57 protein-coding genes and 2 pseudogenes (1 of these 59 only partly in view) are annotated in these 55,307 nt (G+C 65.3%); 31 read left to right on the top strand and 28 right to left on the bottom strand.

Features of this window, described 5'->3' with window-relative positions; genetic code table 11:
* A protein-coding gene (gene glpD, locus IN820_RS19500; protein ID WP_193682543.1) for a glycerol-3-phosphate dehydrogenase crosses the window boundary here: on the top strand, positions 1-503 show its 3' portion. Its footprint begins 1,042 nt before the window's first position; 503 of the gene's 1,545 nt are visible here — the last part of the coding sequence; the start codon falls outside the window, past its left edge; the stop codon is at positions 501-503.
* A gap of 290 nt (positions 504-793) precedes the next feature.
* Here the strand turns inward: glpD and metE are convergent, their stop codons facing one another.
* Positions 794-3,085, bottom strand: coding sequence for a 5-methyltetrahydropteroyltriglutamate--homocysteine S-methyltransferase (gene metE, locus IN820_RS19495; RefSeq protein WP_193682542.1), 2,292 nt, complete (start codon positions 3,083-3,085; stop codon positions 794-796).
* A 161-nt stretch (positions 3,086-3,246) separates the two neighbouring features.
* On the opposite strand from metE, the gene IN820_RS19490 reads away from it, so the two are divergent.
* Together IN820_RS19490 and metR are read left to right on the top strand one after the other, a co-directional pair.
* A complete protein-coding gene (locus IN820_RS19490; protein WP_193682541.1) occupies positions 3,247-3,837 on the top strand; it encodes an exopolysaccharide biosynthesis protein in 591 nt (196 codons plus the stop codon).
* A 148-nt stretch (positions 3,838-3,985) separates the two neighbouring features.
* Positions 3,986-4,912: a transcriptional regulator MetR gene (metR, locus tag IN820_RS19485; protein WP_102894917.1), complete on the top strand. Its 927-nt coding sequence runs from the start codon at positions 3,986-3,988 to the stop codon at positions 4,910-4,912.
* Positions 4,913-5,083: 171 nt separating this feature from the next.
* Here the strand turns inward: metR and IN820_RS19480 are convergent, their stop codons facing one another.
* The 4 genes from IN820_RS19480 to IN820_RS19465 all read right to left on the bottom strand — a co-directional run bounded on the left by IN820_RS19480 (position 5,084) and on the right by IN820_RS19465 (position 8,127).
* Positions 5,084-6,055: an SDR family oxidoreductase gene (locus tag IN820_RS19480; RefSeq protein ID WP_193682540.1), complete on the bottom strand. Its 972-nt coding sequence runs from the start codon at positions 6,053-6,055 to the stop codon at positions 5,084-5,086.
* 77 nt (positions 6,056-6,132) lie between these two features.
* Complete coding sequence (locus IN820_RS19475; protein ID WP_193682539.1) at positions 6,133-6,960, bottom strand: aldo/keto reductase; 828 nt, start codon at positions 6,958-6,960, stop codon at positions 6,133-6,135.
* Entirely contained in the window at positions 6,960-7,415 is a 456-nt protein-coding gene (locus IN820_RS19470) for a VOC family protein (protein WP_193682538.1), read from the bottom strand. The genes IN820_RS19475 and IN820_RS19470 overlap by 1 nt, the downstream gene beginning before the upstream one ends.
* 76 nt (positions 7,416-7,491) lie before the next feature.
* Positions 7,492-8,127, bottom strand: coding sequence for a LysE family translocator (locus tag IN820_RS19465; protein WP_193682537.1), 636 nt, complete (start codon positions 8,125-8,127; stop codon positions 7,492-7,494).
* Positions 8,128-8,377: 250 nt separating this feature from the next.
* On the opposite strand from IN820_RS19465, the gene IN820_RS19460 reads away from it, so the two are divergent.
* The 6 genes from IN820_RS19460 to IN820_RS19435 all read left to right on the top strand — a co-directional run bounded on the left by IN820_RS19460 (position 8,378) and on the right by IN820_RS19435 (position 12,749).
* A complete protein-coding gene (locus tag IN820_RS19460) occupies positions 8,378-9,028 on the top strand; it encodes a helix-turn-helix transcriptional regulator (protein WP_193682536.1) in 651 nt (216 codons plus the stop codon).
* The gene (gene csgE, locus IN820_RS19455; RefSeq protein ID WP_193682535.1) at positions 9,025-9,408 is read left to right on the top strand and encodes a curli production assembly/transport protein CsgE; all 384 of its coding nucleotides are present in this window, start codon (positions 9,025-9,027) and stop codon (positions 9,406-9,408) included. The genes IN820_RS19460 and csgE overlap by 4 nt, the downstream gene beginning before the upstream one ends.
* Complete coding sequence (locus IN820_RS19450; protein WP_193682534.1) at positions 9,405-9,818, top strand: curli assembly protein CsgF; 414 nt, start codon at positions 9,405-9,407, stop codon at positions 9,816-9,818. The genes csgE and IN820_RS19450 overlap by 4 nt, the downstream gene beginning before the upstream one ends.
* Positions 9,819-9,840: 22 nt before the next feature.
* Positions 9,841-10,671 (top strand): CsgG/HfaB family protein, encoded by an 831-nt coding sequence (locus tag IN820_RS19445; RefSeq protein WP_193682533.1) that lies wholly within the window; start codon positions 9,841-9,843, stop codon positions 10,669-10,671.
* Between the two features lie 203 nt (positions 10,672-10,874).
* Positions 10,875-11,363, top strand: coding sequence for a curli production assembly protein CsgB (locus IN820_RS19440; protein WP_193682532.1), 489 nt, complete (start codon positions 10,875-10,877; stop codon positions 11,361-11,363).
* Positions 11,364-11,462: 99 nt separating this feature from the next.
* Positions 11,463-12,749 carry a hypothetical protein gene (locus IN820_RS19435; protein WP_193682531.1) on the top strand — a complete coding sequence of 429 codons (1,287 nt, stop codon included), beginning with the start codon at positions 11,463-11,465 and terminating at the stop codon, positions 12,747-12,749.
* Positions 12,750-12,822: 73 nt separating this feature from the next.
* On the opposite strand, the gene IN820_RS19430 is transcribed toward IN820_RS19435, so the two are convergent.
* A complete protein-coding gene (locus IN820_RS19430) occupies positions 12,823-13,362 on the bottom strand; it encodes a sugar O-acetyltransferase (RefSeq protein ID WP_193682530.1) in 540 nt (179 codons plus the stop codon).
* A 323-nt stretch (positions 13,363-13,685) separates the two neighbouring features.
* Here IN820_RS19430 and IN820_RS19425 point away from each other — a divergent pair, with 323 nt between their 5' ends.
* The gene (locus IN820_RS19425) at positions 13,686-14,477 is read left to right on the top strand and encodes an outer membrane protein OmpK (RefSeq protein ID WP_193682529.1); all 792 of its coding nucleotides are present in this window, start codon (positions 13,686-13,688) and stop codon (positions 14,475-14,477) included.
* 95 nt (positions 14,478-14,572) lie between these two features.
* On the opposite strand, the gene IN820_RS19420 is transcribed toward IN820_RS19425, so the two are convergent.
* The 8 genes from IN820_RS19420 to IN820_RS19385 form a co-directional block, all read right to left on the bottom strand.
* Positions 14,573-15,520, bottom strand: a complete 948-nt coding sequence (locus tag IN820_RS19420; protein ID WP_193682528.1) for a PDR/VanB family oxidoreductase — start codon at positions 15,518-15,520, stop codon at positions 14,573-14,575.
* The gene (locus IN820_RS19415; RefSeq protein WP_095460499.1) at positions 15,517-16,953 is read right to left on the bottom strand and encodes an amidohydrolase family protein; all 1,437 of its coding nucleotides are present in this window, start codon (positions 16,951-16,953) and stop codon (positions 15,517-15,519) included. Before IN820_RS19415 ends, IN820_RS19420 begins: the two co-directional genes overlap by 4 nt.
* Before the next feature lie 222 nt (positions 16,954-17,175).
* Positions 17,176-17,904 carry an ABC transporter permease gene (locus IN820_RS19410; protein WP_313026581.1) on the bottom strand — a complete coding sequence of 243 codons (729 nt, stop codon included), beginning with the start codon at positions 17,902-17,904 and terminating at the stop codon, positions 17,176-17,178.
* Between the two features lie 85 nt (positions 17,905-17,989).
* The gene (locus IN820_RS19405) at positions 17,990-18,829 is read right to left on the bottom strand and encodes an ABC transporter ATP-binding protein (protein WP_193682527.1); all 840 of its coding nucleotides are present in this window, start codon (positions 18,827-18,829) and stop codon (positions 17,990-17,992) included.
* The gene (locus IN820_RS19400) at positions 18,823-19,845 is read right to left on the bottom strand and encodes an isopenicillin N synthase family dioxygenase (protein ID WP_193682526.1); all 1,023 of its coding nucleotides are present in this window, start codon (positions 19,843-19,845) and stop codon (positions 18,823-18,825) included. Before IN820_RS19400 ends, IN820_RS19405 begins: the two co-directional genes overlap by 7 nt.
* A 1-nt stretch (position 19,846) precedes the next feature.
* The gene (locus IN820_RS19395) at positions 19,847-20,884 is read right to left on the bottom strand and encodes an ABC transporter substrate-binding protein (protein ID WP_193682525.1); all 1,038 of its coding nucleotides are present in this window, start codon (positions 20,882-20,884) and stop codon (positions 19,847-19,849) included.
* A gap of 114 nt (positions 20,885-20,998) precedes the next feature.
* Positions 20,999-22,024, bottom strand: coding sequence for an aromatic ring-hydroxylating dioxygenase subunit alpha (locus tag IN820_RS19390; RefSeq protein ID WP_095460503.1), 1,026 nt, complete (start codon positions 22,022-22,024; stop codon positions 20,999-21,001).
* A gap of 68 nt (positions 22,025-22,092) precedes the next feature.
* The gene (locus IN820_RS19385) at positions 22,093-23,103 is read right to left on the bottom strand and encodes an ABC transporter substrate-binding protein (protein ID WP_235989202.1); all 1,011 of its coding nucleotides are present in this window, start codon (positions 23,101-23,103) and stop codon (positions 22,093-22,095) included.
* Positions 23,104-23,959: 856 nt separating this feature from the next.
* On the opposite strand from IN820_RS19385, the gene IN820_RS19380 reads away from it, so the two are divergent.
* The 4 genes from IN820_RS19380 (at position 23,960) to IN820_RS19365 (ending at position 27,641) form a co-directional block, all read left to right on the top strand.
* Positions 23,960-25,330, top strand: a complete 1,371-nt coding sequence (locus IN820_RS19380) for a uracil-xanthine permease family protein (protein WP_193682524.1) — start codon at positions 23,960-23,962, stop codon at positions 25,328-25,330.
* 51 nt (positions 25,331-25,381) lie between these two features.
* Positions 25,382-26,056, top strand: coding sequence for a TetR/AcrR family transcriptional regulator (locus IN820_RS19375; protein ID WP_193682523.1), 675 nt, complete (start codon positions 25,382-25,384; stop codon positions 26,054-26,056).
* A 7-nt stretch (positions 26,057-26,063) separates the two neighbouring features.
* On the top strand, positions 26,064-26,999 hold the full coding sequence (locus tag IN820_RS19370) for a LysR family transcriptional regulator (protein ID WP_193682522.1): 936 nt from the start codon (positions 26,064-26,066) through the stop codon (positions 26,997-26,999).
* 189 nt (positions 27,000-27,188) lie between these two features.
* A complete protein-coding gene (locus IN820_RS19365) occupies positions 27,189-27,641 on the top strand; it encodes a DUF305 domain-containing protein (protein WP_193682521.1) in 453 nt (150 codons plus the stop codon).
* An 8-nt stretch (positions 27,642-27,649) separates the two neighbouring features.
* Here IN820_RS19365 and IN820_RS19360 read toward each other — a convergent pair whose 3' ends face one another.
* Both IN820_RS19360 and IN820_RS19355 read right to left on the bottom strand, forming a co-directional pair.
* Positions 27,650-28,591 carry a class I SAM-dependent methyltransferase gene (locus IN820_RS19360; protein ID WP_193682520.1) on the bottom strand — a complete coding sequence of 314 codons (942 nt, stop codon included), beginning with the start codon at positions 28,589-28,591 and terminating at the stop codon, positions 27,650-27,652.
* 110 nt (positions 28,592-28,701) lie between these two features.
* Positions 28,702-28,899, bottom strand: a complete 198-nt coding sequence (locus IN820_RS19355; RefSeq protein ID WP_193682519.1) for a hypothetical protein — start codon at positions 28,897-28,899, stop codon at positions 28,702-28,704.
* A gap of 125 nt (positions 28,900-29,024) precedes the next feature.
* On the opposite strand from IN820_RS19355, the gene IN820_RS19350 reads away from it, so the two are divergent.
* Complete coding sequence (locus IN820_RS19350; RefSeq protein WP_193682518.1) at positions 29,025-30,485, top strand: sialate O-acetylesterase; 1,461 nt, start codon at positions 29,025-29,027, stop codon at positions 30,483-30,485.
* 383 nt (positions 30,486-30,868) lie between these two features.
* Here IN820_RS19350 and IN820_RS19345 read toward each other — a convergent pair whose 3' ends face one another.
* The 8 genes and pseudogenes from IN820_RS19345 to IN820_RS19310 form a co-directional block, all read right to left on the bottom strand.
* Complete coding sequence (locus tag IN820_RS19345; RefSeq protein WP_193682517.1) at positions 30,869-31,171, bottom strand: hypothetical protein; 303 nt, start codon at positions 31,169-31,171, stop codon at positions 30,869-30,871.
* Positions 31,168-31,908, bottom strand: coding sequence for an AzlC family ABC transporter permease (locus IN820_RS19340; protein ID WP_193682516.1), 741 nt, complete (start codon positions 31,906-31,908; stop codon positions 31,168-31,170). Before IN820_RS19340 ends, IN820_RS19345 begins: the two co-directional genes overlap by 4 nt.
* On the bottom strand, positions 31,909-32,439 hold the full coding sequence (locus tag IN820_RS19335) for a 2OG-Fe dioxygenase family protein (protein ID WP_193682515.1): 531 nt from the start codon (positions 32,437-32,439) through the stop codon (positions 31,909-31,911).
* A 216-nt stretch (positions 32,440-32,655) separates the two neighbouring features.
* Positions 32,656-33,030, bottom strand: a complete 375-nt coding sequence (locus tag IN820_RS23065; RefSeq protein ID WP_408005252.1) for an SPASM domain-containing protein — start codon at positions 33,028-33,030, stop codon at positions 32,656-32,658.
* Entirely contained in the window at positions 33,026-34,153 is a 1,128-nt protein-coding gene (locus IN820_RS19325; protein WP_193682514.1) for a radical SAM protein, read from the bottom strand. The genes IN820_RS23065 and IN820_RS19325 overlap by 5 nt, the downstream gene beginning before the upstream one ends.
* A gap of 444 nt (positions 34,154-34,597) precedes the next feature.
* A complete protein-coding gene (locus tag IN820_RS19320) occupies positions 34,598-35,395 on the bottom strand; it encodes an AraC family transcriptional regulator (protein WP_193682513.1) in 798 nt (265 codons plus the stop codon).
* 169 nt (positions 35,396-35,564) lie between these two features.
* A pseudogene (locus IN820_RS19315) lies at positions 35,565-36,678 on the bottom strand (ABC1 kinase family protein); the annotation flags it as partial.
* Between the two features lie 235 nt (positions 36,679-36,913).
* Complete coding sequence (locus IN820_RS19310) at positions 36,914-37,789, bottom strand: LysR family transcriptional regulator (RefSeq protein ID WP_193682512.1); 876 nt, start codon at positions 37,787-37,789, stop codon at positions 36,914-36,916.
* 86 nt (positions 37,790-37,875) lie between these two features.
* Here IN820_RS19310 and IN820_RS19305 point away from each other — a divergent pair, with 86 nt between their 5' ends.
* From IN820_RS19305 to IN820_RS19295, 3 genes and pseudogenes are all read left to right on the top strand, one after another.
* Positions 37,876-38,349 carry a multidrug/biocide efflux PACE transporter gene (locus IN820_RS19305; protein WP_193682511.1) on the top strand — a complete coding sequence of 158 codons (474 nt, stop codon included), beginning with the start codon at positions 37,876-37,878 and terminating at the stop codon, positions 38,347-38,349.
* Between the two features lie 127 nt (positions 38,350-38,476).
* Positions 38,477-38,868, top strand: a pseudogene (locus IN820_RS19300) (GFA family protein).
* Positions 38,869-39,144: 276 nt separating this feature from the next.
* Complete coding sequence (locus IN820_RS19295; protein ID WP_193682510.1) at positions 39,145-39,351, top strand: hypothetical protein; 207 nt, start codon at positions 39,145-39,147, stop codon at positions 39,349-39,351.
* Positions 39,352-39,368: 17 nt separating this feature from the next.
* On the opposite strand, the gene IN820_RS19290 is transcribed toward IN820_RS19295, so the two are convergent.
* Positions 39,369-40,268 carry a LysR family transcriptional regulator gene (locus IN820_RS19290; protein WP_193682509.1) on the bottom strand — a complete coding sequence of 300 codons (900 nt, stop codon included), beginning with the start codon at positions 40,266-40,268 and terminating at the stop codon, positions 39,369-39,371.
* 85 nt (positions 40,269-40,353) lie between these two features.
* On the opposite strand from IN820_RS19290, the gene IN820_RS19285 reads away from it, so the two are divergent.
* The 9 genes from IN820_RS19285 to IN820_RS19245 all read left to right on the top strand — a co-directional run bounded on the left by IN820_RS19285 (position 40,354) and on the right by IN820_RS19245 (position 47,782).
* Complete coding sequence (locus IN820_RS19285; protein WP_193682595.1) at positions 40,354-41,103, top strand: sulfite exporter TauE/SafE family protein; 750 nt, start codon at positions 40,354-40,356, stop codon at positions 41,101-41,103.
* 294 nt (positions 41,104-41,397) lie between these two features.
* On the top strand, positions 41,398-42,378 hold the full coding sequence (locus tag IN820_RS19280) for an isopenicillin N synthase family dioxygenase (protein ID WP_193682508.1): 981 nt from the start codon (positions 41,398-41,400) through the stop codon (positions 42,376-42,378).
* Positions 42,371-43,120, top strand: coding sequence for an alpha/beta fold hydrolase (locus tag IN820_RS19275; RefSeq protein WP_193682507.1), 750 nt, complete (start codon positions 42,371-42,373; stop codon positions 43,118-43,120). Before IN820_RS19280 ends, IN820_RS19275 begins: the two co-directional genes overlap by 8 nt.
* 47 nt (positions 43,121-43,167) lie before the next feature.
* Positions 43,168-44,145 carry an ABC transporter substrate-binding protein gene (locus tag IN820_RS19270; protein ID WP_193682506.1) on the top strand — a complete coding sequence of 326 codons (978 nt, stop codon included), beginning with the start codon at positions 43,168-43,170 and terminating at the stop codon, positions 44,143-44,145.
* A gap of 4 nt (positions 44,146-44,149) precedes the next feature.
* Positions 44,150-44,953, top strand: coding sequence for an ABC transporter ATP-binding protein (locus IN820_RS19265; RefSeq protein ID WP_193682505.1), 804 nt, complete (start codon positions 44,150-44,152; stop codon positions 44,951-44,953).
* A complete protein-coding gene (locus IN820_RS19260) occupies positions 44,940-45,719 on the top strand; it encodes an ABC transporter permease (protein ID WP_193682504.1) in 780 nt (259 codons plus the stop codon). Before IN820_RS19265 ends, IN820_RS19260 begins: the two co-directional genes overlap by 14 nt.
* An 89-nt stretch (positions 45,720-45,808) precedes the next feature.
* The gene (locus tag IN820_RS19255) at positions 45,809-46,279 is read left to right on the top strand and encodes a nucleoside deaminase (protein ID WP_193682503.1); all 471 of its coding nucleotides are present in this window, start codon (positions 45,809-45,811) and stop codon (positions 46,277-46,279) included.
* Between the two features lie 299 nt (positions 46,280-46,578).
* Positions 46,579-47,316 carry an SDR family oxidoreductase gene (locus IN820_RS19250; RefSeq protein WP_193682502.1) on the top strand — a complete coding sequence of 246 codons (738 nt, stop codon included), beginning with the start codon at positions 46,579-46,581 and terminating at the stop codon, positions 47,314-47,316.
* A gap of 10 nt (positions 47,317-47,326) precedes the next feature.
* The gene (locus IN820_RS19245) at positions 47,327-47,782 is read left to right on the top strand and encodes a carboxymuconolactone decarboxylase family protein (protein WP_193682501.1); all 456 of its coding nucleotides are present in this window, start codon (positions 47,327-47,329) and stop codon (positions 47,780-47,782) included.
* A gap of 3 nt (positions 47,783-47,785) precedes the next feature.
* Here the strand turns inward: IN820_RS19245 and IN820_RS19240 are convergent, their stop codons facing one another.
* Positions 47,786-48,697: an AraC family transcriptional regulator gene (locus IN820_RS19240; RefSeq protein ID WP_193682500.1), complete on the bottom strand. Its 912-nt coding sequence runs from the start codon at positions 48,695-48,697 to the stop codon at positions 47,786-47,788.
* Between the two features lie 285 nt (positions 48,698-48,982).
* Between IN820_RS19240 and IN820_RS19235 the strand changes: the two genes are divergently transcribed.
* The 3 genes from IN820_RS19235 to IN820_RS19225 are packed head-to-tail and all read left to right on the top strand — an operon-like array spanning position 48,983 to position 52,631.
* Positions 48,983-50,536 carry an ABC transporter ATP-binding protein gene (locus IN820_RS19235; RefSeq protein ID WP_193682499.1) on the top strand — a complete coding sequence of 518 codons (1,554 nt, stop codon included), beginning with the start codon at positions 48,983-48,985 and terminating at the stop codon, positions 50,534-50,536.
* A gap of 12 nt (positions 50,537-50,548) precedes the next feature.
* On the top strand, positions 50,549-51,652 hold the full coding sequence (locus tag IN820_RS19230) for an ABC transporter permease (RefSeq protein WP_193682498.1): 1,104 nt from the start codon (positions 50,549-50,551) through the stop codon (positions 51,650-51,652).
* A 52-nt stretch (positions 51,653-51,704) separates the two neighbouring features.
* A complete protein-coding gene (locus IN820_RS19225) occupies positions 51,705-52,631 on the top strand; it encodes an ABC transporter permease (RefSeq protein WP_193682497.1) in 927 nt (308 codons plus the stop codon).
* 50 nt (positions 52,632-52,681) lie between these two features.
* Here IN820_RS19225 and IN820_RS19220 read toward each other — a convergent pair whose 3' ends face one another.
* A complete protein-coding gene (locus IN820_RS19220) occupies positions 52,682-53,407 on the bottom strand; it encodes an SIMPL domain-containing protein (protein ID WP_193682496.1) in 726 nt (241 codons plus the stop codon).
* Between the two features lie 73 nt (positions 53,408-53,480).
* Complete coding sequence (locus IN820_RS19215) at positions 53,481-53,804, bottom strand: hypothetical protein (RefSeq protein WP_193682495.1); 324 nt, start codon at positions 53,802-53,804, stop codon at positions 53,481-53,483.
* Between the two features lie 183 nt (positions 53,805-53,987).
* Here IN820_RS19215 and IN820_RS19210 point away from each other — a divergent pair, with 183 nt between their 5' ends.
* Complete coding sequence (locus tag IN820_RS19210) at positions 53,988-55,217, top strand: dicarboxylate/amino acid:cation symporter (RefSeq protein ID WP_193682494.1); 1,230 nt, start codon at positions 53,988-53,990, stop codon at positions 55,215-55,217.
* The last annotated feature ends 90 nt before the right edge of the window (positions 55,218-55,307 follow it).

The raw sequence follows: 55,307 nt of genomic DNA, 5'->3' as shown, positions 1-55,307 counted from the left end.
TGCAACCGGGCGAAGCGCCGCTGCTTTCGGTATTCGGCGGCAAGCTGACCACCTACCGCAAGCTCGCCGAGGCCGCGCTCGCGGAGCTGGCGCCGCTGTTCCCGGAAATGAAGCCGGCCTGGACGCGGGATGCGCCGTTGCCCGGTGGGGAGAACCTCAGTGATCCATCCAGCCTCGCCGATGCCCTCTGCGCCAGCTATCCCTGGTTGCCGGGGCCGATCGCCCGGCGCTGGGCGCGCAGCTACGGCAACCGCAGCTGGCTGATTCTCAGGGACACTCAGGGGCTGGAGGATCTGGGCGAATGCTTCGGCGCCGGCCTGCATGCCCGCGAGGTGGACTACCTGATCGTCGAGGAGTGGGCCCTGAACCTCGACGACATTCTCTGGCGCCGGAGCAAGCTCGGATTGTTCATGGAGCCCGCCGAACGCGAGCGCCTGCAGCGCTATCTGGACGACCGTTCCGGTGAGTGCCTGACGACATTCGAACGGATCGCCCAGGGCTGACCTCCGCAAGCCCTGGCTGCCGGCGATCGCCCCTCCGTTGAAGCCGGCTTGCCGGCGATCGTGCTCACCCGAAGCCCGCTGATCGCGAGCAAGCTCGCGCCTACAAGTGCAGCGCGCCACCACGCTGATGCCCTCTCGAAAGCAGTCGCCTGAGGTCTGTTGCCGTTTCGTCGCGAGCCGCGTTTTGCGTACGAAATGGCAACCGGACCAGGCTGAAGGCATTACCTGTAGAAGCCAGCTTGCTGGCGATGCTTCTGCGGCTACTCCGATGAATCGCCAGCAAGCTGGCTCTACAATGCAGCGGCCCGCAGTTGCCGCGCCGCCGCCACCATGTTCACCAGGGCCGCTTCGGTTTCCGCCCAGCCGCGCGTCTTCAGCCCACAGTCCGGGTTGACCCACAGGCGCTCGGCCGGGATGCGCTCGGCGGCCTTCCCCAGCAGTTGCACCATCTCCGCCGTATCCGGCACCCGCGGCGAGTGGATGTCGTAGACGCCCGGGCCGATGTCGTTGGGGTAGTCGAAGGCGCGGAAGGCTTCCAGCAGCTCCATCTGCGAGCGCGAGGTCTCGATGGTGATGACGTCGGCATCCATCGCGGCAATCGACTCGATCACGTCGTTGAACTCGCTGTAGCACATGTGGGTGTGGATCTGGGTTTCGTCGCGCACCCCGCTGGCGCACAGGCGGAACGCCTCCACCGCCCAGTCCAGGTAGTGCTGCCAGTCGGCCTTGCGCAGCGGCAGGCCTTCGCGGAACGCCGCCTCGTCGATCTGGATGATGCGGATGCCGGCGGCCTCCAGGTCGCAGACCTCGTCGCGGATCGCCAGCGCCAGTTGCCGGGCCTGCACTTCGCGCGGCAGGTCCTCGCGGGCGAACGACCACATCAGCATGGTCACCGGGCCGGTGAGCATGCCCTTCATCACCTTGTCGGTCTGCTGCTGGGCATAGCGGATCCACTCCACCGTCATCGGCCGCGGCCGGCTGAGGTCGCCGTAGATCACCGCCGGCTTGACGCAGCGCGAACCATAGCTCTGCACCCAGCCGAAGCGGGTGAAGGCATAGCCGTCGAGCTGCTCGGCGAAATACTCGACCATGTCGTTGCGCTCCGCCTCGCCATGCACCAGCACGTCCAGGCCGATCTGCTCCTGCACCGCCACGGCATGCCGGATTTGCGCCTGCATCGCCTCGGTGTAGTCGCCCGGCGACAGTTTGCCCTGCCTGTAGGCCTGGCGCGCCAGGCGGATCGCCGGCGTCTGCGGGAACGAACCGATGGTGGTGGTGGGGAACGGCGGCAGACCGAGGCGCGCGCGCTGCTGCTCGATCCGCGCCGCGAAGACCGAGGTCCGCCGGCTGTGCCGCGGTTCGATGGCGGCCAGGCGTGCCTGCACCTCGGGCTTGTGGATGCGCGGCGACTGCGCACGCGCCGCCTGCACCGCGCGGCTTCGCGCCAGTGCCGCCTGGACGCCGGCGTCCTGCGGAGTATCGACGGCACGGGCGAGCGTGACGACCTCGGCGCACTTCTGCACAGCGAAGGCCAGCCAGCTCTTCAGCTCGTCATCCAATCGATCCTCGCGCTGCAGGTCCACCGGGCTGTGCAGCAGCGAACAGGACGGCGCCAGCCACAGGCGCTCGCCGAGACGCTCGGCGGCGTGCCGCACCACCTCCAGCGCCTTGTCCAGGTCGCAGCGCCAGACGTTGCGCCCGTTGACCAGGCCCAGCGACAGCACCTTGTAGGCCGGCAGCCGGTCGAGAATCACCGGGTATTGCTCAGGTGCGCGCACCAGATCGATGTGCAGGCCGTCCACCGGCAGCGTCGCGGCCAGGCCGAGGTTGTCCTCCAGGCCACCGAAATAGGTGGCGACCAGCTTCTTCAACGGCGCGCGCTGCAGCAGGTTGTAGGCACGCTCGAAGGCGTTCTTCCAGTCCTGCGGCAGGTCCAGGGCGAGGATCGGCTCGTCGATCTGCACCCATTCCACGCCCTGCGCCGCGAGACGCTCGAGGATTTCACCGTACACCGGCAGCAGCCTTTCGAGCAGTTCCAGCTTGTCGAAATCGCCTTCGCCCTTGACCTTGCCCAGCCAGAGATAGGTCAGCGGGCCGATCAGCACCGGTTTGATGACGAATCCCAGCGCCTGTGCCTCCTCGACTTCCTCGAACAGCTGCGTCCAGGACAGCCGGAACGGCTGGTCGGCGCTGAACTCCGGGACCAGATAGTGATAGTTGGTATCGAACCACTTGGTCATTTCCTGCGCCTGGGCGCCGCCGCAACAGCTATTCGCCACGCCCCGCGCCATGGCGAACAGGGTATCCAGCGTCGGCTGGCCATCGGCAGGTCGGAAACGCTGCGGGATCACGCCGAACATCAGCGAATGGGTCAGGACCTGGTCGTACCAGGCGAAATCGCCCACCGGCAGCAGCTCGATGCCAGCCCGGGCCTGTACGCGCCAATGCTCCGCGCGCAGTTGGCGCCCCACCTGGCGCAGCCCCGCGTCGTCCAGTTCACCCTTCCAGAAGGCCTCGAGCGCTTTCTTCAGCTCGCGGTCGGCGCCAATGCGCGGAAATCCCAGGTTATGCGCTACAGCCATTTTTTCACTCCGAATGTCGTTCTGCATGAGTGCGGCGATTGTCCCCGCCGCCAAGCAATGAAACAAACTCATGTAATTTGATTTAACATACAAAATTATTCATGTTGGAGCATTTGCCGAGGCCGGCGTTCTAACCAGAGTCCCCAACGCAAGGTGCCGCCATGTCCTCCGACGAACAGCCACAGAACCTCGAAAGCCTGTTGCAGCGCCTGGAACAGGCGGGTGAGCCCGACCAGCCGGTGACCATCGAATGCATGCTGCAGGTGACGGACGAACGCAGCTTCGGCGCCCTGCTGCTGATACCGGGCCTGCTGGTACTTTCGCCGCTGTCCGGTATTCCGGGCCTGCCCAGCGTGATAGCGGTCATGGTGATGCTGATCGCGGTGCAGTTGCTGATCGGGCGCGAGCGCTTCTGGCTGCCGCAATGGCTGCTCAGACGCAGTGCTTCGCGCAGCAAGTACGACAAGGCGATCGCCTTCCTGCAACGCCTTTCAGGTTTCGTCGATCGGCTGCTGCGGCGACGGCTGACCTTCCTCACCAGTGGCCTGGCGACCCGCCTCAACGCCCTGCTCTGCATGCTGATCGCCGCCACCATGCCGCCGCTGGAACTGATCCCCTTCGGCAACTCCATCGCCGGGGCGGCGCTGAGCGTGCTCGGACTGGGCATGATGGCGCGTGACGGTGCGATGATCGTCGTGGCGGCGCTGTTCTTCTTCGGCCTGGTCTACATGACCAGCCGGCTGTGGCTTTAGCCCGCGGCGCCGGCGGCCTCTCGACAGCACCGTCCCGGTGCGACACACTTCGCCCACTCGATGAGCGATGCTCATACCGACTTGTTTCATCAGCTCGACCGCAGCTCTCATGCAGGCTCGATCGCTACCGATTGCAGGGGAGTCCGGCATGCTGGAAATTCGACACCTGAAGACGCTTCATGCACTGCGCGAGACGGACAGCCTGGTGGAAGCCGCCGAGCGCCTGCACCTGACCCAGTCGGCGCTCTCCCATCAATTCAAGGAACTGGAAGAGCGCCTCGGCCTGCAATTATTCGTACGCAAGACGCGGCCGGTGCGCTTCACCAGCGCCGGGTTGCGGCTGCTGCAGCTGGCCGACGCGGTGCTGCCGCAACTGCGCAGCGCCGAACGCGATCTGGCCCGCCTGGCCGGCGGTACCGCGGGGCGCCTGCACATGGCCATCGAGTGCCACAGCTGTTTCCAGTGGCTGATGCCCACCATCGACCAGTTCCGCGACGCCTGGCCGGAAGTCGAGCTGGACCTCGCCTCGGGCTTTTCCTTCGCGCCGTTGCCGGCGCTGGCACGTGGCGACCTCGACCTGGTGGTCACCTCCGACCCACTGGAGCTGCCGGGCATCACCTACGTACCGCTGTTCACCTACGAGGCGCTGCTGGCGGTGGCCAACCAGCACCCGCTGGCAGCGCGGCCGTACATTCGTCCCGAGGACCTGGCGAGCGAAACCCTGATCACCTACCCGGTCGAACGCGACCGCCTCGATGTGTTCACCCGCTTTCTCGAGCCCGCCGACGTCGAGCCGGCGCAGGTGCGCACCTCGGAGCTGACGGTGATGATGATGCAACTGGTGGCATCCGGACGCGGCGTCTGCTGCCTGCCGAACTGGGCGCTGCATGAATACAGCGCACGCGGCTACGTGACCGCCAAGCGGCTCGGCGAGAAGGGATTGTTCGCCACGCTGTTCGCCGGCATCCGCGCCGACATGCTGGATTCGCCGTTCATGCGCGACTTCCTGCTCACCGCCAAGGACACCTCCTTCGCCACGCTGGAAGGCGTCAGCGCCGCAGCCAAGCCGCGCTGAAACGCGGCCCCCGCCGTAGGAGCGAGCCTGCTCGCGAACAACCTACGACCTATGCGCCCGTGTTGGGTTGAGCCGCTTGTCGGCGAAGCCCAACGGTTCGCCGAGGTCGTGGCCCCGCGCGGGCTGACGGTCCGCTCGTTGGGCTTCGCTCAAACCAACCCAACCGTCGACCTACCGGCGATGCCGGCACAGGCAGAATCCGACAATCCCCAGCGCCAGGCCGCCGACCAGCAGCCACTTGCGTGGCTCGGGGGCCTCGCCGCGCCAGCCGCCATCGATCCGCCGCTGCCCCAGGGCCGGATGGAACAGGTTGCCCGACGATGTCGGCACGCGCCGCGCGCGGTTCAATGCCGTGCCGGTGAGCAGGCCGTTCAGGCGATCGAAGCCGGGTGTGAGGAAATGCGCCAGACGCAGCAGCGTCGCCACCGCGCCGACCGAGGTGGTATGGCGCGGGTGCAGCGCCAGGCTGACCATCGCATCGGCCACCCGGCGCGGGTCGTACCGCGGTGGCGGCGGCTGCAGCGAACGCCCGGCATAGTTGCCGCCGTCGCGAAAGCCCGGGGTATCCACCACTGACGGGTAGACATCGCAGACATGGATGCCCGGCCACTGTCCCAGCTCACCACGCAGCGCCTGGGAGAAGCCGCGCAGGCCGAACTTGCTCGCCGAATAGGCCACCGCGTAAGGCTGTGCCACCCAGCTGCCCATCGACAGCGTATTGATCAGCACGCCGCCCTGCTGCTGCTTGAAGTACGGCAGCACCGCATGGGCGCCGCGCAGATAGCCGAGCAGGTCGGTCTGCACCACCTGCTCATGGGCATCCAGCGGGGTTTCGTCGAAGGCGCCGACCGCGCCGATCCCGGCATTGTTGATCCACACGTCGATGCGCCCCTGGCCGAACTCCGCCGCGGCGCTGGCGAGGTTTTCCACCTCGTCGCTATGGGTCACGTCGGTCGGCACGGCAATGGCGTCGCTACCGAAGCTGCGGCATTCGTCCGCGGCTTCCTGCAGGGCTTCGGCGTCCCGTGCCGCCAGCACCAGTCTCGCGCCGCGACGGGCGAAAGCCTGCGCCGCAGCGCGGCCGATGCCGCTGGATGCGCCAGTGATCACCACCACCGCGCCGTCGAGTGTCGCCTTGGCCATGCCCGTTCCTCCGGATTCGCTGTCATCCATCTGCTGACAGCGGCGGCGCGGCAATCATTCCCTACGGCAGTCGGAGTTCAGACCATCTGCAACGGTTGCCGGCGCGAGGGCGACGGAAAGGCCTGCTCGATGATCGCCAGGTCCTCGGCGCCCAGGCGCAACCCGGCGGCCGCGGCATTGGCACGCAGATGCACGGGATCGCTGGCCTTTGGAATCGCCCACACGCCCGGCTGGCGCAGCGCCCAGGCCAGGGCGACCTGCGCCGGCTGCGCGCCGTGGCGGCGCGCCACTTCGAGCAGGGCGGGAGCGCGCAACAGCTCGCCACCCTGCCCCAGCGGGCAATAAGCCATGACGGGCATCCCCTGGGCCTGGCACCAGGGCAGCAGATCGAATTCGATGCCGCGCTCGGCCGGGTTGTACAGCACCTGGTTGGTGGCGCAGGCCCGCGCCTGCGGCAGTTCCTGCATATCGTCGAGATCGAGGTTGGACACACCCCAGTGACGGATCTTGCCGGCCGTCTTCAGCCGTTCGAAGGCTTCCACGGTTTCCGCCAGCGGATGTTGCCCGCGCCAGTGCAGCAGGTAGAGATCGATGCAATCGGTCCCCAGGCGCCGCAGGCTGCGCTCGCAGGCCAGCGGTATGCCCTGGCGGCTGGCATTGTGCGGGTAGACCTTGCTGACCAGGAAAACCCGCTCGCGGCGACTGCGGATCGCCTCGCCCACGACCTCCTCGGCGCCGCCTTCGCCGTACATCTCGGCGGTGTCGATCAGCGGCATGCCCAGCTCGATGCCCAGGCGCAGCGCCGCCACCTCGCGCTGCCGCTCAGCCGGGTCCTCGCCCATGTGCCAGGTGCCCTGGCCGACCCGCGGGACGCGTCCACCATCGATCATGCTGAAAGCGCGCATCAGGCCTGCTCCACGGAACCGGCGGCTTCGTCCGCCCAGGGATCGTAGGTGCCGAAACTCCACAGGTGGCCTTCCAGGTCGCGACAGCTGAAACCGCGGCCACCGTAGTCCTCGTCCTTCAGCTCGACGACGACCTGCGCGCCGGCGGCCTTGGCCTGGGTGTAGAGCGCATCGGCACTGTTGACGATGACATAGATGCCCTGGGTCGAGGCGCCGCCGAGCTCGTCCGGCTGGCGCAGTTGACGGCCGTACTCCGAATCGTCCACCGGGCCGACCATCAGCATGCCGCTGCCGAAGCCGAGCTGCGCATGGATGATGCCGACCAGTTCGTCCTCGTTCACCCGCTGGCGTTCAAAGCCGAAGGCGCGGCACAGCCAGTCGATCGCCGCCGCCACGTCGCGATAGCGCAGGCAGGGAATCAGGGTGGACGTGGTGTTCTTGCTTTGATGAGACATAGGCAGCTCCGATCATGGGGCCGTCGGTTGGCGAGCCCTCGCTGTTGAGAGCGGCGCCAGGCCGATCGAATTCCCGTCAGGCGCGTTCGCTGAGCCCCAGGCGAACCCCCAGGCCGATGAGGATCGAACCCAGCACCCGGTCGAGCCACTGGCTCAGGGTACGGTTGTTGCGTAGCGCCGTGGTCGCCCGTGCCGCCAGCAGTACCAGGCCGCATTCGACGACGATTGCCACCAGCACCACCAGAACGCCGAGCACCAGCAGTTGCAACGGTACTGCGCCATGCTCGGGTCGCACGAACTGCGGCAGGAAGGCCATGAAGAAGATCGCTGCCTTGGGATTGAGCAGGTCCACCAGCACACCCTGGCGATAGGCCCGCCAAGCGGAGGTGCGCGGCCCGGCCTTGATTTCCAGCGCGGCCCCGCTGCCGGCCGAGCGCAACGCCTGGATGCCCAGATAGAGCAGATAGGCCGCGCCGACGTACTTGACCAGCGCGAAGGCGAGCGCCGAGGTGGCGAGAATGGCCGAGATGCCCAGGGCAGCGAACAGCACGTGCACCAGCGCACCGCTGCATACGCCGCAGGCGGAAATCATCCCGATGCGCCGCCCGCCGGAAAAGGTGCGCGACAGCACGTAGAACAGGTCCGGTCCCGGCGATATGTTCAGCGCCAGTGCCGCCGAAAAGAACACCAGCCAGAAAAGAGGATCACCCATCGCATCGTTCCGCTACAGCTGCCACGGGCATGAAATGCGCCCGAAAACGACACTGTAGACGGGCTCAACGGCCTCCGCCAGGGGAACCCGCGGGACACCTCGCCAGCAAACTGACATATTTTTTCACTTTTGACTTTTTTTTGTCGAAAAGCTGAACTACTTTTCGAATCGACGTATCGAATCGCCGGATCTCCACGGATCGGAGGCGAACGAGAACTCTAGGTTGTTCCATTCAGCAAAGGACATGCGAATGAAAAATGATGCCGTATCGGCTATCGCGCCGGCCCCGTCGCGCCTGCTATTGCTTTCCCATAGCGAACTCCTCGACAGCGCATTGCGCCAACACCTCGACGACTGCCCCACCTGCGTCCTGTACCGCACCGGCACGTTGCGCCCGGAACACGCACGGTTCGCCCTGGCGCTCCTGGACCTTGGCAGCTTTTCCCACGAGCAGTGCCTGCAGTTGCTGCGCCAGTTCGGTGAAACGCCGGTCGCCCTGGTCAATGCGCAGCCCGACCAGGCACGCCTGCTGATCGAGATGCATCCCTGGATTCGCGGCGTTTTCTACCGCTCGACGCCGCGCAGCAATTTCATGCGGGGCGTCCAGGCCATTCTCACCGGCGGCGACTGGCTGCCGCGAGCGTTGATGGAAAAGCTGCTGTGCCGCTACCGGCAACTGACCCATTCCAGGCAGGCCATCGACGAGCTGACCCTGCGCGAGAAGCAGATCCTCGCCCTGGCCGGGCACGGTCTCTCGAATTCGGCCATCGCGCAAAAACTGCACCTGAGCACCCACACCATCAAGAGCCATGTGCACAACGCCCTGCGCAAGCTGGGCGCCAGCAACCGGGCGCAGGGCGCCTCCCTGGTGCTGGCCCACGTCGGCGAGGCGACGCCGTGAAACGCACCGGCCCGCTGCTGCTGCTGCTGTTGGGCCTGGCCAGCCATGCCGATGAAGCCGAACTGCAGGGCTTCATCACCGACAACACCATTTCGCGCTCCGGGCACGAGTTCTATCTCAGGTTCTGCGAACGCCTGAACGACATCAGCCGGCTGGATTTCAATCTCGCCGTCAAGGAGCGCCCTTCGGCCCGCTGGGGCGTGCTGGTGTGGGTCGAGCATGAGAACCAGACGCTCTATCGCAGGTTTCTCCAGCCCAACGTCGCGGACATGAAGGACACCGCCTACGAGGCCGCCGACTTCGTGGTACAGGAAATAAACCGGCGAAAAATAGAAGCGTTGTTCGAAGACAACATTGACCTAGCCAAGGACGAGTTATGAACCGGCACATTCCCAAGACGACCGGCCTGCTGCTCGGCAGTCTGCTGCTCAGCGCTGGCACCAGCGCCACCGAACTGGTGTACACCCCGATCAATCCCTCCTTCGGTGGCAGCCCGCTCAATGGCGCCTGGCTGCTCGGTAACGCCCAGGCACAGAACGACAAGAAAGACCCGGACGCGCTGGATCGCGCGTCGCTGACCGGCATGTCCGCGCTGGATCGCTTCACCAGCCAGTTGGAGTCACGCCTGCTGACCGATCTGCTGAGTGGCGTGAGCGACGGCCAGACCGGCACGCTGACCACCGAGGATTTCATCGTCCGCATCTACAACAACGAAATCGGTACGCTGATCGTCGAGATCACGGATCGACTCACCGGCGAAATGTCCGAAATCATCGTCGGTCAGAACTGACCATCCAGGGAGAGCAAAGGCCATGAGAAGCCTGTTCGTAGCCATCGGGATGATGGCCGTGTTGCAGGGCTGCGCCGTGCGCGAGCCCATGTCCGCCGATCAGCATCCACCGACACTGACCCCACGCACCTCGACCTACCAGGACCTGCTGGCGCTGCCTCGCCCGAAGGGTCCCTTGGTGGCGGCGGTGTACGGTTTTCGCGACCAGACCGGGCAGTACAAACCCAACCCTGCCAGTTCCTTCTCCACCGCCGTGACCCAGGGCGCGGCGAGCATGCTGGTCGACGCCATGCAGGCCAGCGGCTGGTTCGTCGTGCTCGAGCGCGAGGGCCTGCAGAACGTACTGACCGAGCGCAAGATCATCCGCGCCTCGCAGGCCAAGCCCGACGTGGCACCCAACATCCAGTCCGAACTGCCGTCGCTGCTGGCCGCCAACATCATCATGGAAGGCGCCATCGTCGCCTACGAGACCAACGTGCGCAGCGGTGGCCAGGGCGCCCGCTACCTGGGCATCGGCGTTTCGCAGGAGTACCGGGTCGACCAGGTCACGGTGAACCTCAGGGCCATCGACGTGCGCAGCGGGCGGGTGCTGTCCAACGTGATGACCACCAAGACCATCTTCTCCATCGGGCGCAGCGCCAACGTCTACAAGTTCATCGAATTCAAGGAACTGCTCGAGGCCGAGGCTGGCTATACCACCAACGAGCCGGCGCAGCTGTGCGTGCTGTCGGCGATCGAGGCCGCCGTCGCCCACCTGATCGCCCAGGGCGTCGACCGACGCCTGTGGCAGACGGCCGAAGGCAGCGGCGGCGACCATCCGGCGCTGAGCAAGTACCTGAGCAGGGTGGACTGACACGCGCCTTCGCCTGAAGCCTGAAGCCTGAAGCCTGAAGCCTGAAGCCTGAAGCCTGAAAGCATCGCCCGGGGCCGGGCCTTAACAAGCACCCGGTGTGCACACTCATACCACCCCACGGCAAATTCAATCATTGGATGGATGGTCGCCCGCTCGATTCGAGGCAAGGATGTAAGCATCGAGCCACATCAGGAAAGGACGCCATGGAAAGCTCGCAAAGGATTGCACGCCATCTGCTGCTACCCGTCGTTCTGGCACTGCTGGTGATCCCGACCGCTCACGCCGAGATGTACGATCTCGCCCCCAGCGAATTCGGTCCCGGCGATCTTCCGGCCCTTGCCAACGCGGGCATCGGTGCCCAGGGCGCGCTCGCGCTCATCCAGCAGACGGGGAACGGCATGGTCGGCAACGTCGCCCAGGCCGGCTCCGAGCTGGAGGCCTACATCATCCAGAGCGGCTACGCCAACAGCGCCTCCATCGAGCAGATCGGCCTCGGCAACGCGGCATCGATCAGCCAGTACGGCCTCTACAACGATGCCCGGATCGAGCAGTACGGCGCGGACAACACCGCCGCCATCGCACAACAGGGCGCGAACAACAGCGCGCTCATCGAACAGACTGGCAGCGGCCACAGCAGCAGCGTCACCCAGAGCGGCCAGAGTCTGACGGTAGTGGTTCGCCAGTACCGGTAGGGTCTGTTGAGGCTTCGTTCGCAGACGCGCCGAAGCCTCAACGACCTTAGGCACCCCAAGGAAATACCGCTGTACTTAAAACATCCATGGAGAGACAAAATGTTTAAGTTCAAACCCTTAGTAGCAGCCATCCTGACTGTCGCCACTGCCCAGGCCTTCGCCGCCGAGAACACCTCGGAGCAGAACCAGTTCGGCATCGACAACGACGCGCACGTGCTGCAAAGCGGCGGTTCGGGCAATTTCGCCACGCAGAACCAGAGCGGCTACGGCAACGAGGCCGTGATCGAGCAAGCCGGTTCGCTGAGTTCGGACGCCACCCAGACACAGACCGGCACCTTCAACGCCGCCGACGCGGTGCAGAATTTCACCTCGCAGAGCGGCTCCACCCAGACCCAGAGCGGCTGGGGCAACGACGCCCTGGTGCAGCAGACCGGCACCTACAAGACCGGCGCCACGCAGAACCAGAGCGGTGTGCACAACAGTGCCGAGACGTTCCAGACCGCCTCGACCCTGAGCGACGCCACCACCGACCAGACCGGCAAACACAACCATGCGCTGGCCACGCAGACCGGTGCCTACGGCAGCCAGGCCGTGCAAATCCAGAACGGCGACCTGAACACCTCCAGCGTTACCCAGGTCGCAAGCGCATGGGACAAGGCGACCATCGACCAGCGAGGCACCGACAACGATGCACAGGTCACCCAGGTCATCAGCTCCGGCTCCATCGCCGAAGTCGAGCAGGTCGGCTGGCGCAATGATGCGCTGGTTTCGCAGACCGGCGTTCAACAGGAGGCCTATGTCTATTCCGACGGCGCCGGCAACGACGTCGACGTGAACCAGAGCGGCAATGCGCAAAACGCCTTCGCCCTGCAGTACGGTTTCGGCAACGATACCCGCATCGTGCAGACCAACGGCTGGTTCGGCGGCAACAACACCGCCACCACCGAGCAGTTCGGCACCGGCAACCAGGCCGACGTCCACCAGGACGGCCGCAACCAGGCCGCCAAGACCATCCAGAAAGGCGCCTACAACGTCGCCAGCGTCGACCAGCAGGGGCATGGCAACGACCTGCACTTCCAGCAGGACGGTGTCGGCAACGAGCTGAACGCCGTGCAGAACGGCACCGGCAACGAAATCGTCGGGACCAGCCAGGGCTGGGCCAACAGCAGCGACATCGAACAGTACGGTGCGGACAACCTGGCTTCCGTGCGCCAGGAAGGTTCGTGGAACGAAGCCCTGCTGAGCCAGAACGGCAGCGACCATCTGGTCCAGGTGTTCCAGCACGGCTCCGGCAACGAAGCCATCGCCAGCCAGAGCGGCTACGGCAACGCGGCCTACGTCAACCAGAACGGCTGGGGCAACAGTGCCGTGGTGACCCAGAACTGAACCTGTGTCGTGACCTGACACCGCCGGCCCAGTGCCGGCGGTTTCGTTTGCGCGAGCGGCTGAACGCGGATCTTCAGCGAGGCCGCGCGGGATTGCCCAATACCGTGGCCCCCGCCGTCACGTCGCGGGTCACCACGCTGCCGGCACCGATGATGGCGTCATCACCAACCGTCACGCCCGGCAGGATGATCGCGCCGCCGCCGATCCAGACATTCTTCCCGATCACCACCGCCTTGCCGCACTCCAGGCCAGCCCGGCGCTGTCGCGGATCGCGCGGATGGTCCGCGGTATAGATCTGTACGGCCGGGCCGATCTGGCACCCCGCACCGATGTGCACGCTACAGACATCCAGGATCACGCAGCCGAAATTGAGAAACACGCCCTCTTCCAGGTGGATGTTGTAGCCGTAGTCGCAGTGAAACGGCGAACGAACCTCCACGCCGCGCCCCACCGTGCCCAACCCTTCGGCCAACAGGACGTCCCGCTCCGCACCCGCCGAACCGTTATAGCGCTCCAGCCAAGCCCCGGCCTTTTCCCGCTCGCCCTTGAGTTCGGCATCGCCTGCCAGGTACGGCTGCCCGGTGAGCATCTTCTGTTTTTCACTCAGGTTCATGGCTGCCTCGTCTATATGTGCACCCTAGCTACGACCCCGTGCGCAGCATTCGCGTTGCAACATGGAGCAAATGGCCATCGAGCACGCCCCAAACCGGAGCAACCTGACGCATCGGTCAGCTCGAGCCGATACGGAATTCGTGTGTCGGCGCCTCCACACCTTCCGTAGCGCAACGACCGATAAAAATAACTTCTTAAAAATCAAATACATAATCAATACACACAACAACCCTACGGGGTTGGCTCGCGCCTTGCTATGAGAGCGAAGCCTGACCGCTTGGACAACTAATACAAGCACTCACATCTGCAGCAAGGAGTACACACATGAAACGCAGCCTTACCACCGCAGCCCTCGCGGCCGGGTTGATCCTCAGTGGCGAAGCCATGGCCAGTCCGATGCTCTGGCAGAACAACAGCCTGACCTATCTCTACGGCAAGGACTTCAAGGTCGACGCCGGCGAAATCCAGCAGACCATCACCTTCGAACATGCCAGCGGCTGGACCTGGGGGGACATGTTCCTGTTCGTCGATAACAAGTGGTACAACGGCCTGTCCGGTAACGACGGCCACACCTACTACGGTGAGTTCAGCCCGCGCCTGTCCTTCGGCAAGATCACCGGCGCCGACCTTTCCTTCGGCCCGGTGAAGGACGTGCTGCTTTCGGCCACCTACGAGCGTGGCGAAGACCGCAATCGCAACTACCTGCTTGGGCCGGCCGTCGATCTGGACATGCCCGGCTTCGATCGCCTGGCCATCAACACCTACTACCGCAAGCCCGACGGCATCACCGGCAAGCCGGGCGGCCAGTGGCAGATCACCCCCACCTGGGCCATCACCATTCCGGTCGGCAAGTCCGACATCCTGTTCGACGGCTACATCGACTGGGTGGTCAATGACAAGGGCTCCAAGACCAAGGGTGACTTCATCGCCAAGAACCTGCACATCAACCCGCAGGTCAAGTACGACCTGGGCAAAGCCCTGGACTACACGCCGGGCAAACTCTATGTCGGTATCGAGTACGACTACTGGTCGAACAAATACGGCTTGGAAGACGGCTTGCTACCTTTCAAGACCGACCAGAACACCTTCAGCGCTATCGTGAAGGCGCACTTCTGAAACGACCTGCCGCCCGGCCTCGCCGGGCGGCAGCGTAGCGCTACAGGCTCCCATTTTTCCTGATGGTCGTTGTGCGACAACGACCGTCGGGTGTTTTAACAGTCCAGCACCAATCGTGCTCCGGCGCAGCCGGAAACGCAGGGCAGCATCCATTCGCCGGACGCCTGTTCGGCGGCCCCGAGATAAGCGTCACGATGCACTGGCTGCCCCTCGATAACCCGCGTCAGGCAGCAGCCACACATGCCCATGCCACAGGACAGCGGGATTTCCACCCCGGCGCGAGCAGCAGCGGCGGCCACCGACTCACCCGCGATCACCCGCACCTGCCGGCCGCTGGCGGCCAGCACCAGTTCGAAGCCCGTGGTGGTGACCGGCTCGGCCTGCGCCTGGAAATGCTCCTGATGCAGCGCCTTTTCCGGCCAGCCGGCAGCCAAGGCGACTTCCCGTACCCGCTGCATAAAGCCGGCCGGACCGCAGCAATAGAGGCTGGCCCGTTCGCCGCGCATCGATAACAGCTCGCCCAGCCGGTCATGCAGCGCTGCGCGTTCCAGTCCCACATGCAGGTGCACATCCGCTTGCTCTTCCAGCTCGCGACGAAAAGCCAGCCCCGCTCGTTCTCGGGCGAAATAGTGCAGCCCGACCGGCCTGGCATTCGCGCGACAGGCGCGATACATCGCCAGCAGCGGCGTGATGCCGATACCACCAGCGATCAGCAGCACCTCGCCCGACCCTTCATGCAGTTCGAACAGGTTGCGCGGCTCGCCGACACCGAGTATCTGCCCCAGGCGCAGGTCCTCATGGAGCCAGCGCGAGCCGCCGCGCGAGCCCGGCTCACGCTTGACGGCAAAATAGAGGTGACCATCGGCGGGCCGGCTGACCAGCGAATACTGGCGGACCAGCCCGTTCGGCAAGCGCAGGTCGACATGCGCGCCGGGTGCCCAGTCGAAGGGCAGTGGCACGCCATCCGCCGGCGCCAGTTCCACGCCGAGGACATCCCGCGCCTCTTCGCGCAAGGCGCACACCCGCATATCGAATCCGCTCATGCCGCAGCCTCCGCCCGCTGGATCAGGCGCGCCACGGCCTCGCGCGAGCGCCGACCCAGCTCGGCCATGTCCAGCCCCGGGATGCGATCATCCTCGACCACCCGACGCCCGCCCACCAGCAACGCCTGCAGGTATGCGCGGCCGCCGCTGGCGATCGGGCCGATGGCCGGATCGTGCAGGCCGAAGTAACGCGGATCGTCGAGCCGGTAGATCGCCAGGTCTGCGGCCTGGCCGACCTGCAGCGTACCGACCGCGTCCAGCCCCAGCACCCTGGCCCCGCCGGCAGTGCCCCAACGCAGCACGTCTTCGATCCGGGCGGCATCCGCACCGCCTTCGAACGCACCGCCGTCGTAGCGCGGCTGTGCCCGTTCGCCCTTGCGCGCGCGCTGCAACAGCCAGGCGGCATGCGCTTCGGACTGCATGTCGGCAGCCTCGTTGGAGGCGGCGCCGTCGACACCGAGCGATACCGTCACGCCCGCCGCCTCAAGCGCCGGCAAGTCTGCGATGCCGCTGCCGAGCCGACCGTTGCTTTGGGGGCAACTGGCGATCCCGGTACCGGTCTCGCCGAGCAGGCGAATCTCCTCGGGCAGCAGCTTGACCAGGTGGGCGAACCAGACGTCCGAGCCGACCCAGCCCTGCTCGGCGCAGAACTGCACGGGCGTCATGCCGAACCTGGCGCGTGCCGCGTCGAGGTAGTCGACGGTCTCGGAGAGATGGCTGTGCAGACGAATGCCGAGGCGCCGCGCGACATCCGCGCTTTCGCGTAGCTCTTCGGGCGAGGTGGAATGCAGCGCCGTGGTCGGCGCCATCACCACCCGCCGCCAGGCGTCACCGGCCGGATCGTGATAGTTCGCGACCAGGCGCTCGACATCGGCCAGATAGGCGTCGAAACGCTCCGGGCGCAGCGCCTGGGGCAACTCGGCCTCGAGCTGACGGGTCTGGGTGGCGCCGCCGCGGCAGAGCACGAAGCGCACACCCAGTGCCTCGGCTTCCTCGAAGAGGATCGCCGCGCCATCGAACGGCATGTCGGGGTAGTAGAGGTAGTGATGATCGGCCACGGTGCCGCAACCCGAGCGCACCAGTTCGACCAGCCCGACCCGGGCCGCAAGACGGAAACTGTCCTCGTCGAAGGCGCCGCGAAAGCGATACGGGGTCGCCGCCAGCCAGGGCGTCAGGGTCTGGTTGAGCCCCTGCGGCTCGCCCTTGAGCAACGACTGGAACAGGTGGTGGTGGGTGTTGACCCAGGCCGGATAGACCACGCAGTCGCGGGCGTCGATGAGTTGCTCGCCGGGCTCCGGCGTGAGCGGTCCGAGCGCGGCGATGCGCCCGTCGACGATGCGGATGTCCGGCCCGGCGTGACGCGCCTGGTCACCGCAAAGGCCGGTGAGGATGGCGGCCGCGTTGCGGATCAGCCAGTTGGTGTTGGTATGCATGGGGTTTCCTGTCGTTCGGTTTTAGTTCGCAGCCGAGACCGCGCCCACGGGGGCCGGGCTCGCGCGTTCGGCTGCGGGTCGCTTGGTGGGCTGAAGCCCACCCTACGGACTGAAGCCCACCCTACGGCCTGCATCGCCGCGAGGGCACGCCTCCCACAGCTCCGATGTGTTTCAACCGCAGGGTGGAAAACCGCGCAGCGTTTTCCACCGCGAATCCCGGCTTCACCCCTGCTCGCTCTCGTGCCAATGCCCGAGGCTGAAGCGCGCCAGTGCTGCCATCAGGCTGAACAGCAGAACGCCGGTCAGCGCGATGAGAAAGAGCGCGGCGAACAGGCGTGGGATGTTGAGCTGGAAGCCGGCCTGGAGGATCTGGTAGGCCAGCCCCGCCCCGGTGCCGCCGGTACCGGCGACGAACTCGGCGACCACCGCGCCGATCAGCGCCAGACCGCTGGCGATGCGCAGACCGCCGAAGAAGTATGGCAACGCACTGGGTATGCGCAGGCGTACCAAAGTCTGCCAGCGGCTTGCGCGGTTGAGGCGGAACAGGTTGAGCAGTCCCGGATTGACGCTGCGCAAACCGAGCACGGTGTTGGAGATGATCGGGAAGATCGCCACCAGCGTCGCGCAGATGGTCAGTGCCAGCGTGGTGTTGCTAACCCAGATGATGATCAGCGGCGCCACGGCCACCACCGGCGTCACCTGCAGCAGGATGGCGTAGGGAAACAGGCTGGCCTCGATCACCCGGCTCTGCACGAACAAGAACGCGGCGATCACGCCCAGCACCACCGCCAGGGCGAATGAAAGGAAGGTGATTTTCAATGTCACCACCAACGCACCGAACAGCATCGGCCCGTCGCTCACCAGCGTCCGGCCGATATCCAACGGTGTCGGCACCAGATAGGTCGGCACTTTCAGCGCAACACAGAGGAACTGCCAGAGACCTAGCAGCACCAGGCCGACCAACAACGGCGCGGCGATACGCTGCACACGCGGATCGGCCAGCAGGGGTTGGGAATGTTTGTCCATCATGATCACCTCAGTGGCCTGCATCGGCATTGGCTTCGGCGAGCAACCGGGACAGCTGCGCGCATTGTTCGATGAAGGCAGCGCTGGTGCGGAACGCCTCGTCGCGCACCTGCGGCCCCTCGATGGTCACGTCGGCCAGCACCCGGCCGGGCCGCGCGCCCATCACCACCACCCGCGAGGAAAGGAACACCGCCTCGTAGATGCTGTGGGTGACGAATACCACGGTCAGGTCACGGGCACGCCAGAGGTCGCGCAGATCGCTGTCCAGGCGGTTGCGGGTGAATTCGTCGAGCGCACCGAAGGGCTCGTCCATCAGCAGCAGGTTCGGTTGCGTGGCCAAGGCGCGGGCAATGGAGGCGCGCATCTGCATGCCACCGGACAGCTCGCGCGGGTAGACGCCGCCGAACGAACCCAGACCGACCAGATCCAGCGCCGCCTGCACCCGTGCGTTGCCCTCGGCCTTCGGCACACCGGCCAGATCCAGCGGCAGGCGGGCGTTGTCGGCGACCTTCGCCCAGGGCATCAGCGTCGCCTCCTGGAACACCATGGCCATGCGCTGGCCGGCCTCGGTCGCCTCGAGGTCGCCCTTGCCCCACCAGCGCACGTGCCCGGCCGAGGGCGCTTCGAGCCCGGCGAACATCTTCAGCAAGGTGCTCTTGCCGCAACCTGACGGGCCGAGCAGCGAGACGAACTCACCGCGACCAATGGCCAGTTTCAGCCGCTGCAGGGCATGGGTGCCGTTGGGGTAGGTCTTCTCGATCTGGTTAGCCAGCAGTACCGGGATCGCCTCGTTGGCTGGGGCGCCGGAAGCAGGACGGGCCGTGTCGACAGCTATTGTGTGCATCAGCATGGTTGCGTGCTCCGGCTCGGTACCTGCGCAGGCCGGGAACCAGCCGCCGGCAGGGATATCTGCATGGATTGGTCGAGCTTGCCGCGGATATAGGCGCCCGCCTCCACGGGTGCATAGCGTGGCGGGTACTCGGCGCTGCAGCAGCTCGGCAGGCAGGCCACCTCGGTGTCGGCCGCCGGGCCGGTGAAGGCCACCAGGGACAGGCGCCGGGTCGATCCGCTCCACTCGCGCGGCGGGTTGATCACCCGGTGCAGCGTCGAGCGCCAGCGGTCGTTGGTCCAGCGTGCCATCAGGTCGCCGACGTTGATCACGAAGGCACCCGGCGGCGCTGTAACGTCGCGCCAGCGGCCAGCGAGGTCGCACACCTGCAAGCCACCGGGCGCCTGGTCCGGGCGCAGGATGGTCAGCCCGCCGTAGTCGTGATGCGCGCCGTAGCGCAGCTGGCCCTCGCGCGGCGCCTCGGGCTGATCGGGGTAGTTGACGAAGCGCAGCGTCAGCGACGGCTCGCGATAGCTGGCCTGGAAATGGTCTTCGGGGAGGTCCAGCGCCAGTGCCGACAGCCGCATCAGCCGCTGGCACAGCGCGAACATCGCATCGAACCAGGCCTCGACCGTCGCCTTCAGCGCCGGCGGCTCGTCCGGCCAGATATTCGGCAGGCCCTGCCCGGCCCGCTCGCGCTGCAGCGAGGCGAACACCAACGCTTCGCACAGGTCGGGCGGCGTCTCGCCGCTGAGCGTAGCGGCCACGCTTTCGATGCCGAGCGGCAGATAGCCACGGCCCTTGGTCCGCTCCGGCGGCGTCCAGGCCAGCTTGTCGGCGTACGACTGGGCGAAGAAGCGCTCGGCCTCGGCGTACATGCGTTCGACCAGCGCGGCGTCGACGCCATGGTTGACGATGCTGGCGAACCCGCAGGTTTCGAAGGCGTCGCCGAACCGACGGGCCACCTCGCGCCGCGCCGGCTCGTCTCCCGCGAGGAAAGGGCCGAGATCGATGACCGGAATGCTGTCCAGGCTCATCTCATCGCTCCTGGGCGGCCATGGCCGCACCGGAACTGACGAATTCCAACGTGTAGGCGCGGCGGTAGTCCAGGTCCGTGCGGTATACGCCGGCGGCGCTCATGGTTTCGAAGAAGCTTTCCCAGCGTGCATCGCTCATGGCACCCGGCCCTTGCACGGCGGCATCGCCGCTGTCGATCAGGCCGCGCTCGCGCATCTGCTTTATCTTGAAGTGGTACAGCGCCTCGCCATGCTCGGGGTTGGCGGCCAGGGTGGCCCGCATCGCCGGCTCGTAGTCCCCCGCCGCGCATTCGTTCCAGCCCTGGCGGCTGGCCGCGACGAACCGGGCGACCACGTCGCGATGCGCGCCGATGTAGCTGTCGAGGGCGAAGACGGTGGTGGCGTAGTTGTCGTAGCCGTAGTCGGCCAACAGGATCGAAACCGGCGGCTCCTTGAGTTCCTTGCCGAGCAGGTGCGCGTCCTCGGTGATATAGCCCTGCTGCACGGCCCTGGGGTCGGCGAGGAAGGGCACCGAGGAATAGGCGTAGGGGCGCAACTGGCTGTCGCTGAAGCCGTAGCGCTGCTTGAGGAATTGCCAGAACTCGGTCTGCGAGAACTTGGCGACCATGATTGGCCGGCCCTTGAGGTCCTCCAGCGTTTCCACGCCCTGCCCGGCGTGGGCGACCAGGGTCTGCGGGTCCTTCTGCAGGAAGGCCGCAACGGTGCGCGCCGGGATGTCGCGCTGGACCATGTTCAGCGTGGTGAAGCTCGAACCCATGCCCAGCTGCAGATCACCGGCGGCGACCTGCAGCGGGATGTTGCGATCAGGCCCGCCCGGCACCAGTTCGACGTCGAGCCCGGCCTTCTGGTAAAGGCCGCTGGCCTGGGCCTGGTAAAAGCCGCACATCTCCGCCTGCGGCAGCCAGTTGAGGCCGAAGCGCAGGGATTCTGCGGCCTGTGCCGCCGGCACCAGCAGGCACAGCGGCGCGACGGCGAGCGCCAGCAGGCGACGCAGCGGGAAACGGGGCGAAGCGTGAAGCGTGGTATCGATGGCGTTCATGCACGGTCTCCAAGGCGGATTGCGCCGTCTGCCGCGCCCTCGCGGCGGATCGGCACCCGGCCCTGCCCATCTGTGCGGGCTTTATGCCGGGGCATTGCGGTCGAGCGTCAAGCGTCAGGCAGTCAGGAACACTTCGCTTTCGCCGTGCGCTTCGAGCAGCGCCAGCAGTTGCTTGCGGATCACCAGCCCCGGCTTGTCCGAGGGCATGTGCAGCTCGACGCGACGGCGGGTATCGATGCAGGCGTCGTAATCGGTCGCTTCGAGAATCTCCCGGTCCTCGGCAGTGATGGCCGCGTCCCAGTCGATCAGCTCCTGGGTCGAGCACTGCTCCTCGCTGTCGTTGCGGTACAGCCACTGCACCAGCATCAGCCGGCCGTCGTCGATCGGCGTCGCGCAGTTGTAGATGATGTGGTGGATACCGCTGTCCGGGTACATGCAGCCGAAGCGCCGCGAGAACGGCAGGTAGTAGCGGTTGACCAGGTGGCGGTTGGTGATCGGTGCGGTGCTGCCGGTGATGCGGAAGCTCGCCTCGGGGTTGCGGATCGGCACCAGCGTCTCGGCCTCGAAGCCGTAGTCGGTCTCGCGGAATTCGTAGCTCGACGGCTTGGGCTGGTCGAACAGGCCGAAGTTGGCCTTGTGCACGAAGGAAAAATGCGAGTTGTCGAAGGAATTCTCCATCACCCGCAGCGGGCTGGTCTTCCACTCCTCGTAGAACTGGAAGATGCGCCGGTAGCCGGGCGCGCCGTCCTCGGGGAAGTCCGGGATCGGCTGCAGCGGGTCGTCCAGCGCGACCCACACATAGCCGTAGCGCTCCTGGCAGTGGAAGCTCTCGACCTTGGCGCCCGGAGGAATCATGCCCTCAGGGTTCTGCGGGATTTTCACGCAGGCGCCGCTGCAGTCGTACTCCCAACCGTGGTAGCCACAAGCAATGTTGCCGTCCTCGCTGATGAAGCCTTTCGACAGCTTGGCGGTACGGTGACAACAGCGGTCGCGCATGGCGACCGGTGTGCCGTCCGGCTTCTGCCAAAGCACCAGTGGCTCACCCAGCAGGGTAAAAGGCTGTGGTCCCTCGGCGAGCCGTGCGATGGGCATCAGGGCATACCAGAAACGGCGCAGTACGGGTTGTTGGGTAACCAGCATGTTGTTCTCCTCATTCTTTCTTTCGTCCACCCGCTGCGTAGGCAGCGGGCGTCGTCATTCGCATAGGGTTACGGCAGCACCTTGTCGGCGCCCTGGACGAAGCGCAGGTCGTAGCCCTGCCTGAAGTCCACGGCCTCGCCGAGCAGGCCAGCCTCGACCATGTAGTCGCGGGTCTTCTGCCAGCGTGCGTCGGTCATCACGCCGATGCCGGCAGTAGCCGCGTCGCCACCGGTGACCAGCTGAAACGCCTTCATGCGCTCGATGCCCCAGGCGATCTGCGCGTCCTGCATGTTGGGGTTGTCCTGCTTGATCAGCGCATTGCCCGGCGCCGGGTCGGCCAGATAGCTCTTCCAGCCCTCCATGGTCGCGTCGTAGAAACGCTGCAGGACTTCGGGACGCGATTCGACGAGGTCGCGGCGGGTCACCAGCGTTGAGCCATAGGGTGGATAGCCGTGCTCGGCGAACAGGTAGAAGTTGGCCTCGACACCCTGCTGACGGGCCTGGAACAGCTCGGAGCTGGCATAGGCCTGCTGCGCGGTATTGGGATCGGCGAAGAAGGGTTGCAGGTTGAAGGTGTAGGGCCGGGTCTGGCTGTCGGACAGCCCGTACCTGGCCTTGAGCCAGGGCCACCAGGAGGTCTGCCCGGAAGTAGCGACGAGGATGGTCTGGTCCTTCAGCCCGTCCAGGCCCTTGACGTCGGCATGGGTCAGCAAACCCTGCGGGTCGCCCTGGAAGCAGGCCCCGATGGCGACTACCGGCAGGCCCTGTTCCAGGCTTTTCAGCACCTGGAAGTCATAACCGACGATCACATCGGCCTTGCGCGCCACCAGAAGTTGCGTGCCGTTGACCTGCGGGCCGCCCATCTTCAGGGTCACGTCCAGCCCGTGCTTTTCGTAGATGCCCTCGGCCACCGCCTGGTAGAAGCCACCATGCTCGGCCTGGGCGTACCAGGAGGTGAGCAGCGTCAGCTTGTCATTGGCCTGCGCCACCGCAGCCCCCAGCAGGGCGGTGGACCAGAGTGCGCAGCGGGCGAGTTTGCTCAGCACGGGCGCGACGCGTCCCGATTTCATCGCTTTCATCGACATTTCTCCACAAGCAAGGCACGGCAAAGCCACCGACCGCAGGGGCCGGTAGCTCGAGGAAGTTTTCGAACGAAGGGAAACAGCGCCGGAATTCTGCGTCCGGCCGGGAATGGGAATGAGCGATAACGCTTTGCGCATGGTGGTAGACCTCTCTCCTGTCCAGCCCCGTTGGAGGCGAAAACAAGCACCCTGCAACCAGGGTGTGCGGCCATAAGGGCCGCAAGAGCAATGTCCCACGTCGTCGGAAACCGATCGGCGCTAACCGCTTCTACTCGATGGGTGACTTAGCACGAGCTGTGCCAGTTTTTTTTCGGGATCCGTGGCGCCGAACCGGCGAACCGTTGCCCGACGCTCTAGCTGACACATCGGACAGCTTTTTGCCGGCCCGCAGGCGCATCGAAGAATCCCGCAGCTCCTCGTTCCGCGCGACAAAAACGGGCAACCGCGAACAACCCGGACCATTTTGGTGCAACCAAGCACTTCGCTCGGATTCGTGCCGCCGGTTCAGCAGGCATCCGCAGTGCATGAAGGGAGGATCGCCAATCCCGCGCAAGCACCGCGTATCGCTGCCTCGCAGCCGGCCTCGGCGTTGCGCAAGCGGGCAAAATCTAAGCGACTGGTCAGCTTCTTGCAGGAGGCGAAAACAAGACAGGCGCTAAAGCCTGATGCCGATCAAATCCGTAGGAGCCTGGGGGATACCCAGTCCTTGCTGGCGATGCCGTTTAGCGCCGATCACCAGCACGCTGGCTCCTACAAGGCCGACAGAGGCCGACATGTCAGGAGGCCAAACGCCTGACCGACTGGCATCAGGCGACAAAGCCTGCATTTTTCCCGTTCGTTTGAGATTCCTGCCATGCACGAAAACGCCGACTCCGAGTTGATCTACGGCCTGGACGATCGTCCGACACCGACCGCCGCCGTGTTCGCCGCCCTGCAGCACATCCTCGCCAGCTTCGTCGGCATCATCACCCCGCCGCTGGTGATCGGCGCGGTGCTGGGCCTGGCCGAGCACCTGCCCTACCTGATCAGCATGGCGCTGATGGTTTCCGGCGTCGGCACCTTCATCCAGGCCCGCCGGCCGCTGGGCATCGGCGCCGGCATGATCTGCCTGCAGGGCACCAGCTTCGCCTTCCTTGGCGCCGTGCTCTCGGCCGGCCTGCTGGTCAAGAGTCGCGGCGGCAGCCCCGAGGACATCCTGGCGATGATCTTCGGCGTGTGCTTCTTCGGCGCCTTCGTGCAGATCGTGCTCAGCCGTTTCATCGGCCAGTTGCGCAAGGTCATCACGCCGCTGGTGACCGGCATCGTCATCACCCTGATCGGCGTCAGCCTGATCAAGGTCGGCATCACCGATATCGGCGGCGGCTTCAATGCCGAGGATTTCGGCGCACCGGGCAACCTCGCCCTCGGCGCGCTGGTGTTCCTGCTGATCCTGCTGCTCAACCGCTCGCAACAGCCCTGGGTACGGCTGTCGGCGATCATCGTCGGCCTGGCGGTGGGCAGCCTGGCGGCCTGGTTCAGCGGCAAGCTGGTCCCGCAGCCGCTGCCGGACCTGCCGCTGGTCAGCCTCCCGCAGCCCTTCAAGTACGGTTTCGCCTTCGACTGGACGGCCTTCGTGCCCGTGGCGCTGATCTACCTCATCAGCACCATCGAGACCGTCGGCGACCTGACCGCCAACTGCATGCTCTCGCGCAAGCCCATCGAAGGGCCGAGCTACGTGCAGCGGCTGCGTGGCGGCATTCTCGGCGATGGCGTCAGCTGCCTGATCGCCGCGACCTTCAATGCCTTTCCCAACACCACCTTCGCGCAGAACAACGGCGTGATCCAGATGACCGGCGTGGCCAGCCGCTACGTCGGCCTGTACATCGGCGCGATCCTGTTCGCCCTCGGGCTGTTCCCGCTGCTCGGCGCGATCCTGCAGCAGATTCCCAAGCCAGTGCTCGGCGGCGCCACCCTGATCATGTTTGGCAGCGTCGCCGCCGCCGGCATCCGCATGCTCGCGCAGGCGCAGCTGGATCGGCGCAACATGCTGATCATCGCCGCCTCGCTGGGTGTGGGCCTGGGTATCGCGGCGCAACCGGAACTGCTGCATCTAATGCCGCAACTCGTGCAGAATCTGTTCGACTCGGCCATTACCTGCGGCGGCCTGACGGCGATCCTGCTGGACCTGCTGCTGCCGCGCGAACGAGCCGAGCCCGCCATCGTCGCCAGCACGCACCAGGCCTGAGCCCAACTGCGGTGGCGCACCGACGTCACCGCGCTCTTCGGATAAGGGACTATGAACAAGAACGAAGCACCCCAGCCGCTGTACACCGCCACGGGCAAGCCCGCCGGCCGCATCCGCCAGAAGAACGAGGAAACCATCCTCGCCGCGGCGGCGGAGGAATTCGCCCGCTACGGCTTCAAGGGCACCAGCATGAACGCCATCGCCACCCGCGCCGGGCTGCCCAAGGCCAACGTGCACTATTACTTCAACAGCAAGCTGGGGCTGTACGTCGAGGTGATGCGGCACATTCTCGAACTCTGGGATACCGCCTTCGACGATCTCACCGTCGATGACGACCCGGCCATCGCGCTGGCCGACTACATCCGCATCAAGATGGAGTTCTCCCGGCGCCATCCGCAGGCGTCGAAAATCTTCGCCATGGAAGTCATCAGCGGCTGCGAATGCCTGTCCGAACACTTCAACCAGGACTACCGCAACTGGTTCCGCGGCCGTGCGGCGGTGTTCGACGCCTGGATCGCCGCCGGCAAGATGGACCCGGTGGACCCCATGCACCTGATCTTCCTGATCTGGAGCGGCACGCAGCACTACGCGGATTTCTCCGACCAGATCCGCCGGATCACCAACAAGCGCATGACCAAGGCCGATTATGCGCGCGCCAGCGACAACCTGACCCGCATCGTCCTCAAGGGCTGCGGCCTCACTCCGCCGCCCGCTGCCGGACAGTGAAGCCGCCGTGCCCCGCAAGCTGCGCATCCACTCCCCGGCGATCCACTATTTCGACATGGTGCGCCGCTGCCAGTCCATCCGCGAAGCCTCGCGGCGGCTCAATGTCGCCTCTTCGGCGGTGAACCGGCAGATCCTCAAGCTCGAGGACGAGATCGGCACGCCGCTGTTCGAACGCCTGCCCGGCGGCTTGCGGCTGACCGCTGCCGGCGAGATCTTCGCCCGCCACGTCATCGTCGTGCTGCAGGACACCGAACGGGTGCGCTCGGAGCTGGATGCGCTGCAGGGGCTACGCACCGGCCATGTGGAAATCGCCACCGTATCGGGCGTCACCGCCGACCTGCTGCCCTGCGTGCTGGAGCGCCTGCGCGAACGCTACCCACGCATTACCGTCGGTGTCACCAGCCTCGGCTCGCAGGCGATTCCGGGGGCGGTCACCCAGGGCCAGGCGGACATCGGCCTGGCCTTCGCCCTGCCACGTACCGCCGAATTACAGCAGCTGGGCGTCGGCCACTTCCGTCTGGGCGCCATCGTCACGCCCGATCATCCGCTGGCCGAGCGACGGGAAGTGAGTTTCGCCACCTGCGCCGAATACCCGCTGATCCTGGCCAAGAGCGAACTGTCCATCCATCACCTGCTCGGCCCGCTGCTGGCGCGCACCGGCCTGCGGCACAAGGCCTCGCTGGAGACCAGCTCGGTGGAACTGGCGCTGCAGATGGCCAAGCGCGGCGGCGGCGTCGCCTTCCAGACGCGCATCGGCATCGAGGCGGAACTGGCCGGCGGCACGCTGGTGCACGTGGCGCTGAACGACAGCGGCGCGGTATTCAGCGATCTCGGCGTCTACGTACGCGGCTCACGCTACCTGCCGGTGGCGGTGGACGCCTTCGTCCGCGCCCTGTGCGAGGAAATCGCCATGCGCGAAGCGCGGGAAACCGCAGCACGGTAGGTTGGGTGGGGGGCCAGGTTGGGTTGAGCGAAGCGAAGCCCAACGTGCGCGATATCAGGCCTTGCCGAGCCCCAACCTCGGCCATACGTCGGGCTCGGCCATTGCGAAACGGGCGCGCCGCGGCGCTGTCGAGATATGAGAAGGGCCGGCAGCCTGCCGGCACCTATGTGCCTCGAGAGGAACACGCCCATGCAGCCCTATGCGAAGTTCGGCGCGATGATTGCCACATCCACCTTGGTGATGTTCGGCCTGATGTACCTGAACGTTTACCGGCTCGAACATGTTCTGTTCAGCGAAACGCGCGCCTACATGGCGCTGGTGATGGGCGCGAGCATGGCGATCGTCATGCTCGCCTTCATGCTGACGATGTATCCCAGGCGCGGCCTGAACATCGCCATTTTCGCCGCCAGCGCGGTGGTCTTCGCCCTGTCGCTGTGGCTGGTACGCAGCCAGGCCACGGTGGATCAGGTATCCTGGATGAAAGCGATGATCCCGCATCATTCCATCGCCATTCTCACCAGCGAACGCGCGGACATCCGCGATCCCCGCGTGCGCGAGCTGGCCGATAGCATCATCGAAGCGCAGCGCCGCGAGATCGGCGAGATGAAAGCGCTGATCGAGGAACTCGAAGCGCGCCCGTGATGCCGTGGTCAATCCACGCGGACGAACACCAGCGCCTTCAAACCGCTGTCGGGGTTCACGTCGGGAAACTCCGGGGGATTCTCCAGGCGCCGCTCGAAGCGCAGTTGCGGCGCCTCGGCGGCCATGCCCTCGACCAGGAAGTCCGGGCCGACGTCCGGATCGTTGACGCAGGCCAGCACGCTGCCCCCCGCCGTCAACAATTCCGGCAGGCGGCGCAGGATCTTCCGATAATCGCGGCTCAGCGCGAAGCTGCCCTTCTGGAAGGATGGCGGGTCGATGACGATCAGGTCGTAGGGGCCGAGCTTGGTCACCTTGCCCCAGGACTTGAACAGTTCATGGCCGAGAAAGCTCACCCGGCCGAGATCGTGCTGGTTGAGCCGATGGTTCTCGCGCCCACGAGTCAATGCCGCACTGGCCATGTCCAGATTGACCACCTGCTCGGCACCGCCGGCAAGCGCCACCACCGAGAAGCCGCAGGTGTAGGCGAACAGGTTGAGCACCCGCTTGCCGCATGCATGTTCCTGCACCCAACGGCGGCCGTAGCGCATGTCGAGGAACAGGCCGTTGTTCTGCTTGCGGCCCAGGTCCAGCCAGTAGTTCAGGCCGTTTTCACTGATGGTCCATTCGCCCGGCACGTCCCCCAGCAGCGCTTCGGTCGGCGCATCCGGCAGATAGCGATGCTGCAGCAATAGCCGCTGTGCCTGGCTCTCTTGCCAGGTCGGGGTGGCAGTCAGTTCCATGAGCATCTGCTTCAGCGCCGCCAGTTCCGCCTCGCCGGGATCACGAAACAGCGCCGCCAGCACCACCCCCTGCAGCCAGTCCACCGTCAGCTGTTCGAGCCCCGGATAGCAGCGGCCGCGGCCATGGAACAGCCGCCGCGTCTCGTCGGGAGCTGGGTCGAGGCCGCGAAGCAGGTGCTGTTGCAGGGTGGCGAGCGCGTCGGCGTGCATGGGCGTGTTCGGTCAGGATCGGGGCGCGGCATTCTAGCAGTGCCGGCCGGTCGTTGCCGCGGGGCGCCGAGACGCCGGCACTGGCGGCAGCGCATCACGCGGGTCGCCCGTCAGCCGCAATAGTTCCCGAAAGCGGGCGAACTCACCGACAGACCGAGCATGATCTCGTGCAGCTTGCTGCCGTTCGCGGCCAGCGTGGCGAGCACGTCGCGCAGGCCCATGCTGCCGGGGCTGATGGCCCTGGCGGGCCTGTCGTTTGGGGGCGCTGCTGATCGCCGCCGCACAGAACTCGCGCCGAACTTCTGCAAGCGGACATCGTCGAAACGGCTTCAAGCCAGGGGCAAACGGAGCCGAAATGCAGTGCGAACGGGAAGATAAATCGATACGGTCACGGCCCTTTGCGCTGGCACGAAAGGGCCTTCGACGGCGGGGCATGTCTGTCGGAATCGCCGCGCTGCTGACGGTGATCGCCGCCCTGCCCGCCTACGCGACGAACGACCCACTCGCCGAACGCGATGCGCGGAACGAACGCCTGAGCGCACAGCTGATGGCGGAGCCGAATCGGCTGTCGGCACCACCGACGGCCAAATACAACCACATCATCACCTATGGCCAGTCGCTCGCCTCGGCGGCCGAAGGCTGGCCGGCGCTGAGCCGCCAGCCGCGCTACGACAATCTCATGCTCGGCCAGGCGGTGCGCTCGGCGACCTACAGCGGCGCGGCGTTCAAACCGGTCGGCGAGGCGGCCTTCACGCCGCTGCGGGCGGTGGTGCAGCGCAAGGACGATGCCGCGGTCATCCTCGAGCAGGCCAAGGTCGCGCGGCTGGACGAGCACGCCCAGGAGGAAGGCGAATCGGTGGACGTCGGCGCGCTGAACATGGCCCGGCGCCTGTACCTGCACCGGCACGGCAGCGATACCGATCCCGAGCACCTGTTCATCGCCAGCAACGCCTCGACCTCCGGCCGCTCGATCGCCCAGTTGTCGAAGAGCGGCGGCACCCACGAATACCGACGGGTGACGCAGGCCATGGATCAGGCCAAGGCCCTCGCCGATGCCGAGAACGCCAGCTACGCGGTCAGCGCCTTCTTCTGGATGCAGGGCGAGTACGACTACTCGCAGACCAACGGCGGGGTGAACGACAAGGCCCGCTACAAGCGCCTCATGCGCCAGCTGCGCGATGACCTCTACGCGGACACGAAGGCCATCACCGAACAGCCGCAGATGCCGGCCTTCATCAGCTACCAGACCGACGCCAAGTCCTCGGTGCAGGACGGCTCGCTGGCCGTGGGCATGGCGCAATGGGAGCTGGCCCGGGAAGAACCGAACTGGTTTCTCACCGGCCCGGTCTATCCCTACGTCGACAAGGGTGTGCACCTGTCGGCGAACGGCTACCGCTGGTTCGGGCAGATGCTCGGCAAGGTCTACCATCGCGTCGTCGTCGAACGAAAGGGCTGGCAGCCGCTGTCGCCCATGCAGGCCACAGTGGACGGCCGCGACGTGCTGATCGACTTCCACGTACCACACCCGCCGCTGGCCTTCGACAAACCCTACCTCGGGCACCAGGCCCGCGAAGTGAAGAACAAGGGCTTCCTGCTCTACGACGACCGGGGCGAAGTGCCCATCGTCGCGGTGGAACTCGCCGCCGACACCATCGTGCGCCTGCGCGCCGGCCGCGAACTGAGCGGCCAGCCGCGCATCACCTACGCCAGCTACCAGGTCGGCGGCGCCGGCCAGCTACGCGACAGCGACCCCATGCGCGCCGACGCCAGCTACGAATACCTGCCCGAACTCATGCCCGAAGAAGCGAACATCGAAGCGCTGGTGGACAAGCCCTACCCGCTGCACAACTGGAGCATTGCCTTCGATATGGTGGTGGGTGAAGCGATGCGCTGACGGAGCCCTGGCTTCGCTACACGACTGCTCTGGCGTTCGGTAGCAACGGGTTTTCTATTGGTAAACCCGAGACCCCAAATTACGTATCGATAGATAAGAAATGCTGGGAGATGGTCATGTACACACCGGTTGTGTCTTGAATGTCCTTGTGTTCATAGGCAAGGAACTTCCTCTTCGCCAAGTAGCCTCCGAAGATCGGTCATAGCGTATCGCTTGTACTACCTAGCAAAGCCGCGTTTCTCGGCAGTTAGAACGCAGATATACCTAGTCATCAATAAAGAAACCGTTCTGACGCGAGCCAGATCAAGTCTATTAGCACGACTTATCGAATTTCGCCGTCCGCACCAGCCATGCCATAGCTACTGGAAAATATACGATTACTTTCAAGCCACCAGCGCAAAATAAATAATAGTCCCGATTCCTACGACGGCAATCAGTCCAAATAAGCCCAGCGCGGCAATGATAGCAACTACGCCAAGTGAAACCAGAGCAGCCGTAGGTTCTCGCAGGGTCTCCGTATACACGATATAAACGGCAAAGTTTATAAATACCGCAGCCGGGAGTACGCGCTCAAGATAGCGCTGGCTCGCACCGCCGAACTGAAACGTGACAAAAACAGGAAGGATACGTACAAGGAAACTTGTAACAAATAATGCTGCAATAGCAATGATCGTCGAAGGGTTCATATTTTTGCACGCCCTAAGAGTACCGTTGCAATCAATATACCTGGTATCCAAAAGTAAAGCGGACCTACCAGGTTGATCAAAAGCAACGCAGCGCCCGCACACAGCCCGGCGACACCAAGCAAACCGGAGCGATCACGCGAGTCGCTCCGTGGTAGCCACAATCTGGACCGTAGCTGACTTACAGACAGATACATGAGCACAACGCTTGCAGGAAAGCCGAGATTAACGCCTTCACTGATCCAATCAGACGGAATGAACTGTCCAAGCAGAGCTCCGACTACCCCAGAACCCACCCAAGTGGCGAAGATTACCGCTCGTATAAAAAGTACCGTTCGCCAACTGTCCGACTCCTGCTCTGTTGCATAGGCTTCGTCACCCAACATATGCGCGGTAAACGCCCGTTTAGTGATTGTCGTCGGGAGGCGCCTCGCTGACGCGTAGGCAATTGGAAGGTATCGGCTGTTTATAGACGCGGTTACCAGCAGCATCGTAAGAAACCCAGTGTTGGCCTCAGCTAGCGGCAAAAGTGCAAACTGGCCGCTTCCGGAGAACCCCAGCAGACCAACAGCAAGCACTTCAAGAACAGTCCAGTCACCCCGTGCGGCAAGCACACCAAACAGCATGCTTACCGGAACGATGGCCAGCGCTGTTGGAACCACCCGGCGGAGCACGGCAACGCCTGTTCCTGCCTCTTGCGAACTGGCTGGCCTGTTAAACACACGCAGAACGTATCTCATTCACTCATCAGCCGACATTGCCAATCTTTCATGAGCCCGTCCGTAGGCGCGATTCTCCCAACGGTTGATTTCAATAACCCAAATATCGCGGAATCCAGCTTCACCTTCGGCGGGCTCAATATTAGTTGCATAGTGAATATATCGCTCATCGTCGATGACGATGGCCTCATTCTCATTCAGTGTCTGCCTGAATACGACCTTGTTTGAGACCGGATCGATGACCTGTGTCTCGCCCCCTTTGACATTCGCTCGGTGCGCCACAGCAATTACGCTGTACTCATGGCCATCCCTATGTGGGCCTTCAGGCACGGTCACGCCACGGAAAAGTTTGTTCGCCACGACCCGGATCTGATTAACATTTACCTGTAACTTGTCTTTCCGGTTGATAGGCAGTGCATCGAGAACACAAGCAATGAGAGGCGCCGGATTCACTTCGAGCTGTTCACGATGCCTTGGCACCCCTCCTGCCTCCGCCAACTTTATGTATCGGGCCGACTGAATATACTTCCGCTGAGGCAATAATGCGAACACCCACGCATCCTCATCCCAGAACCCATGTATTGAGAGAGCCGAATCTGTCGAAGTCGACTGGGGCTATGGCTGTCGCGCGGCAAGTTTGCAAACGAGGATTGAAAGGATGCAGGCATGACCGGCATATCAATAACACAAAAACCGCTTTCTACAAATTTGCTATCAGTTGAAGTAACCGCACCGAGTCTAGCCATAATGTTATTCATATTTCTTCTCTCAAGCCGACTGAAGATCAAAGGTGGCAATCTCGTAGGACTGAAGTGAGCCGATGTGTTTTCGAGTAATACCTCGGTAAAAGTCACAGGCAGATGGCTCGACCGCATTAAATGATGCGAACTTCTTCTCCAAAGGTCCCAAACATAACCCGCCACAGAAACCTTCTATTTCACATCCGTGGCAAAAAGCTGGGTTATCTCTGCGAAGTTCGGCGTGCTTCAAGTACGGTTGCGAATCCAAGATTTTGGTGCCATCCCGGATGTCGCCCAGCAGAGTCGACCCAGCTTTACAGGCGAATACAGAGCCATTCGGCTCAATACTGAACTGCGCGCCTTTCGCAGAGCAATTCTTGAATCCTCGATAAGAGACGCTAATCGAAACCCAACATGACTTGAAAAATCTGATGCCAATAACCGGTCAATACCACCCCACGCGTCCTGCCGTACTCAACGACTTTCCAGAGGCGGTCGACAATACGTTGTGCTCCATAATTTGAATAAAACGTAGGGTCAAAATCGACTACGACCCCGATTTCTTGTGCCCCGACATCAACGGCGAGGTCTACAATTGAGTTATTGAAGTCATCCCAAGTTGCAGAGGTTAGCGCAGCATTGATAGCCACTCGGTTCTCAAACCTCTGAAGTGTCCGAAGGCCCTGCATCACTACGGGCGTGCTGTCATCACCGTTTTTGAGAGGTCTACTGGGGCTCGTCGGCGAATCAAAGCTGACGCAGACGGCAACCTGATACTTCGCAAACGCTTCCGCCACCTCTTCGGTGATGAGGGAGCCGTTTGTAACGGTCGAATAATTGATCTTGACGCCTTCGCTTTCGCCGTTTCCAAAACGCTCAAGAACAGCGTGAATTGTGCGCCAGTTGAGCAGCGGTTCACCCCCGAAGAACTGAAGCATAACTTCTCGAACGCCTTCGGAACGAGCCACAGCAAGAGCGGACTCGACATAAGCGATACCATCGGCTGGCTTCATCGACCGATTCTTTGAGTCGTACTGATGGTCAAAGCGTTCTTTCGAGGCATAAATGGAGTCCTCGATGTTCACCTTAATCCCTTCACGGGCGATCAGCCGCGACGTATCAACTTTGTTGTACTCATCTTCCGCGGACATTTTCTTGCCCTGAACGCCTTCAAAGCAATAGGTACAGCCGAAGTTGCAGGCATTCGCGAGAATCAGCTGAATAATGTTGACCTTTTTTTCCAGCGACGCGGGCTCACTACGTGACTGCCGAACGCGAACCGGCACGAGGATATGCCGGGCAATAAGCTGCTGGGTCAACTCTTCCTCCCTTGTTCGAGCTTCGCCGGAAAGAAGCGCGGTACGGACAGGCTTCGGCGTGCGGTACGCTTCTAATAGCTCTTGGCCGTAGCGATCCAGAAAGAACAATCCCCCCAGGAGGCGATGATAGGTCGCGAAGCGGTCACCAATTTCGTTTTGAACTACATCGGCTGAAAGAACATAAGATTCGGTATCGGGCAGGTTCAACTTGCACTCTCTCCATAGGCGCGATGACCATAGGTCTGGAATGGCGACGCTAGAATCAGCGCCGCCATGGCGGTCACTTCGTCAGTCGCTTGCTCAACTGCATCCCGCCTACGGCAAATGTGCCGCCTACCGTACCACCGACCGTTCCGCCAACTGTCCCGCCCACCGTGCCACCTACCGTGCCTCCGACGGTACCGCCAAGCGTTCCGCCGACCAACGAGATATGGTTTTTGCTCATTCAGATTTCCTCTCTTTGTCTTCAGGGCCGATAGATTCGCGAGCCCCATCAGATACTCCGTGAGTGACCATGCTCCAGGCCGAACGAAGCACCCGACCTAGAGCCGCAGCGGCGATGCTTTACCAGTACGCGCTGCGAGAACGCAGTCTAGAGAGAGGGTATTTGAGGGTCTTGAACGATCGTGCAGCTTTGGACAGCATCGACGCTCAACAACGGCGTAGCATTTCGAGCCACCGCGCTGGAGAGATTCCGTACGCTTTCTTAAAATGGCGGGTCATGTGACTCTGATCGGCAAAGCCAAGGCTCAACGCAGCATCGATCAATGGCTGCCCCGCCAGTAGCTGTCGTCTGACTTGGTCTAAACGCCGCATCGTTAGATACCGGTAAGGACTCGTTCCATAAAGCGCCCTGAAATCGCGGGAAAGACTCCAGCGATCCCGACCACTGGCCGCTTCGAGCTGATCAAGCGATATGGTTGAATCCAATGCGCTGTGAATGAATTCACGAGCACGCTCGGCAGCCGTGTAATTTAAAGTCCGACGGCGCTTTCTTATCCCCGAAACTGCGGCAAGGGCCTGCGCAAGATCGTAGATGGCGTCTTCTTCCTCAAGCGGCTCGATTACGCAGTCCATTTCTTGCATTAACGTCTGCGTAGCTGCGTAGAGGCGCGGATCTCGTGAAATTCCGTCTGGTACAAACGGTAACGTCGTTCCACCAAGAGCTTTCTGCAAGAGAGCGGGTTCGATGTAGAGAATCCGATAGTGAAAGCCGTCGATGCTTCCAGCTTCGCCGTCGTGCAATTCGTCAGGGTGGATTACGATCGTCCCGCCCGGAAGGCTATGTTTCATGCCGTCTCGATAGCGGAAGCTATGGACTCCTGCGAGGGTGCGACCGACAGCATAGGTGTCGTGCCGGTGAGGCTCAAAACCAAAACCACTAAAGTACGCCTCCATACGCTCCAGCTTAGTTTGTGGCGCTCGTACTGCCCAGTCCTCGCCGGCCATCAAGTTCTTCCATTTTGTTTGGTTAACGACGTGACATTACCAGCAGGTCCATTTCAATGAAAAGTATCCGAAAAAGCTGCGCGCTAGAGCGCACGGCACGAAACGGGTTCGCTGGCCTTGCTGCAGCAAGAAGGATCCGCTGACCGACCACATCGTGATCATCGAATGCTGACAGTTGCTGGTGCAGCGCGGCTTCGCGGAATTCCCATTGCGCGCCGGGTTGCAGCAGCGGATGCAGCATCAGGTGGATGCGCCGGTACAGCCCGTGCGGCGGCATGCTGCCCGGCTGGCGCCCGCCGAGCATCTGGAAGCCCGCCTCCAGCGCTTCGCTGGAGGTGCCGCGCAGCGCCTCGAAGATCTGCACGTAGCCGGCCAGCAGGCGCGGCTCCAGGCACAGCACGCTGCCGAAATCGTAGACCACCAGTTCGCCGCTCTCGGTCCAGGCCAGGTTGCCCGGATGCGGATCGGTGTGCAGTCGCTGCAGGCCGAACGCCTGCTCGGCCAGCCACTGGCACAGCGTCTCGGCCAGGCGCTGGCGCACCTCGGCGGGCGCCTGCTCCACCTCGGCCATGGCCTGCCCTGGCAGCTCTTCCAGCACCAGCACGCCAGGTCGGCAGAGTTCGGCGGCAGCGAAAGGTATGCGCAGACCCGGCCAGCCAGTGAAATGCGCTCGGAACGCGTTGAGATTGTCTCGTTCGGTGTCGTAGTCCAGTTCTTCGCCGATGGCCCGCTGCAGCTCGGCGTAGACCGCCTCCAGGCGTGACGGCGGCGTTCCGAACAGCCGCCCGAGCGGCATCAGGCGGCGCAACTGGCGCAGGTCGGCGGCGCAGATGGCATGGATGCCGGGGTACTGAATCTTCATGATCAGCGCCTGCCCTGGCGGTCACGGGCGCGGTGGACCTGCCCCAGCGAGGCGGCCGCGGCAGGCGTCGGCTCGATGGATTCGAACAGCTCGTAGAGCCGGCCGTCATACAGCCGCTGCAGGTTGGCTTCCAGCACGGCGAACGGCAGCGACGGCACCTGGTTCTGCAAGCGTGCCAGGGCCTTGCTGACCGGCTCGGGCAAGAGGTCCTGTTGCGAGGCCTGTTACCCGAGCTTGAGCACCGGGCCTTTCATTTGGCCGAGGGCATCGCCCAGCAGCTCGCCCACCGGTTGCAGTCGATGCGCGCCTTGCCCGGCGTGATGCGTTGCACCAGCAGGTTGCCGGCGATCCGCGCGCCGGTGCCGCCCAGTTGCAGAAAGCGCCCCAGTGCCGACGCCGAGGGTCGTGAGAATCGAGACATGCAGGCCACCCGCAGCAGCAAAAGCCGATCATGGGACAGCCCGGCCAGCGATCCAAGGGCCAATGGTTGCAGCCTGTTGCGCGGCGGCCGCGCTCGGCGACGAAGGTCGACCTGCGCGGGGAGATCGATTCGGAGTAGCCGCCGGCAGCTACGTTGACGCGGTCGGGTGGATTGCCCATCGTCACGCGTCTTCCACAGCCGGAAGCGCCAGCCGTATCGTCGCCAATCCGAGCGTTCAAAACTTGATGAGGCGATCCAGCAGCCAGGCGGCGGCCGGTCCCAGCGGACGCTGGCGAGACCAGACGGCATCCACGGCCACCTGCTTGGGCCAGCCGTGCACCGCCAGCTCCTCGAGCCGTTCGTGCGCATAGGCCTGCACCAGTGGCTTGGGCAGGATCGCCCAGCCGAAGCCGAGCGCGGCCATTTCCATCAGCAGCATGTAGTCCGGGGCAGCCCAGCATCGCGAGCCGACGGTGCCCATTTCGTCATCGTTCGTGTCGCCGCCGACCACGGTCTTCAAACGCAACCGGCGCCACTGCGCCAGCGCCTGCGCATCGACCGAATCCCGGCTCGCCAACGGGTGATCGCTGCGCACGAACAGGCCGAACTCCGCCGCGTGAGGCAAGCGGGCAGAGGCGATTTCGGCAGCGTAGCGCGGTTGGGCCGCGAGCAGCCCGAGGTGCGCGCGGCCCTGGTTGACCAGGTCGAGGACGTCGGCGCGCTCGGCGATCAGGCATTCGAATTCGAGGTCCGGATATCGCTGGTCCAGTTCGCACAGGCGCGCCTCGTACTGGCTCTGCTGATAGGCATCCGAGAGCGCCAGGGTCAACCGGGCTTCCTGGCCGCGCGCGAGCAGCGCGGCATGGCGCTTCAGGCGCTCGCCGGCAGCCAACACGTCCTGAGCATGGCCCAGCAGCACCTGACCCGCCTCGGTCGGCAACAACTGGCGAGCGCCGCGGACGAACAACTCGACGTCGAGATCGATCTCCAGCCGCGCGACCGCCTCGCTGACGGTGGACTGGCTCTTGCCGAGGCGTCGCGCCGCCGCGCTGAAAGAGCCGCTCGCGGCAGCTTGAACGAAGGATTCGAGTGCTTCAGGGGACAGGTTCATATCGGGATAACCGATGGCAGCCAACTGGATGTTGCCGGAGATTGCGATGACTATAACGGCAACTCATCGATCGTAGCGAATCAGCCATGAACAGCGCTCCCGCCAACCGCGGCCTTGCCGAACGCATAGGCCACGCCGTCGCCTTCGAAATCATCGCCGTCGCGATCTGTGCCCCCGTGCTGGCCTGGGCGATGGAGCGGCCGCTCGCGCATGTCGGTGCGCTGACCGTGATGTTTTCGGCCATCGCCATGCTCTGGAACATGGTCTTCAGCCTGTTCTTCGACAAGGCCCAGGCGCGTATCGGATTCGAGCGCGGACTGGCGGCGCGTCTGCTGCACGCGTCCCTGTTCGAGCTCGGCCTGATCGTGCTGCTGGTGCCCCTGGCCGCCTGGTGGCTGTCGATCGGCCTGCTCGAAGCCTTCTGGCTGGATATCGGCCTGATCCTGTTCTTCCTGCCCTACACCCTGTGCTTCAACTGGATCTACGACCTGCTGCGCGAGCGCTACCTGCGCCCGTCCGAACAGGACGCGGCGCCTTTGCGATCCTGCGATCGCAGCTGAGCTCATCGCTCGCTTCAGCCGGCTGCTATTTTCACAAGGACCGAGTAATGACCGTCTGCGAAGTCCATCCTGTCGTGGAAGCCCGACGGGACTCGTGGAAACGCCTTGGTTTCAGAGGAGACGCAGCATGAACCGATTCACCGGCGGTTGCCTGTGCGGCAACGTCCGCATCGAGGCAGCGGGGCGCCCATACCGGGTCGGCCTTTGCCACTGCCTCGACTGCCGCAAGCATCATGGGGCCCTTTTCCATGCCTCGGCGATATTTCCCCAGGACGCGGTGACGATCGAGGGCGAAACGCGCGACTACGCCGGGCGGTTTTTCTGCCCCCGTTGCGGCTCGTCCGTTTTCGCCCGCAGCGCAGACGAAATCGAAGTGAGCCTGGGCGCCCTGGACGCTCCCGACCAGCTGATGCCGACCTACGAATCTGGACCATCCGCCGCGAGGCCTGGTTGCCGCCGTTTGCGCTCGCCAGACGATACGAACGCGATCGTGACGCGACCGGACGCGCTGAGGAGTAAGGGCCGCGAACCGATCCGGAGCAGCCCTGTCGCCGCCAGCAGCCGAACTATCGTGATTCGACGCCTTTCAAATCCAAGGATGAGCTGGTCGAGGAGGCTCTGCGTCATTGCGCGCGCGAACTCGACGAGGTCACCTTCGACAGCCTGTCCGGCGACCAGCCGCTGGCTACCTTCATTCGCCGTTATCTGTCAAAGACCCACCGCGCCGAGCCGGCGCAGGGTTGCCCGCTGCCGACGGTTTCCGCCGAACTGGGCCAGCGTGGCCAAGCCAGCACAGTGACCGACGAGGCGGTCAACAAACGGCTCGCCCAGCTTGGCGCGCATCTGCAGAACAGCCAGGATGCGGCGTTGGCGCTCAGTGCCATGGTCGGCGCGTTGATGCTATCGCGTAGCGTGGCTGATCCGGACTTGTCCGATCGCCTGCTCGACGAAACCCGCGCCAGCCTGCTGAGGTTCGCTGAGGCGAATTTGCCGGAGTCCTAAACGTCGGTTCGATAGCCTTAGGCCCCACCGGTCCCCTGCCCCAGATGCAGCAACAGGCTCTGCATCGGGGCGGACAGCGCCGACCAGTCTCGGTAACACAGGCACAGCCGTCGACGGCTCCAGCTGTCCATGATCGGGCGTATGCGATAGGTGTGGCGTCCGCGGAGGCGTCTGGCGACGCCCAGCGGAAGGACGCTTACGCCGATGCCGTGCGACACCATTTCGCAGATCCCTTCGTAGGTATGCATGCGAATGCGCGAGGCGAGCGTGCGGCCGACGGCGCGGGCGTGGTCGTCGAGGTGGGCGTGCAGGGCGCTGCTCGCGGCGAGCCCCACGAAAGGCTCGCCGAGGATGTCGGCGAAGGCGACAACACTGCGGCGGCTCGCCAGGCGGTGGCCGGTGGGTGCGATCAGCACCAGGTGATCTTCCGCGACGGCTTGGCGGATCAGCCCGGGCGCCTCGACGGCGTCGGAGACGATACCGGCCTCGGCCAGCCCGGCATCGATCGTGCGGACGATTTCCACGCTGGTTCGCTCCTTCAGGTCCACCTGCAGGTGCGGACGACTGGCGAGCCAGGGGGCGAGCGTGCGTGGCAGGTATTCGGTGAGCGCGGCCGTGTTGGCGTACAGGTGGAGCGTACCCCGCGCGCCAGTGGCGAAATCACGCAATTCGCCCTGGAGCAGGGTTCGCTGGTGCAGGATCAGGCGCGCATGGTGCGCCAGGGCCTCGCCGGCCTCGGTGGTCACCACGCCGCGGGCGTGGCGGTGCAGCAATGGCACGCCGGCGTCCGCCTCGATGTTGCGCAACCGCTCGCTCGCCGAAGCCAGCGCCAGGTTCGCCCGGGCGGCGCCGTGGGTGATGCTGCCGGCATCGGCGATGCAGAGAAACAGCTGCAGGTCCGCCAGGTCGATCCGCATGAGCCCACCCTGCCTTCGGATTTGCCGAAGGCTCGATCGAGAAAACCGCATTGTGCCCGAGCGCTCGTCCGTGTCCAATGCCGACATGAACGATCTCTCGCCTTTCCTCTTCGCGCTGTTCATCGGCACCTTCCTCGCCGCCGGGCTGGTCAAGGGTGTCACCGGCATGGGCCTGCCACCCGTGGCCATGGGGCTGCTGGGCGCCGTGATGGCGCCCGCCACCGCCGCCGCCATGCTGGTCATCCCATCGCTGGTGACCAATGTATGGCAACTCGTCGCCGGGCCGGCGCTGGCGCCCTTGCTGCGGCGCCTGTGGCCGATGATGACGGGGATCGTCCTGGGCACCGTTGCCGGGGCCGCGCTGCTGGCGCGGGTGGACCCACTGCTGTCGGGCCTGGCGCTGGGCATCGCCCTGGTGGTCTACGCCGGTTACGCGCTGGTCTCGCCGGCGCTGCAGGTCCCGGCGCGCGTCGAGCCGTGGCTGTCGCCGCTGGTCGGCCTGGTCACGGGCCTGGTGACCGGCGCCACCGGGGTGTTCGCGATACCGGCGGTGCCTTACCTGCAGGCCCTGCGGCTGGACAAGGAAGAGCTGATCCAGGCCCTGGGCCTGTCGTTCACGGTCTCCACGCTGTCGCTCGCCGCCGGCCTGGCGCTGCACGACGCCTTTCGCATCGGCCAGCTCGGCCTGTCCATGCTGGCCGTCGTGCCTGCCCTCGCCGGCATGTGGCTGGGACAGCGGATCAGGACGCGAATCAGCCCACGGGTATTTCGCATGTGCTTTCTGGCGTTCCTGCTGCTGTTGGGGCTCGAACTGGCGACGCGGCCGTTGCGTTAGCTCGACGGCTTGTTGCTCGAAAAAAAAATAAGCCCAGCCAATCACCCCGCCAGACGCCCCGAAACAGGGCGCCGACAGTGTGCCTGCGGGCTCCTCACCGAGCACATCGAAGCGCCGCCGCGCCCTTCACCACGCACCATTCAGGGTCACTGATCGCCCCGCTTCGACGCATCGCACCCCGCTGCCGAAACAGCATCGGCATGCTCGATATTCTCTGCTTTTGCGCACAGGCAGCGCGCCGGATACTGCGTTCGCCGGCCGCCATCCCGCCGCCGGCCAAGCAGGAAAACAGCCATGACCGATGCCCTTTCCGCCCGCCATCTCGAAGCCGCCGCGCTGCCGCTGATCGATATCGCCGGGTTGTTCTCCGCCGAACTCGCCGAGCGCGCCGCCGTCGCCGAACGAATCGGCGCAGCCTGTCGCGAGGTCGGTTTCTTCTGTATCGCCAACCATGGCGTCGACCCGGCGCTGCAGCAGGCGGTGTTCGAGCAGGCCCAGGCCTTCTTCGCCCAGCCGGAGGCGGCCAAGCGCACGCTGGACAAGGCCCTCTCGAAAGCCAACCGCGGCTACGAGCCGCTGCGTGGGCAGGTGCTGGAGGCCGGGGCGCCGGCCGATCTCAAGGAGGGCTTCTACATCGGCGAGGAGCTGGCCGAGGCCGACCCGCGCGTACAGGCCGGGCGCTTCAACCACGGCGCCAATCAATGGCCCGGCGAGCTTCCCGCCTTTCGCCCGGCGATGGAGCGTTACCGCGACGCGATGAACGCACTGGCAACGCGTTTGATGGGCGCCATTGCACTATCGTTGCAACTGCCCGAGGACTATTTCGCCGGCTTCTGCCGCGATTCCATGAGCACCCTGCGCCTGCTGCACTACCCACCGCAGCCGGCCAATGCCGCGCCCGGCGAAAAGGGCTGCGGCGCGCACACCGACTTCGGCGGCCTGACGCTGCTGCTGCAGGATCAGAACCCCGGCCTGCAGGTCTGGGATCGCCACAGCGAAAGCTGGATTCACGCCGAGCCGGTGCCCGGCACCTACGTGATCAACCTCGGCGACATGATCGCCCGCTGGACCAACGACCAGTACCGCTCGACGCTGCACCGGGTGGTGAACGTTTCCGGGCGCGAGCGCTACAGCGTGCCGTTCTTCTTCAGCGGCAACCCGGACCACCTGGTCGAGTGCCTGCCGGTCTGCCTCGCACCGGGCGAGACGCCACGCTATCCCGCCGTGACGGTGGAAGAGCACCACCGCGAGATGTACCGGAGGACCTATGGCTGACATCGTCCTCATCCACGGTGCCTGGGCCGGCAGCTGGGTCTGGGACTCGCTGCAGGACGGCCTGCGCAGCGCCGGTCATGAGCCGCATGCGCTCGACCTGCCGGGCAATGGCAGCGACGCCACGCCGCTCGCCGAGGTTTCGCTCGAACGCTACGTCGAACACGTCGGCGCGCTGATCGAAACGCTGGACGGGCCAGTGCACCTGGTCGGCCATTCCGGCGGCGGAGTCACCGCCACCGCCGTGGCCGAGCGCTACGCCGAACGCATCGCCGGAGTCGCCTATGTTGCCGGGATGATGCTGCCCAGCGGCAAAGGCTTCGGCGAATTGTGTGCCGAGATGAGCCGCGACTTCCCCGAAGTCAGCGGCATCGGCCCGTACCTCGAGCCCGTGGCGGGCGGCAGCCGGGTACCCAGCGACGCCGCCTGCGCGGTGTTCTTCCACGACGCACCGGCACAGGCCGCCCTGGACGCGGCGCGCCGCCTGACGGTGCAGCCCGACGGCGGTCGCGATATCGCCGCGCAGTGGACGGCCGGGCGCTTCGGCCGCCTGCCGCGCCTGTACCTCGAAGCGACGCGGGACCGCTCGGTACTGCCGCGGGTGCAGCAACGCATGCAGCAGTTGGTGCCCGGCGCCGAGCGGGTGCCGCTCGATTGCGGCCACGCGCCGCAGCTGGCCGCCCCCGAGGCATTGCTCGCCGCCCTGCTGGATTTCTTCGCCCGCCATCCGCACCCCGTTCTCTGACGCGTTTATTGCATGGCCCTTACCGGCCAACCTCAAGGAGCTTTCCCATGTTCAAGAAAACCCTGATCGCCAGCGCCCTGCTGGCCCTGTGCTCCAATGCCGCGCTGGCCGCCGACAAGGTGCGCTGGCTCAACGACTGGCTGCCGGCCGGCGACAAGGCGGCGATCTACCTCGGCGTCGAGCAGGGGCTGTTCGCCGCCGAAGGCATCGAAGTGGAAATCGCCAGCGCCCGCGGCGGCAACGACGTGGTGACCAAGCTGGCCACCAACAGCGCCGACTTCGGCTCCGCCGGCCTGGCTTCGCTGCTGCAGGCCAAGGCCCAGGGCGACGTACCGGTGGTGGCGGTCGCGCCGATCTACAACAAGCAGCCGGATGCCTTCTTCACCACCGAAGGTTCGGGTATCGAGTCGTTCAAGGACATTGTCGGCAAGACGGTCGCCACCCCGACCTTCTCGGCTTCCAACGTGGTCTGGCCGCTGCTGCTGGAACGCAACGGCATCGACCCGAACAGCGTCAAGCTGCTCAAGCTCGACCCGGGCGCGCTGGCACCGATGCTCGCCACCGGCAAGGTCGACGCCACCATCAACTGGCTGACCGTGGCGCCCGGCTTCGTCCGCGCGCTCGGCGAAGCGGACAAGACGCTGAAGACCATCCCCTGGTCCGAATACGGCTTCGAGGGCTATGGCCTGTCGCTGGTGGCCTCGCAGCGCTTCGTCAAGAACAATCCCGAGGTGGCGAAGAAGTTCGTCAAGGCCTACCAGCAGGCCCAGCAGAACGCCATTGCCGATCCGGCCGCCGCCGCCGCGGCATTGAAGAAGATGGTCGCCGAGGTCGACGAGCAGCAGGCCGAAGAACAGTTCGCCGCCTCGGTGCCACTGATGCAGAACGAGATCAGCGCCGCCGAAGGCACGGGCTTCGATGCCCAGCGCCTGGCCACCACCTGGGAATGGGTCGCCAGGGCGCAGGGCATGGCCCTCGACAGCCTCGATCCGGCCAGCGCCGTCGACTCCAGCCTCAGCGAGTAATGCCATGAGCGCCGCAGCCCCGAACGCCACACCGCGTCCCAACATCAGCTTCGACCGGGTCAGCCAGGTCTTCACCTCCTCCGATGGCAGCGAAGTGGTGGCCCTGGACAACGCCAGCTTCGACATCGGCCGCCACGAGTTCATCGCGGTGCTCGGCCCGTCGGGCTGCGGCAAATCCACGCTGCTGCGCATCCTCGCCGGGCTGGTCAGGCCGACCCACGGCCAGGTCAGCATCTACGGCAGCCCGGTGGACGGCCCGCGCGACGAGATCGGCATCGTCTTCCAGAAGCCGACGCTGCTGCCCTGGCTGAACATTCGCGACAACCTGACCTTCCCCATGCGCCACAAGTACGGCCGCGTCACCGCGCAGGAGATCACCCGCGGCGAGGAACTGCTGGAACTGGTGGGGCTCAAGGAGTTCGGCAACAAGCGCCCGGACGAGCTATCCGGCGGCATGCAGCAGCGCGCGGCGATCGCCCGGGCGCTGCTGCACGACCCGGAGATCCTGCTGATGGACGAGCCGTTCTCGGCCCTCGACGCGCTGACCCGCGACGAACTGAGCCTGGAGCTGCTGAACATCTGGACCCAGCGGCCGAAGACGGTGCTGTTCATCACCCACTCGATTCCCGAGGCGCTGCTGCTGGCCGACCGCATCCTGGTGATGTCGGCGCGTCCCGGCCGCGTGCAGGAAATCATCGACGTCGACCTGCCGCGCCCGCGGTCGATGGAAACCCTGACGGAGCCGCGTTTCAATGAGCTCGCCAACCACATCCGCCGCAAGGTCTTCTCGCGCCATGCCGACCATTAAACTCAAGGCCCAGGCCGATCGCCTGGCGCCCTGGCTCGCCCTGCTCGTCCTGCTGCTGGTGTGGGAAGCGGCCTGCCGCCTGCTCAAGCTGCCAAGCTTCGTGCTGCCCTCGCCCAGCGCCATCCTCGCCGCGACGCAGAAGGTCGGCTTCGGCGCCTGGTCGGAACACATCTTCGCCACGCTGCGGGTGACGCTGATGGGCTACGGCCTGTCGATCCTGATCGGCATTCCGCTGGCCATCGCCCTGGCGTCCTCACGGCTGATGTCACGCACGCTGTATCCGCTGCTGGTGATCGTGCAGTCCACGCCAATCGTCGCGGTGGCGCCGATCATCGTCGTGGTGATGGGTGCGGGCGACCTGCCGCGGGTATTCATCACCTTCCTCATCGCCTTCTTCCCGATCGTGGTGTCCTGCGTCACCGGCCTGCTGGCGACGCCCGAGGAACTGGTGGAGCTGTCGCGTTCGCTGGGCGCTTCGAAGGCCCGCGAGTACCGCAACATCCGCCTGCCCTACGCCATCCCGCACCTGTTCTCGGCGCTGCGCATCTCCATCACCCTGGCGGTGATCGGCGCGGTGGTGGCCGAGTTCGTCGCCGCGGAAAAGGGCCTGGGCTACTTCATCAACTTCTCCACCTCGATGTTCCAGGTGCCGCAGGCCTTCGCCGCATTGATGATGCTGGTGGTGATCAGCCTGGCGCTGTTCCACCTCATCGGCCTGCTGCAGAAGGCGTTCTTCCCCTGGAGCCTGCCCAAGGCGCAGCACTGACCCCCGCCCGTTGTAGGAGCCGGCTTGCCCCACGGGTGGTCGGGGCGGCCCCAGGCTCCTACGCACTCCCCTTCGACCGGAGCTTCTCCATGAACGAACAAGACCTCATCCTGCTGCGCAAGAGCTTCGACGTGGCCCGCCGCGCGCTGGAGAATGGCACCCACCCCTTCGGCGCCATCCTCGTCGGGCCGGACGGCGAAGTGCTGCTGGAACAGGGCAACGCCTACATGCCCGACCACGACATGACCGGCCACGCCGAGCGCGTATTGATGACCCGCGCCTCGACCCGCTACACGCCGGAATTCCTCTCGCGCTGCACCATGTACACCTCCGCCGAGCCCTGCGCCATGTGCGCCGGCGCGGCGTACTGGGCGGGCCTGGGGCGGGTGGTCTATGGCCTGTCCGAACGCAGCCTGAAGGAGATCACCGGCAACCATCCGGAAAACCCGACGCTCGACCTGCCCTGCCGCATCGTGTTCGAAGCGGGCCAGCGCAAGGTCGAGGTGGTCGGCCCGTTGCTGGAAGCGGAAGCGGCCGAGCTGCACGAAGGCATCTGGTAGCCGTCCAGGCTCTGCTCCCGTTTCGCGCCAAGTCCTCCTGCGCGTATCTGAAGCGCTGGCCGCCTGCCCCCCTTGTAGGAGCAGGCCATGCCTGCGAACAGGGCCCACGCATCGGTACGGCTGCTCTTTCGCGAGCATGGCCTCCTACAGCGCTATGCGCAAAACTGAAACGGGAACAGACCCTAGGATCAGGCAAGCGCCCGGCAGGATCGACATAACGCCGAGAGCGCCCTCCGCCCCACCATTCGAACCACGGCGTCACCGGCGCCGGATCGAATGAACCTGCGGAGGACACCCCCATGTCGAACATCGATGGCAAAATCGTACTCATCACCGGCGCCAGCAGCGGCATCGGCGAAGCGACGGCGCGCCTGCTGGCTGCCCAGGGCGCCACGGTCGTGCTGGGCGCACGCCGTCTGCAGCAGCTGGAAAAACGGGTTGCCGAGATCACCGAGGCCGGCGGCGTCGCCACTTGCCGCGCGCTGGACGTCACCCGCCGCGAGGACGTCCAGGCCTTCGTCGACTTCGCCGAGCAGCGCTTCGGCCGGGTCGACGTCATCGTCAACAACGCCGGCGTCATGCCGCTGTCCCGCCTCGACGCGCTGAAGCTGGATGAGTGGAACCGGATGATCGACGTCAACATCCGCGGCGTGCTGCACGGCATCGCCGCCGGCCTGCCGCTGATGCAGCGCCAGCGCTCGGGCCAGTTCGTCAATGTCGCCTCCATCGGCGCCTACGCGGTCAGCCCCACCGCAGCGGTGTACTGCGCCACCAAATATGCGGTGCGCGCCATCTCCGAAGGGTTGCGCCAGGAGGTCGGCGGCGATATCCGCGTCACCCTGGTGTCCCCCGGCGTGACCGACTCGGAGCTGGCCGACAGCATCTCCGACGAGGGCGCCCGTGCAGTGATGCGCGACTTCCGCCGCATCGCCATCCCGGCCGAGGCCATCGCCCGTGCCATCGCCTACGCCATCGAGCAGCCGGCCGATGTCGATGTCAGCGAGCTGGTCGTGCGCCCCACCGCCAGCCCCTACTGAGGACGCCGTCATGAACATTCGTACTGGCAACACCGTGGCCGCCGCCTGCCTGGGCCTGTTCGGCTCGCTGACCTTCGCCTCGCTGGAGGCCGCTGGCAGCGAGCGACACGAACGCGGCCTGCAGGTCATGGATCACCTGTCCGGCGGCGCCGGGCAACCGGTGCTCGAAGCGCTGCGCGAGGACTATCCGTTTCTCGCAGACGGCATCACTCAATATGCACTCGGCGATGTCTGGGGGCGCAGCGAGCTGGATGACCGCACCCGCCAGCTGGCAGTGGTCGCCGCCTTCGCCGCCCAGGGCAACCTGCAGTACATGAAGGTGCATGCCGGCTACGCGCTGCGCCTGGGCGTCACCCGCGAGGAGCTGAAGGAGGTGGTCTACCTGACCACCGTCACCGCCGGCTTTCCCCGCGCCATCGACGCCGCCCAGGCACTGCGCGAGGTGCCGGCCCCGGAGGCGCGCTGACGTTCAGGCAATGCTGCGCAGGCGCGCCAGGTCCTTGACCGGGGAGGCGCCGAACAGCCGACTGTACTCACGGCTGAACTGCGAGGGGCTTTCGTAGCCGACCCGGTAACCCGCGCTGGAGACGTCGAGCCCCTCGGCGATCAGCAGCCGCCGCGCCTCCTGCAGGCGCAGCTGCTTCTGGTACTGCAGCGGGCTCATGGCGGTCAGCGCCTTGAAGCGGTGGTGCAGCGTCGAACTGCTGAGGTTGACCCGCTGCGCCAGCTCGTCGATGCGCAGCGGTTCGACGTAGTTGCGGTTCAACCATTCGATGGCGCGGGTGACGCGATGCCCCTGGCTGTCGCGCACGGCGATCTCGTGCAGGTGCCGCCCCTGCTGGCCACGCAGCAAGCGATAGAAGATCTCGCGCAGCGCCAGCGGCGCCAGTACCGCAATGTCCTGTGGGGAATCGAGCAAACGCACCAGGCGCAGGGTCGCATCCAACAACGGCGCATCGATCCGGTCCAGGTACAGCCCCCGTTGCGGTCCGCCGCCGGCATCGACCGGGCCGGCTTCGGCCACCAGCGTGGCGATCAGCGCCGGGTCGATATCCAGGCGGATGCACAGGTAGGGTTCGCCCGGCGAGGCTTCCAGCACGCGACCGGCCACCGGCACGGCGACCGATACCACCAGGTAACGCAGCGCATCGTAGGTATAGCGCTCGTCGCCCAGGCGCACCTCCTTGCTGCCCTGCACGATGACGCACAACGCCGGCTTGTGCAGCCCATGCACCGGCTCGCTCGGCGCGCTGCAGCGGATCAGGTACAGATCGTCGATGGCGGTGGGATGCATCCCGTCCTCGCTGACGAGGCCATCGATCAGGCGGGCCAGCGCGGCACGCTGGGCGATCGTCTCGGCGGCGATGGCTGGCTGGTTCATGGTTCGGTCCGTCAGGTTGCGGGGGTGGGCAGACAGCTTAGCAGGCCGCATGGCGTCTTCGCAGAGCCCGCTCGACCGTTCGCAGCCACCCGGCCATAGCGCCCAGAACAGGTGCACCCGCGCCGGCATTCGGCAATGCGAGCACCAAAGCGACGCACCGGCTACCATCCTCCGATGGTAGCCGGCCGGCACGCTATGCGGTCGTCTGCGCCATGACCAATTTCCTGACTACCTGGCCAGCTTTTTGCTTCTGCCATGACCATGAAAAACCCAGCGGACGCCTCCATGCCCGAACCACAGACCGCACGCCTGCAGCTGACCGGCATTACCAAACAGTATCCCGGCTGCCTGGCCAACGACCACATCGACCTGTCGATCCAGACGGGCGAGATCCACGCCCTGCTCGGCGAGAACGGCGCCGGCAAGAGCACCCTGATGAAGATCATCTACGGCGTCACCCAGCCCGACGCCGGGCAGATCGTCTGGCAAGGCGAGCGCGTGACCATGCGCGACCCGGCCCAGGCGCGCGAGCGCGGCATCGGCATGGTGTTCCAGCACTTCTCGCTGTTCGAGACGCTCAGCGTGGCGGAGAACATCGCCCTCGCCCTGGGCGCCAGGGCCGGCACGCCGAAGCAGCTGGAACCGAAGATTCGCGAAGTCTCGCAGCGCTACGGCATGCCGCTGGAGCCGCAGCGGCTGGTGCACAGCCTGTCCATCGGCGAACGCCAGCGGGTGGAGATCGTTCGCTGCCTGATGCAGGAAATCAAGCTGCTGATCCTCGACGAGCCGACCTCGGTGCTCACCCCGCAGGAGGCCGACGAGCTGTTCGTCACCCTGCGTCGGCTGGCGGCCGAGGGCTGCAGCATCCTGTTCATCAGCCACAAGCTCAATGAAGTGCGCGCGCTGTGCCAGAGCGCCACGGTGCTGCGCGCCGGCAAGGTCTCCGGCGAATGCGTGCCGGCCGAGTGCTCGGACCTGGAGCTGGCGCGGCTGATGGTCGGCGATGCCGAGGGGCTGGAAGCCGAATACTCGAAGAGCGAGGGCCGTACGCCCTTCCTGCGGGTGGAGCGACTGTCCTGGCACAACGCCGATCCGTTCGGCGTCTCGCTCGAAGAGGTGGATCTGGAAGTGCGCGCCGGCGAAATCGTCGGCATCGCCGGGGTCGCCGGCAACGGCCAGGACGAACTGCTCGCCCTGCTCTCGGGCGAGCAACGGCTGCCGAGCGGCGAGGCCCGGCGCATCCGCTTCCTCGGCGACGACGTCGCCCATCTGCGCCCCGATGCCCGCCGCCGTCACGGCATGGCCTTCGTCCCCGCCGAACGCCTCGGCCATGGCGCGGTGCCGAGCATGAGCCTGGCCGACAACGGCCTGCTCACCGCCTTCCAGCAGACCGGCATGGTCGAGCGCGGGCTGATCCGGCGCGGCAAGGTCCAGGCCTTCGCCGAGCGCATCATCCAGCGCTTCGCGGTGAAGACGCCGGACGCACAGACATCGGCGGCCAGCCTCTCCGGCGGCAACCTGCAGAAATTCATCCTCGGCCGCGAAATCCTCCAGCAGCCGAAGCTGCTCATCGCCGCGCACCCGACCTGGGGCGTCGACGTCGGTGCCGCGGCGGCGATCCACCGCGCACTGATCGAACTGCGCGATGCCGGCGCGGCGATCCTGGTGATCTCCGAAGACCTCGAGGAACTGTTCCAGATCAGCGACCGCATCGCCGCCCTCAGCGAAGGCAAGCTGTCGCCGCAACGCGCCACCGCCTCCACCTGCGCGGTGGAAGTCGGTCGCTGGATGGCCGGCCAGTTCGACACCGCCACCCCCGTTCCCACCTCTGCCGCCTGACGAGAGTTCACCATGCTGTTATCCCTTCAACCGCGCGGCCAGCAATCGCGCGCCATGCTCTGGTTCTCGCCGCTGCTGGCGGCGCTGCTGACGCTGGTCAGCGGCGCACTGCTGTTCGCCATCCTCGGCCATCCGCCGCTGGAAACGCTCAAGGTGCTGCTGGTCGATCCGCTCGCCGACCTCTACGGCGTCTCCGAACTGCTGGTCAAGGCGCTGCCGATCCTGCTCTGCGCACTGGGCCTGGCGGTGGTCTACAACGCGCGCATCTGGAATATCGGCGCCGAAGGCCAGCTGCTGATCGGCGCCCTGGCCGGCAGCGCGCTGGCGGTGCACATCATCGACTGGGATTCGCGCTGGGCGCTGGTGCTGGCGCTGCTGGCCGGCACCCTCGGCGGCGCCGCCTGGGCCGGGCTCTGCGCCTGGCTGAAGACGGCCTTCAACGCCAACGAGATCCTCACCAGCATCATGCTCAACTACATCGCGCTGAACCTGCTGCTGTTCGCCGTGCACGGCCCGCTGAAGGACCCGGACGGCTTCAACTTCCCCGAATCGGCGATGTTCGGCGACGCCACCCGGCTGCCCGAACTGATCGACGGCCTGCGCGTGCATGCCGGCTTCTACTTCGCCCTGCTGGCGCTGGTGGTGGTCTGGGTGCTGCTGCAGAAGAGCTTTCTCGGCTTCCAGATCAAGGTGCTCGGCCTGGACAAGCGCGCCGCCGGCTTCGTCGGTTTCCGCGACAAGAAGCTGGTCTGGATCGCCCTGCTGATCAGCGGTGCCCTGGCCGGGCTGGCCGGCGTCGCCGAAGTCACCGGGCCGATCGGCCAACTGGTGCCGCAGGTCTCGCCGGGCTACGGCTATGCGGCGATCACCGTGGCCTTCCTCGGCCGCCTCAACCCGATCGGCATCGTCTTCGCCAGCCTGCTGATGGCGCTGCTCTATCTCGGCGGCGAAAACGCGCAGATGGCGGCCAACCTGCCGCAATCGATCACCCAGCTGTTCCAGGGCATGGTGCTGTTCTTCCTGCTGGCCTGCGACGTGCTGATTCTCTACAAGCCGCGCTTCGCGCGGAGCGTCAAGCCACAAGCTACAAGCCACAAGAAGGAAGCCGCCACATGATCCGTACCTATTCGCTTTTCACTTGCCGCTTGCAGCTTGAGGCTTGACGCTCATGGACATGGATCTACTGACCAATATCTTCTACGCCATGATCCGCACCGGCACGCCGCTGCTGCTGGTCGCGCTCGGCGAACTGGTGTGCGAGAAGAGCGGCGTGCTCAACCTCGGCCAGGAGGGCATGATGCTGTTCGGCGCGGTGATCGGCTTCATCGTCGCCTTCGCCAGCGGCAACCTCTGGCTCGGCGTGCTGTTCGCCTGCCTGGCCGGCGTGCTGCTGTCGCTGCTGTTCGCCATGGTGGCGCTGGGCTTCAATGCCAACCAGGTCGCCACCGGCCTGGCGCTGACCATCTTCGGCGTCGGCCTGTCGTCGTTCGTCGGCGCCGCCTGGGTCGGCAAGCCACTGGCCGGCTTCGAGCCGGTGGCCATTCCGCTGCTCAGCGAGATTCCCGTGATCGGCCGCATGCTGTTCGCCCAGGACCTGCTGGTCTACCTCTCCTTCGCGCTGTTCGCGCTGGTGGCCTGGGTGCTGCTGAAAAGCCGCATCGGCCTGATCATCCAGGCGGTCGGCGAGAACCCCAACGCCGCCAGTGCCATGGGCCTGCCGGTGCTGCGCGTGCGCACCCTGGCGGTGATGTTCGGCGGCGCCATGGCCGGCCTCGCCGGTGGCTACATGTCGCTGGCCTACACGCCGATGTGGGCCGAGAACATGACCGCCGGGCGCGGCTGGATCGCCCTGGCGCTGGTGGTATTCGCCAGCTGGCGGGTCAGCCGCGTGCTGCTCGGCGCCTATCTGTTCGGCCTGGCCAGCATCCTCCATCTGGTCGCCCAGGGCATCGGCCTGTCGATCCCCGGCAACCTGCTGGCGATGCTGCCCTACGTCGCGACGATCCTGGTGCTGGTGCTGCTCTCGCGCGATGCGATCCGCACCCGGCTGTACGCACCGGTGTCGCTCGGCCAGCCCTGGCAACCGGGGCACTGAGGCCCAACGGCAGGCCGCGTGCGGACGCTCCGCCGCGACCTGCCCCGCGATCAGTCCAGGCTGTATTCGAAGCTGCTGACCACCCGCAGGCGCTTGCCGAGGGTGCGCCCGCTGTCCATGTCGCTGCCATCGTCGTCGATCACGCGGATCACACCCTGATTGGCGTTCTTCAACCGGCCCAGGGACGCGCCGGCATCCTCTGCGAAGCGCGTCGCCTGTTCGCGGGCATTACCGGTGGCGGCCTCCAGCAGACGCGGCTTGAGATCGTTGAAGCCGCGCAGCTGATAACGCGGCCCGGCGAAACCGTTGGCCTCGGTATCCAGTTGCACGCCGGCCTGGATCAGTGGATCGACGGCATTGGCCGCCTGCGCCACGGCGTCGACGCGCTCGGTCTTGACCAGCACCTGGCCCTGGCCATTGAAACGCAACGCCACGTCACGCGAGGCCCATTCACGGGCCAGCAGGTCCTGCACCTGCAGCGGGCGCATCTCGATCTCGCTGTCGCTGAAGCCCTGTTCGCGGAGGAATTCCAGGACCTGGCGGCGGTCCTCGGTGAGGCGCTGCTGGACATCGGCGAACTGCTCGCCGCCACGGCGAAAACCCAGCGTCCATACCGCGAAGTCGCTTTTCACGTCCATCTCCGCGAGGCCTTTGACCGTTACCGTGCGGTCGGCCATGCGAAAACGCTCCACCCCCTGCCCCACCGACCAGCCGGCGAAAGCCACCGCCGCGGCGATCAACGCCGCCGGCAGAAATCCGATTCGTGCTGTAGCCACAGGCTTCTCCCAGTAGGAAATGACCGGACGCCCATGCTACTCCAGCGCCGGACGAACGCCAGCGACCGGCCGCTCAACCGCGACCCAGCCGCTGCAACGCCTCGAGCCGAAAGGCGATGTTCTGCTCCAGTTCGCTCAGCTCGCGCTCCAGGCGTTCGCGCTGCTGCGCGTCGGCGCAGGTCTCCAGCCGTTCCCGCAATGCCGCGCGCTGCGCCAGCAACTCCACCTCGCGCGGCGGCACGCCGGCGCTTTTCAGCACGCTGAACGGCAGGCGCAGCCCCTGCGGGGTCTGCCGCCAGCCTTCGTCGATCGTCAGCGGCGCACCCTTCTCGCGCACGCCGCGCTGCCACTTGGCGATATCGCGGGCGATGCGCCGTTCAATGTCCTGATCGCTCATCTCTGGCCCTCACTCTCCTGCCCGCCCATGAAAACCCGGCAGCGGGCCGTTGTCTGCTACCGACCGACGCCTGGCCATTGGCACGCCGGTTGCGTCGCCTCTGTATGATGGCCGCCGCGGCGGCGAACTTTTCCCAGCCGCAGTCATTCTCTTGCTTAGCGCCACCGACCCAAGGAGCCCGCCTTGCCCAGCCTCAATCTGCAGATTCTCATCGCGGCCTGCCTGGGCGTCGCCATCGGCTGGCTGACCGGCACGCTACCGGCCGATGCACCCATGCATGAAGGGGTGCTCTACGCCAGTACCCTGCTGGGCAGCATCTTCATCGGCCTGCTGAAGATGGTGCTGATCCCGCTGATCTTCACCTCCATCGTGGTCGGCGTGGCCAACCTGCAGGCGCACCATCAGGTGCATCGGGTCTGGGGCGGCGCGCTGGTCTACTTCACCCTCACCACCAGCGCCGCGATGCTGGTGGCGCTGGTCGCCGCGAATATCTTCAAGCCCGGCGCGGGGCTGTCGCTGGATCTGTTCGCCGAGGCGATGAACGACTTCGAGGCGCGTCAGCTGACGCTGCCGGAGTTCTTCCTGCACTTCTTCGCCAACCTGTTCCAGAACCCCTTCGCCGCATTGGCCAACGGCAGCATCCTGGCGGTGGTGGTGTTCGCCATGTTCATCGGCGTGGCGCTGGTGGCCGGCGGCGAGCGCTACCGCAACATTCTGGTGGTGCTGCAGGAATTTCTCGAGCTGATGATGCGCATCATCGGCTGGATCATGCGCCTGGCACCCCTGGGCATCCTCGCCCTGCTGATCAGGCTGATCGCCGAGCAGGACGTGGCGCTACTCAGCGCGGTGGGCGGTTTCATCGTGCTGGTGTTCGCCACCACGCTGTTCCACGGCATCGTGGTGTTGCCGGGCATCCTCTTCCTGACCACCGGCAAGTCGCCGCTGTGGTTCTTCCGCGGCACCCGCGAGGCGCTGATCACCGCCTTCGCCACCAGCTCCAGCGCCGCGACGCTGCCGATCTCCATGCGCTGCGCCGAGGACAACCTCAGGGTGCGCCCGGGCATCGCCGGCTTCGTGCTGCCGCTCGGCGCGACCATGAACATGGACGGCACCGCGCTCTACGAGGCCGCGGCCGCGCTGTTCGTCGCCAACCTGATGGGCATCGAGCTGAGCCTGGCGCAGCAGGCGGTGGTGTTCTTCACCGCGATGATCGCCTCCACCGGCGCGCCGGGTATTCCCAGCGCCGGCATGGTGACCATGGTGATGGTGCTGCAGGCGGTCGGCCTGCCGGCCGAGGCGGTGGCCATCCTGCTGCCGATCGATCGCCTGCTGGATACCGTACGCACCGCGGTCAACGTCGAGGGCGACATCATCGGCAGCGTGGTGGTGCAGCGCTTCGCCGATCGCGAATAGGGAAACGTCGCGTCTACAGGAGCCTACCGGACAGGCCTTGCCTTGTCGGAGACGCCGAGTCCTTGCCGGCGATCATCGGCGTTGCGGCCG

It is taken from the genome of Pseudomonas lopnurensis (assembly GCF_015070855.1).
In the GTDB taxonomy this organism is placed as follows: domain Bacteria; phylum Pseudomonadota; class Gammaproteobacteria; order Pseudomonadales; family Pseudomonadaceae; genus Stutzerimonas; species Stutzerimonas lopnurensis.
The sequence above is the reverse complement of the archived record's forward strand: the minus strand, read 5'-3'. Positions and strand labels throughout refer to the sequence as shown.

Excerpts from the sequence above, each read along its gene's own strand:
- metE (WP_193682542.1), bottom strand. The coding sequence starts at position 3,085 with ATGGCTGTAGCGCATAACCTGGGATTTCCGCGCATTGGCGCCGACCGC.
- IN820_RS19490 (WP_193682541.1), top strand. The coding sequence starts at position 3,247 with ATGTCCTCCGACGAACAGCCACAGAACCTCGAAAGCCTGTTGCAGCGC.
- metR (WP_102894917.1), top strand. The coding sequence starts at position 3,986 with ATGCTGGAAATTCGACACCTGAAGACGCTTCATGCACTGCGCGAGACG.
- IN820_RS19480 (WP_193682540.1), bottom strand. The coding sequence starts at position 6,055 with ATGGCCAAGGCGACACTCGACGGCGCGGTGGTGGTGATCACTGGCGCA.
- IN820_RS19475 (WP_193682539.1), bottom strand. The coding sequence starts at position 6,960 with ATGCGCGCTTTCAGCATGATCGATGGTGGACGCGTCCCGCGGGTCGGC.
- IN820_RS19470 (WP_193682538.1), bottom strand. The coding sequence starts at position 7,415 with ATGTCTCATCAAAGCAAGAACACCACGTCCACCCTGATTCCCTGCCTG.
- IN820_RS19465 (WP_193682537.1), bottom strand. The coding sequence starts at position 8,127 with ATGGGTGATCCTCTTTTCTGGCTGGTGTTCTTTTCGGCGGCACTGGCG.
- IN820_RS19460 (WP_193682536.1), top strand. The coding sequence starts at position 8,378 with ATGAAAAATGATGCCGTATCGGCTATCGCGCCGGCCCCGTCGCGCCTG.
- IN820_RS19450 (WP_193682534.1), top strand. The coding sequence starts at position 9,405 with ATGAACCGGCACATTCCCAAGACGACCGGCCTGCTGCTCGGCAGTCTG.
- IN820_RS19445 (WP_193682533.1), top strand. The coding sequence starts at position 9,841 with ATGAGAAGCCTGTTCGTAGCCATCGGGATGATGGCCGTGTTGCAGGGC.
- IN820_RS19440 (WP_193682532.1), top strand. The coding sequence starts at position 10,875 with ATGGAAAGCTCGCAAAGGATTGCACGCCATCTGCTGCTACCCGTCGTT.
- IN820_RS19435 (WP_193682531.1), top strand. The coding sequence starts at position 11,463 with ATGTTTAAGTTCAAACCCTTAGTAGCAGCCATCCTGACTGTCGCCACT.
- IN820_RS19430 (WP_193682530.1), bottom strand. The coding sequence starts at position 13,362 with ATGAACCTGAGTGAAAAACAGAAGATGCTCACCGGGCAGCCGTACCTG.
- IN820_RS19425 (WP_193682529.1), top strand. The coding sequence starts at position 13,686 with ATGAAACGCAGCCTTACCACCGCAGCCCTCGCGGCCGGGTTGATCCTC.
- IN820_RS19420 (WP_193682528.1), bottom strand. The coding sequence starts at position 15,520 with ATGAGCGGATTCGATATGCGGGTGTGCGCCTTGCGCGAAGAGGCGCGG.
- IN820_RS19415 (WP_095460499.1), bottom strand. The coding sequence starts at position 16,953 with ATGCATACCAACACCAACTGGCTGATCCGCAACGCGGCCGCCATCCTC.
- IN820_RS19405 (WP_193682527.1), bottom strand. The coding sequence starts at position 18,829 with ATGCTGATGCACACAATAGCTGTCGACACGGCCCGTCCTGCTTCCGGC.
- IN820_RS19400 (WP_193682526.1), bottom strand. The coding sequence starts at position 19,845 with ATGAGCCTGGACAGCATTCCGGTCATCGATCTCGGCCCTTTCCTCGCG.
- IN820_RS19395 (WP_193682525.1), bottom strand. The coding sequence starts at position 20,884 with ATGAACGCCATCGATACCACGCTTCACGCTTCGCCCCGTTTCCCGCTG.
- IN820_RS19390 (WP_095460503.1), bottom strand. The coding sequence starts at position 22,024 with ATGCTGGTTACCCAACAACCCGTACTGCGCCGTTTCTGGTATGCCCTG.
- IN820_RS19385 (WP_235989202.1), bottom strand. The coding sequence starts at position 23,103 with ATGAAAGCGATGAAATCGGGACGCGTCGCGCCCGTGCTGAGCAAACTC.
- IN820_RS19380 (WP_193682524.1), top strand. The coding sequence starts at position 23,960 with ATGCACGAAAACGCCGACTCCGAGTTGATCTACGGCCTGGACGATCGT.
- IN820_RS19375 (WP_193682523.1), top strand. The coding sequence starts at position 25,382 with ATGAACAAGAACGAAGCACCCCAGCCGCTGTACACCGCCACGGGCAAG.
- IN820_RS19365 (WP_193682521.1), top strand. The coding sequence starts at position 27,189 with ATGCAGCCCTATGCGAAGTTCGGCGCGATGATTGCCACATCCACCTTG.
- IN820_RS19360 (WP_193682520.1), bottom strand. The coding sequence starts at position 28,591 with ATGCACGCCGACGCGCTCGCCACCCTGCAACAGCACCTGCTTCGCGGC.
- IN820_RS19350 (WP_193682518.1), top strand. The coding sequence starts at position 29,025 with ATGTCTGTCGGAATCGCCGCGCTGCTGACGGTGATCGCCGCCCTGCCC.
- IN820_RS19345 (WP_193682517.1), bottom strand. The coding sequence starts at position 31,171 with ATGAACCCTTCGACGATCATTGCTATTGCAGCATTATTTGTTACAAGT.
- IN820_RS19340 (WP_193682516.1), bottom strand. The coding sequence starts at position 31,908 with ATGAGATACGTTCTGCGTGTGTTTAACAGGCCAGCCAGTTCGCAAGAG.
- IN820_RS19320 (WP_193682513.1), bottom strand. The coding sequence starts at position 35,395 with ATGGCCGGCGAGGACTGGGCAGTACGAGCGCCACAAACTAAGCTGGAG.
- IN820_RS19310 (WP_193682512.1), bottom strand. The coding sequence starts at position 37,789 with ATGAACCTGTCCCCTGAAGCACTCGAATCCTTCGTTCAAGCTGCCGCG.
- IN820_RS19305 (WP_193682511.1), top strand. The coding sequence starts at position 37,876 with ATGAACAGCGCTCCCGCCAACCGCGGCCTTGCCGAACGCATAGGCCAC.
- IN820_RS19290 (WP_193682509.1), bottom strand. The coding sequence starts at position 40,268 with ATGCGGATCGACCTGGCGGACCTGCAGCTGTTTCTCTGCATCGCCGAT.
- IN820_RS19285 (WP_193682595.1), top strand. The coding sequence starts at position 40,354 with ATGAACGATCTCTCGCCTTTCCTCTTCGCGCTGTTCATCGGCACCTTC.
- IN820_RS19280 (WP_193682508.1), top strand. The coding sequence starts at position 41,398 with ATGACCGATGCCCTTTCCGCCCGCCATCTCGAAGCCGCCGCGCTGCCG.
- IN820_RS19275 (WP_193682507.1), top strand. The coding sequence starts at position 42,371 with ATGGCTGACATCGTCCTCATCCACGGTGCCTGGGCCGGCAGCTGGGTC.
- IN820_RS19270 (WP_193682506.1), top strand. The coding sequence starts at position 43,168 with ATGTTCAAGAAAACCCTGATCGCCAGCGCCCTGCTGGCCCTGTGCTCC.
- IN820_RS19265 (WP_193682505.1), top strand. The coding sequence starts at position 44,150 with ATGAGCGCCGCAGCCCCGAACGCCACACCGCGTCCCAACATCAGCTTC.
- IN820_RS19260 (WP_193682504.1), top strand. The coding sequence starts at position 44,940 with ATGCCGACCATTAAACTCAAGGCCCAGGCCGATCGCCTGGCGCCCTGG.
- IN820_RS19255 (WP_193682503.1), top strand. The coding sequence starts at position 45,809 with ATGAACGAACAAGACCTCATCCTGCTGCGCAAGAGCTTCGACGTGGCC.
- IN820_RS19250 (WP_193682502.1), top strand. The coding sequence starts at position 46,579 with ATGTCGAACATCGATGGCAAAATCGTACTCATCACCGGCGCCAGCAGC.
- IN820_RS19245 (WP_193682501.1), top strand. The coding sequence starts at position 47,327 with ATGAACATTCGTACTGGCAACACCGTGGCCGCCGCCTGCCTGGGCCTG.
- IN820_RS19240 (WP_193682500.1), bottom strand. The coding sequence starts at position 48,697 with ATGAACCAGCCAGCCATCGCCGCCGAGACGATCGCCCAGCGTGCCGCG.
- IN820_RS19235 (WP_193682499.1), top strand. The coding sequence starts at position 48,983 with ATGCCCGAACCACAGACCGCACGCCTGCAGCTGACCGGCATTACCAAA.
- IN820_RS19230 (WP_193682498.1), top strand. The coding sequence starts at position 50,549 with ATGCTGTTATCCCTTCAACCGCGCGGCCAGCAATCGCGCGCCATGCTC.
- IN820_RS19225 (WP_193682497.1), top strand. The coding sequence starts at position 51,705 with ATGGACATGGATCTACTGACCAATATCTTCTACGCCATGATCCGCACC.
- IN820_RS19215 (WP_193682495.1), bottom strand. The coding sequence starts at position 53,804 with ATGAGCGATCAGGACATTGAACGGCGCATCGCCCGCGATATCGCCAAG.